General features: G+C 69.5%; 59 protein-coding genes (1 of these 59 cut by a window edge). 33 read left to right on the top strand and 26 right to left on the bottom strand.

Annotated elements, in window-relative coordinates; genetic code table 11:
* Positions 1-1,147 carry the 3' portion of an FAD-dependent oxidoreductase gene (locus FG385_RS13930; protein WP_200834447.1) on the top strand. The gene continues 347 nt to the left of window position 1, outside the view, so only the last 1,147 of its 1,494 coding nucleotides appear in the window; the start codon falls outside the window, past its left edge; the stop codon is at positions 1,145-1,147.
* On the opposite strand, the gene FG385_RS13925 is transcribed toward FG385_RS13930, so the two are convergent.
* From FG385_RS13925 to FG385_RS13905, 5 genes are read right to left on the bottom strand one after another with little or no spacing between them, the layout of a single operon-like run.
* Entirely contained in the window at positions 1,119-1,385 is a 267-nt protein-coding gene (locus tag FG385_RS13925; protein WP_139097127.1) for a hypothetical protein, read from the bottom strand. The two genes, FG385_RS13930 and FG385_RS13925, sit on opposite strands and share 29 nt — an antisense overlap.
* Positions 1,386-1,428: 43 nt before the next feature.
* Positions 1,429-2,427, bottom strand: a complete 999-nt coding sequence (locus FG385_RS13920; RefSeq protein ID WP_139097126.1) for an Ldh family oxidoreductase — start codon at positions 2,425-2,427, stop codon at positions 1,429-1,431.
* Positions 2,424-3,374 carry a hydroxyacid dehydrogenase gene (locus FG385_RS13915; protein ID WP_235022559.1) on the bottom strand — a complete coding sequence of 317 codons (951 nt, stop codon included), beginning with the start codon at positions 3,372-3,374 and terminating at the stop codon, positions 2,424-2,426. Before FG385_RS13915 ends, FG385_RS13920 begins: the two co-directional genes overlap by 4 nt.
* 25 nt (positions 3,375-3,399) lie before the next feature.
* Complete coding sequence (locus FG385_RS13910) at positions 3,400-4,563, bottom strand: UxaA family hydrolase (protein WP_139097124.1); 1,164 nt, start codon at positions 4,561-4,563, stop codon at positions 3,400-3,402.
* Complete coding sequence (locus tag FG385_RS13905; protein ID WP_139097123.1) at positions 4,542-4,847, bottom strand: UxaA family hydrolase; 306 nt, start codon at positions 4,845-4,847, stop codon at positions 4,542-4,544. The genes FG385_RS13910 and FG385_RS13905 overlap by 22 nt, the downstream gene beginning before the upstream one ends.
* Before the next feature lie 221 nt (positions 4,848-5,068).
* Between FG385_RS13905 and FG385_RS13900 the strand changes: the two genes are divergently transcribed.
* Positions 5,069-5,800 (top strand): FadR/GntR family transcriptional regulator, encoded by a 732-nt coding sequence (locus FG385_RS13900; RefSeq protein WP_235022558.1) that lies wholly within the window; start codon positions 5,069-5,071, stop codon positions 5,798-5,800.
* Here the strand turns inward: FG385_RS13900 and FG385_RS13895 are convergent.
* The 3 genes from FG385_RS13895 to FG385_RS33915 all read right to left on the bottom strand — a co-directional run bounded on the left by FG385_RS13895 (position 5,797) and on the right by FG385_RS33915 (position 8,380).
* The gene (locus FG385_RS13895; RefSeq protein WP_139097122.1) at positions 5,797-6,522 is read right to left on the bottom strand and encodes a sulfite exporter TauE/SafE family protein; all 726 of its coding nucleotides are present in this window, start codon (positions 6,520-6,522) and stop codon (positions 5,797-5,799) included. The genes FG385_RS13900 and FG385_RS13895 overlap by 4 nt on opposite strands.
* 101 nt (positions 6,523-6,623) lie before the next feature.
* Positions 6,624-8,141, bottom strand: a complete 1,518-nt coding sequence (locus FG385_RS13890; RefSeq protein ID WP_200834446.1) for a sodium:solute symporter family protein — start codon at positions 8,139-8,141, stop codon at positions 6,624-6,626.
* On the bottom strand, positions 8,138-8,380 hold the full coding sequence (locus FG385_RS33915) for a hypothetical protein (RefSeq protein ID WP_160148793.1): 243 nt from the start codon (positions 8,378-8,380) through the stop codon (positions 8,138-8,140). The genes FG385_RS13890 and FG385_RS33915 overlap by 4 nt, the downstream gene beginning before the upstream one ends.
* Positions 8,381-8,567: 187 nt before the next feature.
* On the opposite strand from FG385_RS33915, the gene FG385_RS33910 reads away from it, so the two are divergent.
* Together FG385_RS33910 and FG385_RS13880 are read left to right on the top strand one after the other, a co-directional pair.
* A complete protein-coding gene (locus FG385_RS33910) occupies positions 8,568-8,891 on the top strand; it encodes a GNAT family N-acetyltransferase (RefSeq protein WP_235022574.1) in 324 nt (107 codons plus the stop codon).
* Positions 8,892-9,091: 200 nt separating this feature from the next.
* On the top strand, positions 9,092-9,574 hold the full coding sequence (locus tag FG385_RS13880) for a creatininase family protein (protein WP_200834445.1): 483 nt from the start codon (positions 9,092-9,094) through the stop codon (positions 9,572-9,574).
* Positions 9,575-9,620: 46 nt separating this feature from the next.
* On the opposite strand, the gene FG385_RS13875 is transcribed toward FG385_RS13880, so the two are convergent.
* From FG385_RS13875 to FG385_RS13855, 5 genes are read right to left on the bottom strand one after another with little or no spacing between them, the layout of a single operon-like run.
* A complete protein-coding gene (locus FG385_RS13875) occupies positions 9,621-10,676 on the bottom strand; it encodes a LacI family DNA-binding transcriptional regulator (protein WP_139097120.1) in 1,056 nt (351 codons plus the stop codon).
* A gap of 34 nt (positions 10,677-10,710) precedes the next feature.
* Positions 10,711-11,247, bottom strand: coding sequence for a DinB family protein (locus tag FG385_RS13870; RefSeq protein WP_139097119.1), 537 nt, complete (start codon positions 11,245-11,247; stop codon positions 10,711-10,713).
* A 56-nt stretch (positions 11,248-11,303) separates the two neighbouring features.
* Positions 11,304-12,839, bottom strand: a complete 1,536-nt coding sequence (locus FG385_RS13865; RefSeq protein ID WP_160148791.1) for a GMC family oxidoreductase — start codon at positions 12,837-12,839, stop codon at positions 11,304-11,306.
* Between the two features lie 41 nt (positions 12,840-12,880).
* A complete protein-coding gene (locus FG385_RS13860; RefSeq protein WP_139097117.1) occupies positions 12,881-13,288 on the bottom strand; it encodes a RidA family protein in 408 nt (135 codons plus the stop codon).
* Positions 13,285-14,016: an SDR family NAD(P)-dependent oxidoreductase gene (locus FG385_RS13855; RefSeq protein ID WP_139097116.1), complete on the bottom strand. Its 732-nt coding sequence runs from the start codon at positions 14,014-14,016 to the stop codon at positions 13,285-13,287. The genes FG385_RS13860 and FG385_RS13855 overlap by 4 nt, the downstream gene beginning before the upstream one ends.
* 179 nt (positions 14,017-14,195) lie before the next feature.
* Between FG385_RS13855 and FG385_RS13850 the strand changes: the two genes are divergently transcribed.
* The 4 genes from FG385_RS13850 (at position 14,196) to FG385_RS13835 (ending at position 17,484) form a co-directional block, all read left to right on the top strand.
* Positions 14,196-15,242, top strand: coding sequence for an ABC transporter substrate-binding protein (locus tag FG385_RS13850; RefSeq protein WP_139097115.1), 1,047 nt, complete (start codon positions 14,196-14,198; stop codon positions 15,240-15,242).
* Between the two features lie 97 nt (positions 15,243-15,339).
* Positions 15,340-15,804 (top strand): MarR family winged helix-turn-helix transcriptional regulator, encoded by a 465-nt coding sequence (locus tag FG385_RS13845; RefSeq protein WP_235022557.1) that lies wholly within the window; start codon positions 15,340-15,342, stop codon positions 15,802-15,804.
* Between the two features lie 30 nt (positions 15,805-15,834).
* Positions 15,835-16,677 (top strand): ABC transporter permease, encoded by an 843-nt coding sequence (locus FG385_RS13840; protein ID WP_139097113.1) that lies wholly within the window; start codon positions 15,835-15,837, stop codon positions 16,675-16,677.
* Positions 16,678-16,680: 3 nt separating this feature from the next.
* Entirely contained in the window at positions 16,681-17,484 is an 804-nt protein-coding gene (locus tag FG385_RS13835) for an ABC transporter ATP-binding protein (RefSeq protein WP_139097112.1), read from the top strand.
* Positions 17,485-17,529: 45 nt separating this feature from the next.
* On the opposite strand, the gene FG385_RS33905 is transcribed toward FG385_RS13835, so the two are convergent.
* Both FG385_RS33905 and FG385_RS13830 read right to left on the bottom strand, forming a co-directional pair.
* Positions 17,530-17,694, bottom strand: a complete 165-nt coding sequence (locus FG385_RS33905; protein ID WP_160148790.1) for a hypothetical protein — start codon at positions 17,692-17,694, stop codon at positions 17,530-17,532.
* Positions 17,695-17,701: 7 nt separating this feature from the next.
* The gene (locus FG385_RS13830) at positions 17,702-18,106 is read right to left on the bottom strand and encodes an SMP-30/gluconolactonase/LRE family protein (RefSeq protein ID WP_200834444.1); all 405 of its coding nucleotides are present in this window, start codon (positions 18,104-18,106) and stop codon (positions 17,702-17,704) included.
* Positions 18,107-18,276: 170 nt separating this feature from the next.
* Here FG385_RS13830 and FG385_RS13825 point away from each other — a divergent pair, with 170 nt between their 5' ends.
* A complete protein-coding gene (locus FG385_RS13825) occupies positions 18,277-19,887 on the top strand; it encodes a Re/Si-specific NAD(P)(+) transhydrogenase subunit alpha (protein ID WP_268815925.1) in 1,611 nt (536 codons plus the stop codon).
* Between the two features lie 23 nt (positions 19,888-19,910).
* A complete protein-coding gene (gene pntB / locus FG385_RS13820) occupies positions 19,911-21,368 on the top strand; it encodes a Re/Si-specific NAD(P)(+) transhydrogenase subunit beta (RefSeq protein WP_139097111.1) in 1,458 nt (485 codons plus the stop codon).
* A 17-nt stretch (positions 21,369-21,385) separates the two neighbouring features.
* Here pntB and FG385_RS13815 read toward each other — a convergent pair whose 3' ends face one another.
* Genes FG385_RS13815 through FG385_RS13805 form a run of 3 tightly spaced genes read right to left on the bottom strand, consistent with a single transcriptional unit; the run spans position 21,386 to position 24,436 of the window.
* Positions 21,386-22,723, bottom strand: a complete 1,338-nt coding sequence (locus FG385_RS13815) for an SLC13 family permease (protein ID WP_139097110.1) — start codon at positions 22,721-22,723, stop codon at positions 21,386-21,388.
* Between the two features lie 58 nt (positions 22,724-22,781).
* Entirely contained in the window at positions 22,782-23,192 is a 411-nt protein-coding gene (locus FG385_RS13810) for an aconitase X swivel domain-containing protein (RefSeq protein WP_139097109.1), read from the bottom strand.
* On the bottom strand, positions 23,189-24,436 hold the full coding sequence (locus FG385_RS13805; protein ID WP_139097108.1) for an aconitase X: 1,248 nt from the start codon (positions 24,434-24,436) through the stop codon (positions 23,189-23,191). Before FG385_RS13805 ends, FG385_RS13810 begins: the two co-directional genes overlap by 4 nt.
* Before the next feature lie 83 nt (positions 24,437-24,519).
* Here FG385_RS13805 and FG385_RS13800 point away from each other — a divergent pair, with 83 nt between their 5' ends.
* Positions 24,520-25,320 carry a GntR family transcriptional regulator gene (locus FG385_RS13800; protein WP_139097107.1) on the top strand — a complete coding sequence of 267 codons (801 nt, stop codon included), beginning with the start codon at positions 24,520-24,522 and terminating at the stop codon, positions 25,318-25,320.
* A 21-nt stretch (positions 25,321-25,341) separates the two neighbouring features.
* On the opposite strand, the gene FG385_RS13795 is transcribed toward FG385_RS13800, so the two are convergent.
* The 3 genes from FG385_RS13795 to FG385_RS13785 form a co-directional block, all read right to left on the bottom strand.
* Positions 25,342-26,073, bottom strand: coding sequence for a hypothetical protein (locus tag FG385_RS13795; protein ID WP_139097106.1), 732 nt, complete (start codon positions 26,071-26,073; stop codon positions 25,342-25,344).
* A gap of 89 nt (positions 26,074-26,162) precedes the next feature.
* Positions 26,163-27,338, bottom strand: a complete 1,176-nt coding sequence (locus FG385_RS13790) for a phosphodiester glycosidase family protein (protein WP_160148789.1) — start codon at positions 27,336-27,338, stop codon at positions 26,163-26,165.
* A gap of 108 nt (positions 27,339-27,446) precedes the next feature.
* Positions 27,447-27,965 (bottom strand): DinB family protein, encoded by a 519-nt coding sequence (locus tag FG385_RS13785; RefSeq protein WP_139097104.1) that lies wholly within the window; start codon positions 27,963-27,965, stop codon positions 27,447-27,449.
* Here FG385_RS13785 and FG385_RS13780 point away from each other — a divergent pair.
* Positions 27,964-30,231 carry a copper-transporting P-type ATPase gene (locus tag FG385_RS13780; protein WP_456061874.1) on the top strand — a complete coding sequence of 756 codons (2,268 nt, stop codon included), beginning with the start codon at positions 27,964-27,966 and terminating at the stop codon, positions 30,229-30,231. The genes FG385_RS13785 and FG385_RS13780 overlap by 2 nt on opposite strands.
* Positions 30,232-30,237: 6 nt before the next feature.
* Here the strand turns inward: FG385_RS13780 and FG385_RS13775 are convergent, their stop codons facing one another.
* The gene (locus tag FG385_RS13775; RefSeq protein ID WP_139097102.1) at positions 30,238-31,167 is read right to left on the bottom strand and encodes a LysR family transcriptional regulator; all 930 of its coding nucleotides are present in this window, start codon (positions 31,165-31,167) and stop codon (positions 30,238-30,240) included.
* Positions 31,168-31,273: 106 nt separating this feature from the next.
* On the opposite strand from FG385_RS13775, the gene FG385_RS13770 reads away from it, so the two are divergent.
* From FG385_RS13770 to FG385_RS13760, 3 genes are read left to right on the top strand one after another with little or no spacing between them, the layout of a single operon-like run.
* The gene (locus FG385_RS13770; protein ID WP_139097248.1) at positions 31,274-32,425 is read left to right on the top strand and encodes an acyl-CoA dehydrogenase family protein; all 1,152 of its coding nucleotides are present in this window, start codon (positions 31,274-31,276) and stop codon (positions 32,423-32,425) included.
* Positions 32,422-33,558 carry a CaiB/BaiF CoA transferase family protein gene (locus FG385_RS13765; RefSeq protein WP_139097101.1) on the top strand — a complete coding sequence of 379 codons (1,137 nt, stop codon included), beginning with the start codon at positions 32,422-32,424 and terminating at the stop codon, positions 33,556-33,558. Before FG385_RS13770 ends, FG385_RS13765 begins: the two co-directional genes overlap by 4 nt.
* Positions 33,555-34,367, top strand: a complete 813-nt coding sequence (locus FG385_RS13760; protein WP_139097100.1) for an FAS1-like dehydratase domain-containing protein — start codon at positions 33,555-33,557, stop codon at positions 34,365-34,367. Before FG385_RS13765 ends, FG385_RS13760 begins: the two co-directional genes overlap by 4 nt.
* A gap of 22 nt (positions 34,368-34,389) precedes the next feature.
* On the opposite strand, the gene FG385_RS13755 is transcribed toward FG385_RS13760, so the two are convergent.
* Both FG385_RS13755 and FG385_RS13750 read right to left on the bottom strand, forming a co-directional pair.
* Positions 34,390-34,593, bottom strand: coding sequence for a hypothetical protein (locus tag FG385_RS13755; protein ID WP_139097099.1), 204 nt, complete (start codon positions 34,591-34,593; stop codon positions 34,390-34,392).
* Positions 34,594-34,667: 74 nt separating this feature from the next.
* Positions 34,668-35,387 (bottom strand): AfsR/SARP family transcriptional regulator, encoded by a 720-nt coding sequence (locus tag FG385_RS13750; RefSeq protein ID WP_160148788.1) that lies wholly within the window; start codon positions 35,385-35,387, stop codon positions 34,668-34,670.
* 351 nt (positions 35,388-35,738) lie between these two features.
* On the opposite strand from FG385_RS13750, the gene FG385_RS13745 reads away from it, so the two are divergent.
* From FG385_RS13745 to FG385_RS13705, 10 genes are all read left to right on the top strand, one after another.
* Positions 35,739-37,922, top strand: coding sequence for a cyanobactin maturation protease PatG family protein (locus tag FG385_RS13745; protein ID WP_235022573.1), 2,184 nt, complete (start codon positions 35,739-35,741; stop codon positions 37,920-37,922).
* A gap of 491 nt (positions 37,923-38,413) precedes the next feature.
* Positions 38,414-38,617 carry a hypothetical protein gene (locus FG385_RS13740; protein WP_139097096.1) on the top strand — a complete coding sequence of 68 codons (204 nt, stop codon included), beginning with the start codon at positions 38,414-38,416 and terminating at the stop codon, positions 38,615-38,617.
* 106 nt (positions 38,618-38,723) lie between these two features.
* Positions 38,724-38,876, top strand: coding sequence for a hypothetical protein (locus FG385_RS33900; RefSeq protein ID WP_160148786.1), 153 nt, complete (start codon positions 38,724-38,726; stop codon positions 38,874-38,876).
* A 66-nt stretch (positions 38,877-38,942) separates the two neighbouring features.
* On the top strand, positions 38,943-39,164 hold the full coding sequence (locus FG385_RS13735) for a hypothetical protein (protein WP_139097095.1): 222 nt from the start codon (positions 38,943-38,945) through the stop codon (positions 39,162-39,164).
* Positions 39,165-39,260: 96 nt separating this feature from the next.
* Positions 39,261-39,509, top strand: a complete 249-nt coding sequence (locus FG385_RS13730; protein ID WP_139097094.1) for a hypothetical protein — start codon at positions 39,261-39,263, stop codon at positions 39,507-39,509.
* A gap of 115 nt (positions 39,510-39,624) precedes the next feature.
* Positions 39,625-40,251, top strand: a complete 627-nt coding sequence (locus FG385_RS13725) for a cupin domain-containing protein (RefSeq protein ID WP_235022556.1) — start codon at positions 39,625-39,627, stop codon at positions 40,249-40,251.
* 239 nt (positions 40,252-40,490) lie between these two features.
* On the top strand, positions 40,491-40,907 hold the full coding sequence (locus FG385_RS13720; protein WP_139097093.1) for a PEP-utilizing enzyme: 417 nt from the start codon (positions 40,491-40,493) through the stop codon (positions 40,905-40,907).
* A 45-nt stretch (positions 40,908-40,952) separates the two neighbouring features.
* Positions 40,953-42,383, top strand: a complete 1,431-nt coding sequence (locus FG385_RS13715) for a hypothetical protein (RefSeq protein ID WP_139097092.1) — start codon at positions 40,953-40,955, stop codon at positions 42,381-42,383.
* A gap of 72 nt (positions 42,384-42,455) precedes the next feature.
* Positions 42,456-43,076 carry a hypothetical protein gene (locus tag FG385_RS13710; RefSeq protein ID WP_139097091.1) on the top strand — a complete coding sequence of 207 codons (621 nt, stop codon included), beginning with the start codon at positions 42,456-42,458 and terminating at the stop codon, positions 43,074-43,076.
* Positions 43,073-45,580 (top strand): pyruvate, phosphate dikinase, encoded by a 2,508-nt coding sequence (locus tag FG385_RS13705; protein WP_235022555.1) that lies wholly within the window; start codon positions 43,073-43,075, stop codon positions 45,578-45,580. The genes FG385_RS13710 and FG385_RS13705 overlap by 4 nt, the downstream gene beginning before the upstream one ends.
* 61 nt (positions 45,581-45,641) lie before the next feature.
* On the opposite strand, the gene FG385_RS13700 is transcribed toward FG385_RS13705, so the two are convergent.
* The gene (locus FG385_RS13700; RefSeq protein ID WP_139097090.1) at positions 45,642-46,559 is read right to left on the bottom strand and encodes an HAD family hydrolase; all 918 of its coding nucleotides are present in this window, start codon (positions 46,557-46,559) and stop codon (positions 45,642-45,644) included.
* A gap of 4 nt (positions 46,560-46,563) precedes the next feature.
* The gene (locus FG385_RS13695) at positions 46,564-47,550 is read right to left on the bottom strand and encodes a DUF7064 domain-containing protein (RefSeq protein ID WP_139097089.1); all 987 of its coding nucleotides are present in this window, start codon (positions 47,548-47,550) and stop codon (positions 46,564-46,566) included.
* Between the two features lie 221 nt (positions 47,551-47,771).
* Here FG385_RS13695 and FG385_RS13690 point away from each other — a divergent pair, with 221 nt between their 5' ends.
* The 8 genes from FG385_RS13690 to FG385_RS13655 are packed head-to-tail and all read left to right on the top strand — an operon-like array spanning position 47,772 to position 55,695.
* Positions 47,772-48,065, top strand: coding sequence for a EutN/CcmL family microcompartment protein (locus FG385_RS13690; RefSeq protein ID WP_139097088.1), 294 nt, complete (start codon positions 47,772-47,774; stop codon positions 48,063-48,065).
* Between the two features lie 32 nt (positions 48,066-48,097).
* Positions 48,098-48,424, top strand: coding sequence for a BMC domain-containing protein (locus FG385_RS13685; protein ID WP_139097087.1), 327 nt, complete (start codon positions 48,098-48,100; stop codon positions 48,422-48,424).
* A gap of 8 nt (positions 48,425-48,432) precedes the next feature.
* Positions 48,433-49,821, top strand: a complete 1,389-nt coding sequence (locus FG385_RS13680; RefSeq protein ID WP_139097086.1) for an aldehyde dehydrogenase family protein — start codon at positions 48,433-48,435, stop codon at positions 49,819-49,821.
* Positions 49,821-50,639, top strand: coding sequence for an ethanolamine utilization protein EutJ (gene eutJ / locus FG385_RS13675; protein WP_139097085.1), 819 nt, complete (start codon positions 49,821-49,823; stop codon positions 50,637-50,639). The genes FG385_RS13680 and eutJ overlap by 1 nt, the downstream gene beginning before the upstream one ends.
* On the top strand, positions 50,636-51,265 hold the full coding sequence (locus tag FG385_RS13670; RefSeq protein ID WP_139097084.1) for a BMC domain-containing protein: 630 nt from the start codon (positions 50,636-50,638) through the stop codon (positions 51,263-51,265). The genes eutJ and FG385_RS13670 overlap by 4 nt, the downstream gene beginning before the upstream one ends.
* Complete coding sequence (locus tag FG385_RS13665; RefSeq protein ID WP_139097083.1) at positions 51,262-52,476, top strand: malate dehydrogenase; 1,215 nt, start codon at positions 51,262-51,264, stop codon at positions 52,474-52,476. The genes FG385_RS13670 and FG385_RS13665 overlap by 4 nt, the downstream gene beginning before the upstream one ends.
* A complete protein-coding gene (locus tag FG385_RS13660; RefSeq protein WP_139097082.1) occupies positions 52,476-53,507 on the top strand; it encodes an alcohol dehydrogenase catalytic domain-containing protein in 1,032 nt (343 codons plus the stop codon). Before FG385_RS13665 ends, FG385_RS13660 begins: the two co-directional genes overlap by 1 nt.
* A gap of 16 nt (positions 53,508-53,523) precedes the next feature.
* The gene (locus tag FG385_RS13655; RefSeq protein WP_139097081.1) at positions 53,524-55,695 is read left to right on the top strand and encodes a helix-turn-helix domain-containing protein; all 2,172 of its coding nucleotides are present in this window, start codon (positions 53,524-53,526) and stop codon (positions 55,693-55,695) included.
* The last annotated feature ends 10 nt before the right edge of the window (positions 55,696-55,705 follow it).

Here is a 55,705-nt window from a genome sequence, read left to right as displayed (position 1 = left end):
TGCCGAGCTGCTCGACAGGCTGCCAGCGGGAGCGCTTGCCGGGCCCGGCCCCGAGCTGTGGGGTTCGACCGATCCCGCGCAGGTGGCCTACTGGCGCGAGCGGCTGTCCGCGTTCCGCGAGACCGTCTGCCGATCGCCGATGATCGATCCGGAGTGGCTCAAGATCGTGTCGCACGAACTCCTCGTCGGTGAAAGGGTGCGGGTGCTGCTGCACTCTTGGGTCGTGGCGGCGATCACCGAGGAGGACACCGTCCGGGGCGTGATCTTCGAGAGCAAGCAGGGGCGCCGGGCGATCCTCGCCAAGGTCGTCGTGGACACCACGGGAGATCTCGATGTCATCGCGCAGGCCGGTGGCGCGTTCGTCACCGACTCCCTGAAAGACGGTACGGGCGGCAATGTGCAGCACTGCGTCAATACCGCCTTCACCTGGACCGGCGTCGATATGAAGAAGTGGCTGGCGTTCAAGCGGGACGACCCGGCGGCCCACCGCGACCTGATGGCCCGGGGGCGCGAGCTCCTCGGCTATCTCGACACACCGCACGCCGGCTGGCGTGACGACGTCGTCGTGTTCATGGGCCCTCGGATGTCCGGCTACAGCGGGATCGACGTCGAGGACCTCAGTACCGTCGAGCTCGAGTCCCGCAGGCGGATGGTGGCCCATCTGGATTTCTTCCGACGTGAGGCGCCCGGTTTCGAAGGCGCGTGGATCATGCTCGCGGCGCCGCAGATCGGCGTGCGGATGACACGCCGCCTGGCCGGACTGCATCCGATGACGGCCGAGGAATGGCGGGCGGGGGTGCCTCGCCCGGACGAGATCGGTGTGTCACCGTCGCCGTCCCAGAAGTTCCCGACGATCTCGGTGCCGTACCGGGCCCTGGTGCCCGAACGCCTGGACGGCGTGGTCGTCGGGGGCCGGCACGTGGCGAGCGACGCGACAACCCAGGCGTTCATGCGAGAGATCCCGCAGTGCTGGATGACCGGGCACGCGGCGGGAATCGCGGCCGGGCTCGCCTCGCGCACCGGCCTCGCGCCCCGGGCCCTCGATGCCGGCGAGATCCGCCAGGAGCTCCGGGAGCAGGGTGCGTTCCTGCACGAGCGGGAACCCGCGCTGCTCCCGGTCAGTCCCGAGAGCCGCGCCGGTCGCTGAGGGTCTCGCCGGCCCGGACGAGACGCTCGCTGAGCTCGCCGGCCCAGCGGCTGGCTGCGGCGGCCGCCCCGTCAAGGCTGTCGGCCACCGTCGCCCCCGCCTGGTCGGCCCAGTTCGCGGCCTTGCCGGACAGCTGGGCGACCTGGTCATCGGCCTGTTCCCGCGCCAGCCCCAGCAGGGTGGTGGTCTGCGTGCGAACCGCGCGCAGCAGTCCGGTGAACGGTGCGGAGTCCGGCATGGTGAAGCCCCCTGTCGGCGTACCTGTTACTTCCGGTAACAGGTTATGGTCGCCGAGGAGGCTTGGCAAGTTCGTCCAGAACGTGGCCGGCCACGGTGAGGAGGTGGCCGGGCGGCGTCTCCTCGGGGAGCATGCGGTTCCCGCCCGGAACGCGGCCGCCGCCGTCGTGCACGGTGGTGGCGAGCGTGGTCAGGCGCTCGTAGGCGGCTTCGCCGCCGAAACGCGCCGGGTCCAGGCAGATCAGGAGATGACCGATCCGCTGAGGCCGGCCGGCCTGGTCCGGGGCGAACATGTCCGGCACCACCGATGACAGGTTCGGGCCGACGACGGCACCGGCGAGGGCTTCGACCAGGAACGCCAGCGCGAAGCCTTTCGCCCCGCCGAGCGGGGAGAGCATGCCGTGCAGGGCCGCCGCCGGGTCGGTGGTCGGCCGCCCGGCCGAGTCGAGTGCCCAGCCCTCCGGTACGGGCGTGCCGGACTTGGCGAGCGCGGCGATCTTCCCGCGGGCGACCGCACTGGTGGCGAGGTCCACGATGGACGATCTCGGTTTCGTGGGCAGGCCGGCGGCGATGGGTGACGTCGACAGTACGGGCACGCTGCCGCCCCAGGGCGGCATGACCGCGGGGCCGTTGGAGAAGGCCAGCGTGACGAAACCGGACCGCAGCCCGGGCACGGTGTACAACCCGAGCGCACCGCAATGCCCGGAGTCGGCGACGCTGACTGCGGCGATTCCGTAGCGTTGGCAGCGTTTCACGGCTTCCTCCGCGGCCTCCCACAACTGCCAGTGCCCGAGCCCGCCACCCCCCTCGAGCGCGAGCAGCGGGCCCGAGTCGGTGACCGTCCGCAGCTCGGCCGACGCCGGGTAACCGCCGGCCCGGATGCGTTCCAGGTAGAACGGCAGGCGCATCAGGCCGTGTGAACCGATTCCCCACACGTCGGCCTGCACGATGCAGCGTGCGGAGACTTCGGCGCGGGCTTCCGGCAGCCCGGCGGCGACGAGCAGCCGGGCAGCAAGTGCGGTCGCTTCGGCAACGGTGATCATGCGGCACGTGCCTTCCTGACGGTGCCGACCATCGCCCGCGCTTCGGCGCCGCTCAGCACCGCGTCGATGTCGGTGGCCAGCACCCGCAGGATCCGGTCCTGGCTCTGGCGGGTGATACCGGCGATGTGCGGGGTGAGGACGGTGTTCGGCAGCTTTTCGAGCCTGCCCGGCACCGGTGGCTCCTGCGTGCGGACATCCAGTGCCGCGCCCGCCACCCGGCCGCCGTCTAGTGCGTCGGCGAGCGCATCCTCGTCCACCGCCTCACCCCGGCCGACATTGACGAACAACACGTGCGGGCGGACCCGGGCGAGGAACTCCCGTCCCACCAGCCCGGCTGTTTCCGGCGTGGCGGGCAGGTGACAGGAGATCACGTCCGAGGCCCGGGCCAGCTCGTCGAGGGAGACGAGCCGGATCCCGGACTCGGCGATCCCGGCCGCCTGCGGATCGACATACGGGTCGTAGGCGAGCACCTTCATCCCGATGGCCGTCGCGAGCCGCGCGCACGCCCGGGCGGTCGCTCCCGCGCCGAGCAGTCCCCACGTCCCGCCGTGCAGTTCCGTTCCGGCGGACCGGTTCCAGCCACCCGCACGAGCGTCGCGATCCCGGTCCACGGTCTGCCGGGCGAGTGCGAGGGCCGTGCCCAGCGCGTGTTCGGCGACGCTGCGCGCGTTCGCGCCGAGCGGGGCCGCCACGACCACCCCGGCCTCGTTCGCCGCGCCGAGATCGATGTTGTCCAGCCCCACCCCGGCGCGGGCCACGATCTTCAGCCGCGGGCACGCGCGCAGCAGCTTCGCCGTCACCGGCGTCCGGTTGCGCACCACCAGCGCGCACACCTCACGTGCCGCGGCCTCTAACGCCGCGAGATCGGACCAGAGCCCCGGCTCGCGCCGGATCTTCCATCGCCCGGTCAGTTCCCGCAGCGGTTCGCCCCACACGTCTTCGGTCACCAAGACATCCACGACGTCACTCCGGTCACGCGCTTTCGTAGAGGCGGGTGAACACGAACTCCCGGTGGCCCATCACCTCGGCGCAGGTGAGGCGGCCGTTGACCGAGCGGTCGATGACGTCCATGAGCTGGTCGCCGGCGGAGGTCAGGCTGTACTCGCGACGCAGCAGGCCCGAGCAGTCCAGGTCGATGTGCTCGGGCATGGTCTCGGCGGTGACGGGGTTGGCCGTCAGCTTGATCACCGGTTCGATGGGGTTGCCGATCACGTTGCCTTGCCCGGTCGGGAACAGGTGGATCGCGGCGCCCGCCGCGGCCATCAACGTGATGCACTCCGCGGCGGCCGAGGAGGTGTCCATGAAGTACAGGCCGGCACCGGCGCCGGGGGCTTCGGCCTTGTCCAGTGCTCCGATGACCGGTTTCGTGCCGGTCTTGACGATGTTGCCCATCGCCTTCTCCTCGATGGTCGACAGGCCGCCCCGGATGTTGCCCTGGGTCGGTTGCGAACCGAGCAGGTTGGCCCCGGTCTTCTCGATCATCGCGAGGTACTCGTCGTAGATCCCTTGGAACCGGGCGCGTACCTCGTCGTTGACGCACCGCTGCGCGATGAGGTGCTCGCCGCCGGTCAGCTCGCTCGTCTCTCCGAAAAGGACGGTGCCGCCGGCCTCGACCCACCGGTCGACGGCTTCGGCCGTGGTCGGGCAGGAGCCCAGCCCGCTGGTGGTGTCCGACTCGCCGCATTTGATCGACAGCATGATCTCGCCGCGCTCGACCGGTTCGCGCCGTTTTTCGGAGTCCTCCTGCAGGAATTTCGCCGCGACCCGGGCCGCGGCCGCCACCGTGCGCAGGTCCCCGTGCCGCTCGATGGAGAAGCCCTGCACCTTCTTGCCGGTCTTGGCGATGCCTTCGACGACGCGGTCGGTCCAGGCGGGCTCGATGCCGATCACGATGACCGAGGCGACGTTGGGGTTGGCGCCGGTGCCGATCAGGGTCCGGAACGTCAGGTCGAGGTCGGGTCCGAACTGGAGCCTGCCGTAGGCGTGCGGCAGGGCGAGCGTGCCCGGCACAACCCTGGCCACGGCTTCCGCGGCGGCGTTCGACAGGTCGTCGACGGGCAGGATCACCGTGTGGTTGCGGATCCCGACCGCTCCGTTGTCCCGGCGGTAACCGGTCAGGCCACGCTGTTGTGCCACCGTGCGCTCCTCACGTTGTGAACGTGGACGTAGTCGCCCTTGCGGATGTCCGTGGTCGCCGTGGCGACCCGCTGGCCGTACTCGATGACGTCGCTTCCTTCGGCGATGTCGGCCAGCGCCAGCTTGTGCCCGAGCGGGACCGGGTGGCCCAGCTCGATCGTGACCGAGTCCGGCTTGCGCAGGTAACCGCCCTCGACGGTGCCCGGCTCGAGATCGCGGACCGCGACGCCCACCAGATCGGCGTCGTCGTGAATGAGGTAGCCCGGAGGCCCGGCGTCGACCATCTCTACTCCTTTGGTTAGAGGTCTGACCAATTGCGAGGGTAGCTCATCCGGACGGTGGCAGGCAAGACCCCGAACCGGAAGGGGACCGCGCCGACGGTTGTCCATCCGGCCGGCGGTCGCGGCCTGCCGCCGGCAGCGGGGTCCACCCGTCCGGGTTGGCCTCCTTTCAGTCTGATTGGTAAAGTGGTCTGGCCTCTTGAGACCCGAGGAGCGGAGCCGCCGTGACCACCGACAGCAGCATGTGGACGCCCCTGCAGCAGGGCAGGGTGCCGGACCTGATCGCCGATCGCATCCTCGCGCTGATCTCGTCCGAGAAGCTGCATCCGGGTTCGAAACTGCCGCCGGAACGGGAGCTGGCCACCCTGCTGGGCACGAGCCGCCCGTCCCTGCGGGAGGCGCTGCGTGCCTTGCAGGTCAAGGGGCATGTGGAGATCCGGCACGGTGCCGGGGTGTTCGTCGCCGACCCGGCCACCACCCGTAGCCTGCGGGAGGCCGTCTTCGCCGAGGAGATGAGCCTGGCCGAACTGTTCGACATGCGCGAGGTGCTGGAGCTGCCCGCGGTGAGCTGGGCCGCGGCCAACCAGGACCGGGAAAAGCTCGCCGCGGTGCGCAAAGCCTTCGAAGCGCTCGACGAGGCTTCGGCCCGGGACAAGATGGACTGGGCGCGCCTGCAACAGCTCGACGCCGCATTCCACCTCAGCATCGTGCGCGCGGCCGGCAACCGTTTCCTCAGCCAGACGCTCACGGTCCTGCAGGACATCCTCGCCCGTGGGATGGAGACCACGTTGCGGGTGCCGGGCAGGCTGGAACGGTCCAGAGTGGACCACCGGAAGATCCTGGAAGCCGTGCTGGACGGCCAGCCCTCGATCGCCCGCCGCGCCGCGGCGGTGCACATCCGCGGCGCCCGCAAAGCGGCGTTCGCGCGGCTGCACGACGAGAACGCGTCCGTTTAGGACACCGCGGTCGCCACTCCCGAGGCGATGACCAGGCATTTCACGACCACCTGGAAGGCGTGACGGGGGATCACGGTGGTAAGGCGAGCGCCGATCTGGTTGCCCGCGATCGCCGCCGCGGCCAGCAACGGCAACGCCGGCCACAGCAGTGAGCCCGGGATCTGACCGTGCAACCCCAGCACCGCGAGGGAAATCGCGTTCGTGCCGACGAAGTAGCCGGCGAAGTCGGCGACGAAGCGGGAAGGCGGCAACCGGGCCCGGTCCAGCAGCATCGCCACCGGCGGCCCGTTCAGCGAGATCGACGTCGACAGGTATCCGCCGACCGCTCCGACGCACGCATAGAGCCCACATCCTGGCGGTGGCGCGGAGCGGGGACGGTGCAGCAGCAGGAAAAGCCCGAGCGCGCAGATCACCACCCCGGTGACCGTCTTGAGCACCTGCTGGTTCAGGTACGGGACGGTGAACGCGCCCGCCACGGCGCCGGGCGCGCTGCCGGCGACGAGGGCGGCCACACCCCGCCAGTCGACGAGCCGCCGGTACAGCACCAGCGCCAGCGCGCGGGTCACCAGCGTGGCCGTCAGGTTCACCACGACCACCTCTCGCACCCCGAAACCGAGCAGCAGCAACAGGGGAGCTGCCAGCAGTGAGGTGGCGAAGCCGGCCGCCCCGCCGACCACGGAGGCCAGCAGGACGCCCGACATCGCGAACAGGATCGTCGTCATATCGCGGTATCGGGCACCATGGTCTCGCCTTTCCTCGTCGTACCGTGCCGCTCGTCACTGATCCGATCACAGCCACGGTTGCCCGGCTTGCGTGGCAACGGTCACGTGCTGCTCGGGGCCAGCCTACTTTTGGCCGGATCGGTGACACGGGATTCCTCCGCTATACCGCGCAGCATCGACCCGACGTCCTCGGCCGTGGGCGAGGGTTTCGTGCACACGCTCACCGCGGCGAACACCACCAGGTTCGCCACCAGCGCGACAAGCCCGGCGTTCACCCCGAACAACGGGTCGTGATGACTGAGCATCAGCCCCGCCGTGACACCCCACCCTACGATGAGCCCCGCCAGCACACCCTGCTTGGTAGCCCGCTTCCAGAAGATCCCGCCCACGATGACCGCCGGGAACAGCTGCGTGATGAAGGCGTAGGCGACGAGCAGCACGCTCACGATCAGCGCGGGCGCCACGAGGGTGAGCACCAGCGCGGCGCCGATGAGCGGGAACACCAGCACGCGGGTCAGCGTGAACACCGTGCGCGCAGGCAGGTCCGGTTTGAGCGCGTGCACGACGTTGCGGGACAGCAGGCTCGCCGACGTCATGACGATCGGCCCCGCGGGCACGATGGCCGAGAGCATGGCCGCGATCGCGATCAGGACCAGCACCCAGCCGGGAAAGACCTCCCGCATCATATGCATGACCACGTCGTTGCCGACCAGTCCGGTGCCCAGTGCGACGACGGCGGCGAAGCCCACGGTCAGCACCGCAACCTTGACGATCTGGTAGAAGGGCATCAGTACGGCTTGCCGTTTCAGCGCCGTCGGTGACGACGCGGTGAACGCGGTGCCGAACCACTGCGGCCACATCCACTGCCCGACGCCGGTGACGAGCACCGTCGAGATCAGCCACACCGGGCCCAGTTTCGGCGCGGGCGCCGACGGCAGCTGGAAGTACTCCGGAATCCGCTGCGTGAAAGAGGAGTACATATCGCCGAAGCCGTGGAAGAAGGTGAGCGGGACGGCGATGAACAGCGCGGCGACCGCGGCGAACATCAGCAGGTCCTTGATCACCGACTGGATCGCGTTGCCCCGGATTCCGCCGATGAAGACCGCGCAGGCCAGCACGACGAAGGCCAGCACGTTGCCCAGCGCGGGCGAGATCGCCCCGTCGCCGAGGATGCGGAAGATCGCCGACAGGCCCTCGATGTTGAGGTCGATGTAGGCGATCATGATCAGCGCCGTGGCCAGCGCGACGAACACGCCGAGCGGTTTGCTGGCGTAGCGGTGCGCGATGAAGTCCGCCTGCGTCACGTACCCGAACTTCTTACCGAGCATCCAGATGCACGGCAGGACCAGGAAGGCGATGGCGTACGCGACGTCGTTCTGCGCCACGTTGTAGAACCCGGCGGCACCCTTCGAGTAGGAGTAGCCCGCGAGCCCCTGGAACGTGAAGGCGGTGTAGATCTCGCTGCCCAGCAGGAACCACAGCAGCAGCGAACCCATCCCGCGGTGGTGGACGAGCCAGCCCTCCAGGTTCTGGTTCTTTGTCCGGCCGGCCCAGGCGCATACGATCAAGATCGCGAAGGTCAGCCCGATCGCGCAGCTCAGGATCACCAGTGGGCTCACCGGTCCGCCCTCCGGCGTACGCGTGGGCCGAGCCGGTCCATGAGGTGCCGGTCCCACAGGTAGAACAGCGCCATGACGCCCGGCACCGCGAAGGGGAGGACGGTGAACCAGAACAGCATCGCCGGCATCCCGGCGATGACGCCCCTGCCGTCGTTGAACCAGATACTCGGGACCACTGTGTACAGGACCAGGACGACGGCGACGAGCATCAGCCACGCGCCAACGATGAACCGGACCATTCCAATCTCCACTCTGAGGCCGGAGGTCTTACCAATTTCCGCTACGCTCGCATCCTGGACGGATCTCGTCAAGAGGGGATGTGGTGGCGGTGATGGTCGTGGTGGTGCGGATGGCGCGGTCGGCGCACTGGGGAGACGGTGTGGCAGAGCCGGCGACGACAGCCGAGGTCGCGACCCTGTGGCAGGCATGGTGCTGGTCCGCCCGTCCGCCGACGCGATTTACCGGCGCCGGGCGGAGATACGAAAGCTGATGGTGCACCCCGGCCGGCAGCGGAACGGCGCGGGCGGGCGGTTGCCGGCGCGCGCCATCGAATACGGACGTCGTCTCGGCTTTCGCCAGCTCCTGCTGGCCACCCGTGGAGGAACCGGCCTGCCGGAGTTGTACCGGCAACGAGGATGGACCGAGGTCGGGCGGTGCCCGGCCGCGCGACAGGTCGCACCGGGACATTCCCGGGACGAGCACTGGTTCCAGCTCGATCTGGACGACGGCGGCGTGTCGCGCACGGCATGACCTGCTGCCGGGGCTGGTCCGGGGACGTCGCGGGGAGTGCTCACCGTCCGGCCGGGAACGTCCGGCCGGGATCCGCCGTCACGTAGCCGAGGCGATCGACCGGTCGCTACTGGAACGCGAATCCCCTTGCGTGTGCTGCCCGAGGAGTTGTAGCTTGCCGATGTAACGCTTTACAGAAATGCTTTACATTGGAGGCCGGAGTGACCGAGGTGGACTACGTCAACGAGGACGCGGAGGCCGAGCGCAAGCACAACATCCTGGCGCTGTCCTTCGCCGAAGTCGCCGAACGGCTCGGAGAACGGGACCAGGACACGGTGCTCGTCGCGCTCGGCAGCACCGAGAAGCACGGCGCCCACATCCCGCTCGGCACGGACAGCTACGTGACGATGGAGGTCGTCAAGCGCGCGGCCAAGGCGGCCGACGTGCTGTACTCGCCGCTGGTCCCGTTCGGGTACTCGCCCCACCACATGGGCAGGCACCTCGAAGGCGCGGGCACGATCACGCTGCGCGCCGAGACCTACCGCCGCGTCATGAGCGACATCGCGCACAGCCTCATCTTCCACGGCTTCAAGCGGATCATCTTCGTCAGCCACCACGGCTCGAACACGAAGCCGATCTGTTCCGGCGCACCTTCTGGTGGAGCGTGCTGTATCTCGCGCTGTTCGTGGCGATCGTCTGCCTGATGGCGAAGGGACCGCTGGCGGCACTGGTGATCTGACCGCCGTCCCGTCACGCGGGCGGCGGCGCGCAGCTGTCCCGGATGATCACTTCGGTGGGCAGGACCACCGGTTCGCTCGTGGTCCGCTCCACCTCGCCGCGGAGCGAGCTGATCAGCAGCTCCGCGGCGGTGGTGCCGACCCGGTAGGTCGGCACCGCCACCGTGGTGAGCTTCGGCCGGACGTACGACGCGAACGACACGTCGTCGAACCCGGTGACCGAAACCTGGTGCGGCACCGCGATTCCCTGATCGTGCAAGGCGGCGAGGGCGCCGACGGCCATCCGGTCGTTGACGGTCACGATGCCGGTCGGTGGATTGTCCATTGTGGTCAGTTCGCCCGCGACCCGGTAGCCGGCGGCTTCGTCGAGCTCGCCGCGCCCGACCAGCGCCTCGTCGAACGGCAGGCCGTGCTCCCGGAGGGCCGTGCGGTAGCCCTCGAAGCGATCGCGCATCGTGCGGGAACCCTCGGGGCCGGCGATCAGCGCGATCCGCCGGTGCCCGAGCCCCGCGAGGTGCGCGGTGATCGCGGCGCCGGCGGCGACGTTGTCGAGTTGCACCGACGGGCACTCCACGTCATGCCTGCCCACGACGACGACCTTCGTGTGGTAGCGCGCGAAGATGTCGACGTCGATCGGTGTGTCGGCGGCACCGCCCGCGATGAGCACACCGTCGACCCGGCTCGAGACCAGCGTCTCGAGGTACTTGTTCAGCCGGTCGGGCTCGCGGTCGGTGTTGCACAGGATCATCCGGTACCCGGCCGCGGAGGCGACGTCCTCGATACCGCGCACGACGTCCGGGTAGAACGGGTTGGAGATGTCCGGCACGACGACCCCGATCACCGAGGTGCGCTGTTGCAGCAGCGCGCGGGCGAGGTCGTTGGGGCGGTAGCCCAGCGCCGCGCTGGTCTCCAGCACGTGCTGCCTGGTCTCGGGACGGATGTGGAAGCTGGCCGAGTCCGCGCTGAGCGCCCGGGAGACCGTGGCCACCGAGACTCCGGCGGCCTCCGCGACGTCCCGGATGCTCACCGTGCGCCGGCCGCCCTGCCGCCTCCGCGATCGTTCTGCCACCGATCCAGTGTAAAGGATTACAGGCGGCCTCCGGTCACACGTTCCACCCGCACACCATCAGATATCCGTCCACAGTGGTGATCCGGTCGGAGGCGGGGTCGTCGGGCAGCGCGTGGCCGAGGTCGCGGTCGCGGACCTCGCCGATCCACCGGTCGTGCTGGTACTCGTGGTTGATCAGCGCGGTGAGCAGGGCCTGGGCGACGATGGTCAGCTGCGCGGGAGCGCCGACCGTCCCGGCTCCGATGTCGTTCATGCGGGCGTGGACCCGCTCGGCGACGGTGGCCCGGAAGCCCGCCAACCGCTCGCGGCCGGGCAGCGGGAGCCGCTGTGCTTCGGGGTTGGCCGAGTCCAGCAGGCCGTCCAGCTCCGGAGCCGGACTCGGTTCGGCGGCGGTGAGGTTGCGAACCATGAAATGGGCGACGTGGGCCTGATGCCCGAGGTGCCACCCGATGGGGCTGAAGTCCGGCTGGGGACGCCAGTGCAGCTCCTCGGTGGTCAGGTCCCGCCAGAGTTCGTCGGTGTAGGCGCGGGCCCGGTCGTATTCGATCAGCAGTTCGGCGATGTCGAGCATGCCGTCCTTTATAGCTGGAGCAGCGGTCGCGCCGGGCCGGCGCGGCGTCGCGTAGATCACGAGCGCAGCAGGGCGGCCGCCAGGCGTTCCGCGGTCATGGCGACCGTCGCGTTCAGGTTCGCGCGGACCGAATCCGGCATGACGGACGCGTCGACGACGCGCAGCCCCCGTACGCCGTGCACCTCGCCTGCCTGGCCGACGACCGCCGCGGGGGAGCCGGGCTCGCCGATCGCGCACGTCGACGAAGGGTGGAACGTTCCCTGCACGGTCCGGCGCAGCCACGCGTCGAGCGCGGCGTCGCCGGCCAGTTCGGCGTCCACAGGGGACAATCGCGTGCCGACGAACGGGCGCAATGCCGCCGAAGACTCGACCAGATCGACTGTCAGCCGGACCGCTTCGCGCATCCGCCGGCGGTCTTCGGGATCGGACAGGAACGCGAGATCGACGAGAGGCCGCTCACGTGGATCCCGCGCGAGCGTGAGGCTGCCCGCGCCGAGCGCGAGCATGAGGAACACCGATGCCTGGATCCCCGCCCCGGTTCCGTCCTCGAACGCCGCGATCGACACCTTGAGGTCGTCCTGGAGGCGCGAGCCTGGCGCCGTCAGCCGTAACGCCACCGGTGCGCGTGCCGAGGTCTGGTCCACCTCCCGCTTCGCCAGCCAGCGCACGCCCACCTGAGGATGCTCACGCAGCGAACCGCCGACACCCGGAAGGTCCGCGACCACCGGAATCCCGTGGCGCGCAAGCTGTCCGGCGGGGCCCACGCCCGAGCGCAACAGCAGCCACGGCGTGCCCAGCGCCCCCGCCGCCAGCACGATCTCCTGCTCCGCGCGGACCATGATTTCGCCGCCCGACGGGCCCAGCGCGACGACACCGGCCGCGCGGTCGCCGTCGAAGACGATGCGCTCGGCGTGATGGTCGCCGAGCACGCGGAGCGACGGTTGTGCGCGTGCCGCCAGCAGATGCGAGAAGGCGCTGCTGAGCCGCACGCCGTCGACGTTGTTGAACGGTTGCGGCCCGACACCCGTGGCGCCGACGGCGTTCAGGTCCGGACAGTGGGAGAAACCGTTGGCCAGACAAGCTTCCACGAACCCGGCGTGCACCGGATGCCACTGGTCCGGCGGGACCCGGCGTACCCGGACCGGCCCGGCGTCGCCGCGGGCGGGGAAGTCGAGATCGCTCTCGGTGGCCGCGTACCACGGCGCGACGTGCTCCCACGTCCAGTCCTTCGCGCCGCGACCCGCCCAGTTGCCGTCGAAATCCGCCGGCAGCCCCCGCAGCCATACCTGGCCGTTGATCGAACTGCCGCCGCCGATGACCTTGCCGCTGTGCAGCGTGTACGGCGTGCCGCCGTCGGCCGTCAGGACGGTCTCCCACTTCCAGCTGTAGTCGCGCGTCGTAACGCGGCCCTCCGAGTAGGCGCCGAAGCGCAACACCGGCGGCGTCGCTTCCGGGTCCGGGAAATCCGGTCCCGCCTCCAGCAGCACGACCGGGCGGTCCCCCCGTTCGGCGATCCGCGACGCGACGATCGCGCCGGCCGTGCCGCCCCCGACCACCACGACCGCGGCGTCGAGCGTGGTACCAGCGTTCATGCCCACCTTCTTCGCTGTGCCCGGGCCTCCGGGTCCCCCGGTCAGTCCGCGGGCAGCGCGGCCACCGCTTCGATCTCGACAAGCTGGTCGTCGGACATCAGGGCCGCCTGCACCATCGTCGAAGCGGGCAGCGGTGCCGTCGTGAACCATCGGGCTCTGGCCTTGCCCACCGCGGGCGCGGACGAACGATCGGCGAGATAGACCGTGAGTTTGATCGTGTCGGCGATACTTCCCCCGGACGCGCGGAGGATCTCGTCGATGGCACCCAGGATGTGGTCGGCCTGCCCACCGGGATCGCCGGGCGCCACCGTCCGTCCCTCGCCGTCCCGCGCGGTGAGCCCGCTGACGAAGACCAGCCGGCTGCCGGGCGGCACGACGAACGCGTGAGTCAGCGGCGCGGGCATCCTGACCGCGCCGACGTTGACCGGGGTCGCGGCCCGGGCGCTCACGGGAACGTCCGTGGCGTGCGGGGGAGCGTCCCTTCGCGTGTGACGATCGAGTTCGTCATCGTCGCGAAGTCCGACAGCAGGAACATCACCGGCCCCACCGCGTCCTCCGGCTTGTCGATCTTGGAGTAGTCCGCGTCCGGGTTGGACACGCGGTACTGCGGGGTGTCGATGACGCCGGGGCGGCACAGGTTCACGCGGACCCCGTACGGCGCCACCTCTTTCGCGAAGGTGTGCGCGAAGCCGGCCACCGCGCCCTTCGAGGCGGTGTACGGGGAGGAGTGCGGCTTGCCGAAATCCGCGGTACCGGAGGCGAAGTACACGATCGACCCGCTGTTCTGCCGGGCCATCACGGGCGCCACCGCCTTGGACGCCCACACCACGCCACCGAGGTTGATGTCGAGGACGCGGGACAGCTTGTCCGGGGTCATCTCGAGGACGGGGATGAGCGGCTGGACGATCGCGCAGCACACCAGCCCGTCGATCCGCCCGTGTTCGGCCGCCACCAGGGCGATCGCCGTCTGGACCTCGTCGTGGTCGGACACGTCGAGCCGGTGGAACGTGATGCCGGCGTGCTCGGCCGCGAGTGCCTTCCCGGTCTCTTCGTTCAGGTCGAGCACGACGACCGTGGCACCGGCGGCGGCCGCCGCCCTGGCTGTCGCGGCCCCGATTCCGTTGGCGCCACCCGTGATCACGACTACGCGTCCCGAGAAGTCGTATCCGTCGACCATGCGGACCTCCTTGTCCGAACTTGCTTTGGATACCTGTTTATCAGGTACCCTAACGGCGGCGGATGGATGCCGCAATGGCCCGGCCGGGCGCCGGGCTGTTGACAAGTTAGGGCTACTAATCGTAAGTTCCCCGGAAACTTAGGGACCCTGAGTAGCAAAGAGGCTCGAAGGGGAATGACATGCGCAAGAAGCTGACAGCGGCGGCGGCACTGCTCGCCGTCGCCGGACTGGCACTCGCCGGCTGTGGCGGCTCCGGAGGGGCGAATTCCGCCCAGCCCCAAGGAGTCTCGGGCGGCAACTGCGGCCCGCTGGCCCAGTTGACCAAGGCCACCGTCGCGACCAACCCCGGCGCACAGGACCTGGTCGTCAAGACCGCCAAGGCGCAGGGGATCGACAAGAAGTACAACCTCGACCTCGACGTCAAGTCGTTCCTCAACCCGCCCGCGACCGCCCAGGCGATCACGCAGCACGCGGTCGACTTCGGTTTCGGCGGTCTCACCACGATGGTGCAGGCGCGCTCGCGCGGTTCCGACGTGCTCATGATCGGCGCGCTGTCCAAGCCCGGCAGCGGTGTGTTCGTGCCGAAGGATTCCCCGATCAGGAACATGGGTGACCTCAAGGGGAAGCGGGTCGGCTCGTTCACCGCCCCCAACGGCGCGGTCACCTCGCTGCTGCAGGTGTACGCGCAGAAGAAGTACAACCTCGACCTGCTGAACGGGCTGGACGGGAAGATCCACGTGGCGCCGGAGGCGACGCTCTTCGGCCTGATGGACAAGGGCGAACTGGACGCGATCTACCTGTCGGTCGACGGCACGGCGCTCTCGCAGTTCCAGGGCAAGTACCGCGAGATCGTGGACCTCTCCACGGACTTCAAGACCGAAATGGGGTACGACCCGCTTTACCTCGGCCCGGTCACGACCGAGAAATACGCCAAGCAGAACTGCTCGGCCGTGCGCGCGTACGTCAGCACGCTCGCGGACTCGATCAAGTACATCCAGACCAACAGTGCGGTGTGGCAATCGTATGCGGCGTCCGTCGGGCATCCGGAGGCGGTGGCCGCGTACCAGAAGCTCTACAGTGGCTCGTTCGTCACGCAGTGGTCGCAGCAGCAGGTCGACGACATGAAGCGCCTCATCACCGACTCCATTCCCTACCTCGACTCGGCGTTCCCGAAGAAGATCCCGGACGGGCTGTTCTCGCTCGACTATCCGGCGTTCACCCCATGACCGAGGTGCATCGCTACTACTTAGGTACCCGAATCGTAGAATCGATGACGCACGATAGGGACCCACAGGAGATGCATTGACCATGCCCCAGCGACCAGTGACGGATCGTACCGTCGACCTCGAGGCGCAGGATCTGATCGTCGCGGTACCCGCCCGGCTCAACCGGCTGCACCAGATGGTTCTGGGCAGCCTGGATCCGCAGCTGACGTTCCGGCAGTACCGGACGCTGTCGCGGGTGGCCGGCGGCTACACGTCGCTCAGCCAGCTCGCGGCCCGCGGGAACCTCTCGTTGCCGACGGTTTCCGAGAACGTCGACGGGCTCGTGCGGCGCGGCCTGCTGGTCACCACGCAGAGCGAGCACGACCGCAGGGCGATCGTCCTGGGTATCACCGACAAAGGCCGTGCGGCCGTCGAGACCGCCGACGCGGCGTTGCGCGACCTGGTGAAGTACCTCGTCGCCGACATCCCGGCCGAGGATCTGCCGGTGGTGACGAACGCACTGAGGAGCCTGTACGACCGGGCGACCATCTACTTCAACACCGAGCAGATCGACGGCGGCTGACGCAGCCGATCAGGAGAAAGGTGGCCGCAGTTGTCCACTACGCAAGCGCTCGAAATCGAGGAGGTGATCGACACCGCCTCGATCCGGCAGGCCGCGCGCCGGCGGTTCACCCGTGGGTTGTGGCGGCGAGCGGTGTCGGTGGTGTTGCTCCTGCTCATCTGGCAGATCGTTTCGCTGTTCATGGACGAGTCCGTGGTCCCGCAGCCATGGGCGGTGTTCGGGCAGATGGGGCACAACCTTGGCGAAGGGGACACCTACCACCAGCTCGGCGTGACGATGATCCGCGTCGTCGGCGGGATGGCGATCGCGGTGTTCGCCGGTATCTCCATCGGCCTCATGATGGGCTTGTCGAAGCTCGGTGAGGATCTGCTCGACACGTGGGTCCTCATCGCGTTCACCATTCCCGCGATCGTTTACGGCATTCTGTGCATTCTGTGGTTCGGCCTGAACGATCTGGCGGCCGTTCTCGCCGTCGGCATCGGGGCCACGCCTGCGATCGCGATCAACATCTGGCAGGGCACGAAGGCCATCGACCGGGATCTGATCCATATGGGCAAGGCGTTCCGGTTCTCGCGCCGGTCGGTCCTGCTGCGGGTCGTGGTACCGCAACTGATCCCGTACATCCTCGCGGCCTTGCGGTACGCGCTCGGCCTGTCGTGGAAGATCGTCACGATCGTCGAACTGCTCGGGCTTTCCAGCGGCGTCGGGTACACGCTGAACTACTGGTTCGGCAATTTCAACATGGTGCAGGTCCTGGCGTGGACGCTGTTGTTCACCGTCGCGCTGCTGATCGCCGAATTCGCCATCCTGAAGCCGATCGAGGCGCGCCTGACGCGATGGCGGCCCGCCGCGCAGTTCCAGAGGGGAGCCTGATCGATGACCGACGCCTACCTGGTGCTGGACCGGCTGAAGAAGTCGTACCCGCGGGCGGGGCAGCCGCCGTTGCAGGTGCTGAACGGGCTGGACGTCGCGGTCGAAGAGGGCGCGCTGCTGTCCATCCTGGGCCCGTCGGGCTGCGGCAAGTCGACGCTGCTGAACATCATCAACGGCCTCGACGACGCCACGAGCGGCGCAGTCCGGCTCGCCGGCACGGAGGTCACCACGAAGACCCGGTCCGGGGTGAAGATCGGCGTCGTGTTCCAGCAGCCGCGGCTGCTGGACTGGCGTTCCGTGCGGGACAACGTCGCGCTGCCGCTGCAGGAGATGGGTTTGCCGGCCGACGAGATAGCGGACCGCGTGCGGCGCTACCTCGACATCGTCGGGCTGGGCGAGTTCGCGGGCTACTACCCGCTGCAGCTGTCGGGCGGGATGCAGCAACGGGTTTCGCTCGCACGCGGTCTCGCGATCGAGCCGGACCTCCTGCTGGCGGACGAGCCGTTCTCCGCGCTGGACGAGATCTCGGCACGGAAGCTGCGGCAGGAGTTCATCCGGATCTGGGACGAGACCGGGAAGACGATCCTGTTCGTGACGCACAACATCCGCGAGGCGGTGTTCCTGTCCACGCGGATGCTGGTGATCACCAACCGGCCCTCGCAGGTGTACCTCGATCTGCCGGTGGAGGCCCCCTACCCGCGACACCCGGAGGACGACGTCCTGTTCGAACTGGAGAAGTCCGTGACGCGGGACTTCATGCGCATGGAGGACCAGGCCGGCCTGGCGCGGGTGGGCAGCACGGGCTGACGCTACGAGGGACGCGACGACACCCGTAGCCGCCAGGTGAGCCGCTCACCGGGCGGGGCAGCCGCAGGTCCTGCCGATGCGGACGCCGTAGGGCTGGATGAAGCCCTGTACCGGCCCGCCGGTGCCGTCGATCCGGCGGATGAGCTGCTCGACCGCGAGCCTGGCCGTCCGGCGTTTCGGGACGATGATCGACGTCAGTTCGGCCAGCATCGACTCGTCAGGGAAGACCGGTACAGCTTTCCGTTCCGGTCGCGCTCGGAGGTGTCCATCGAGCCGAAGACGTAGCGCCGCGCCGGTCGACCTTGCCGTCGTTGAGCCGGTTGTCCGGGCGGTCGTGCTCGGGATCGACGACGAGCGTGGTCTCTCCGGTGGCGAAGTCCAGCAGATGCACGCCGTTCGCGAGGGCGACCACGGCACCTGCGGCGTCGTGGGTCAGCGCCATCGAACCGATCGGCGCGGGCACCAGCCACGAGCGCAGCTCCCGCCCGTCCGCGGTCATCCGGAACACCCGCCGGCCCAGGCTGTCGATCCAGTAGAGCCGCTGCTGGCCGGTGTCCCAGAGCGCGCCTTCGCCGAGCAGGGGCTTGATGTCGAGGACGATCTCTGTGTGGGGCGCCTTCATGCCAAGGTCCTCCAACGGGCCGTGCCGCGTCGCACGATGCGCCAAAGACTCGGACCCGCCGGCGGATTAAGCAACGTTAAGTAACCGCGGCGCTCGTCCCCGTGAGAACCGGGGGCGCTGCCTCCTACGTGTCGCCCCTCACCGCGAAAACACGGACCGCCGTGTTAAGAATGCATGCGAATGACCGGATGCTCACCGCGGTCGGTAACAAGGCTCAGGTGTTCGTCGTCGAGCGGAACGAGGAGACTTCGATGCTGGTCGGTGTCCTGAAGGAGGCCGCTGCGGGGGAGACCCGGGTGGCGGCGACGCCCGCGACGGTCGCTCAGCTGTTGAAGCTGGGGTACGACGTCGTCGTGGAACCCGGCGCCGGCGTGGCGGCGAGTTTCACCGACGAGGCGTTTGCCGAGGCCGGGGCGTCGATCGGGGAGGCGGTGCGGGCCGAGATCGTCCTGGGGGTCAACGCGCCGTCCACGGAGCAGCTCGACGCGATGTCGCCCGGTGCGACGCTGGTCAGCCTGCTGAGCCCGGCGTTGAACAAGGATCTGGTCGAGGACCTGTCGCGGCGGCCACTGACGGCGCTGGCGATGGACGCGGTGCCGCGGATCTCGCGGGCGCAGTCGCTGGACGTGCTGTCCTCGATGGCGAATATCGCCGGCTACCGGGCGGTGGTCGAGGCGGCGCACTCCTTCGGCCGCTTCTTCACCGGGCAGGTCACCGCGGCGGGCAAGGTGCCGCCGGCGAAGGTGCTGGTGGTCGGCGCGGGAGTGGCCGGGCTGGCGGCGATCGGCGCGGCGGGCTCGCTCGGCGCGGTGGTGCGCGCGACCGACCCCCGGCCGGAGGTGGCCGACCAGGTCAGGTCGTTGGGCGGCGAGTATCTCTCGATCGAGGCGGCTGACGTCGAGGTCTCTTCGACCGGTTACGCCAAGGAGATGAGCGACGACTACAAGGCGCGCGAGGTCCAGCTGTACTCGGATCAGTGCCGGGACGTGGACATCGTCGTCACGACGGCCCTGATCCCGGGCAGGCCCGCGCCGCGGATCATCACCGGCGAGATGGTGGCCTCGATGCGCCCGGGCAGCGTGATCGTGGACATGGCCGCGGCCAACGGCGGCAACGTCGAGGGCACGGTGGCCGGTAAGGCCGTGACGACGGACAACGGGGTGACGATCCTCGGCTACACCGACCTCGCGGGCCGGCTGCCGACACAGTCCTCGCAGCTCTACGGCACGAACCTGGTCAACCTGCTGAAGCTGGTGACGCCCGCGAAGGACGGCGTCCCGGTGCTCGACATGGACGACATCGTCATCCGGTCGATGACCGTGGTCCGCGACGGTGAGCTGCTGTGGCCGCCGCCCCCGGCGCAGGTCTCCGCGACCCCGGCGAAGGCGGCGGCGCCGGCCGAGAAACCGGCTGAGGCCGAGCCGAAGAAGAAGATGTCCACATCCATGCGGATCGGGCTGACCGCGGTGGCGGGTGCGCTGCTGTTCCTGCTGGTCGCGGCTTCACCGCCGGCGTTGCAGGGACATCTGACGGTGTTCGCGCTGGCGGTCGTGGTCGGGTTCTACGTGATCGGCCACGTGCACCACGCGCTGCACACGCCGTTGATGTCGGTGACCAACGCGATCTCGGGCATCATCGTGGTCGGCGCGCTGCTGCAGGTGGGGCACGGCAGCGCGGCGGTCACCTGGCTGTCGTTCGCGGCGATCCTGCTCGCCTCGATCAACATCTTCGGCGGGTTCGCGGTCACCCGGCGCATGCTCTCCATGTTCTCCCGCAGCTGAACCCGACAACGGAGTCTCAAGACATGAACCTCGAAACGATCGCGCAGGCGGCCTACCTCGTCGCCGCGTTGTTGTTCATCCTGGCGTTGGCGGGCCTGTCGCGGCACGAGACCGCGAAGACGGGCAACGGGTTCGGCATCGCCGGTATGGTCGTTGCCCTCGTCGCGACGATCGCGCTGGCCGTGCAGCGGGAGATCTCCGCGCTGGGGGTGGTCCTGCTGATCGTCGCGATGGTGGCCGGTGCCGCCGTCGGCCTGCAGCGCGCCCGCGCCGTGCAGATGACCGGCATGCCGGAACTGATCGCGCTGCTGCACTCGTTCGTCGGGCTCGCCGCCGTGCTGGTCGGCTGGAACGGTTACCAGGAGGTCGAGGCCGATCCCGGGGGCGCCGAGGCGCGGGGGCTGGACGCGCTAGGGCTGGCCGGGATCCACTCGGCCGAGGTGTTCATCGGCGTGTTCATCGGCGCGGTGACCTTCACCGGTTCGATCGTGGCGTTCCTGAAGCTGTCGGCCCGGATCAAGTCGTCGCCGTTGATGTTGCCGGGAAAGAACTTCCTCAACCTCGGGGCGCTGCTCGTGTTCGTGGGGCTGACGGTGTGGTTCGTGGCCGACCCGCACCTGTGGCTGCTGATCGTCGTCACCGTCGTCGCGCTCGCGCTGGGCCTGCACCTGGTCGCCTCCATCGGCGGCGGTGACATGCCGGTGGTGGTGTCGATGCTCAACAGCTACTCGGGCTGGGCGGCCGCGGCGAGCGGGTTCCTGCTGGAGAACAACCTGCTGATCGTCACGGGCGCGCTCGTCGGCTCCTCCGGTGCGTACCTGTCCTACATCATGTGCAAGGCGATGAACCGCTCGTTCATCTCCGTCATCGCCGGTGGTTTCGGGATCGAGGCCGGCCCGGCGCGGGACACCGACTACGGGGAGCACCGCGAGATCACCGTCGACGGCGCCGCCGAACTCCTCGAGGACGCGAGCAGCGTGATCATCACGCCGGGCTACGGCATGGCCGTGGCGCAGGCCCAGCACGGGGTCGCGGAGCTGACGCGCAGGCTGCGCGAGCGCGGCGTGCAGGTCCGCTTCGGGATCCACCCGGTCGCCGGGCGCCTGCCCGGGCATATGAACGTGCTGCTCGCCGAGGCGAAGGTGCCCTACGACATCGTCCTGGAGATGGACGAGATCAACGACGACTTCGCCGACACCGACGTCGTGCTCGTCATCGGCGCCAATGACACCGTCAACCCCGCGGCGGCGGAGGACCCCGGATCCCCGATCGCGGGCATGCCGGTGCTCACCGTGTGGGAGGCCAAGAACGTGATCGTGTTCAAGCGGTCCATGTCCTCCGGCTACGCCGGCGTGCAGAACCCGCTCTTCTACCGCGAAAACACCGCCATGCTCTTCGGCGACGCCAAGCAACGGGTGGAAGACCTGATCCACGCCTTGCCCGCCGGCGCGACTGCGGCCGCGTCAGCGTCCGCGCGCTGATCTCGCCGTTCCGTCGGTCACAGGCCGGCGAGCGTCGGGATCAGCCAGGCGAGGGCCGGGACGACGACGGCGACTCCGACCGACCACAGCAGCAGCTTCCGCAGCATCGACTGTTGCCGGTCCTCCGGGCTGGACGCGAGCACCAAGGCGCCACTGAGGTGGTAGGGACTCGGGGACAACACGACGATCGCCCACGAGACAGCGCAGAGGATGAGCAGCAACGGGGTGCCGGCGATCCCGGGCGTCACCCCGATCGCCACCGGGATCACCAGACCCAGCACGGCCACGGACGACGACTCGAACGAAGCGAAAAGCGAGCCGACGAAGGCGAGTGCCAGCACCGCCACTTCGATGCTGCCGATGCCGCCGAGGTGCTTCGCGATCGTGGCGAAGGTGCCGATCTTTTCCAGCAGCCCGACGTACAGCAGCACGCCGGTGATGACGAGTACGACCGCCCAGGGCAGGCTGCGTACGAGTTCCCGCTCATCCGGCCGGAACAGCAGTTGCAGCACCAGCGCGACCGCGAACGCCACGAGCCCCGGGTCCACCGAGAAGATCAGCACCACCGCGACGAAGACCGCGACGCCCACGAGTGAGCAGACCTGGTATGCGGTCACCCGGCTCGCCACCGCCGTCTCGACCGGGCTCTGGACCTGTACCGCGCCGCGCCCGCTCGCCATGGGATCCGGTGTGACGGCCCCGCCGCCGGTACCACCGGCGCCGGTCGCGAGATCGAGCTGCGGGCGCCGGCGTATCAGCCGGACTCCGCCGAAGATGAGGAAGGCGACGACCGCGAGGGCGAGGTTGAGCACGAACTCGATGGCGAACAGCCCCAGACTCGAGATCGGCCGCCCGCTCTTCGCGGCCAAGGTGACCACGAGCCGGCCCCAGACGCTGATCGGCGAGAACCCGCCCGCGAGCGCCCCCATGATCGTCACGAGCCCCATCGACATCAGGTTGATACCGCGCTCTCGAGCGGTGCGCATCGCGATCGGCACGACGATCGCCAGTGACGCGGCCGGCAGCGCGCCGATCCCGCTGACGACGGCCGCGAGCAGGAACATGATCCACGGCAGGAGCCAGTCCCGGTGCCCGGTCGCCCGGACCGCCAGCGCGGTCATGCCGGCGATGGCACCGCTGCGTTGCGCGTGCCCGAAAAGGTAGGCGACACCGAGGATGAGGATGACCAGTTCGCCGGGAAACTGCTTGAAATACTGGCCGGCCGGGACCCCGGCGACCAGCAGGAGCAGGAAGCCCGCGGGAATGGTCGCGAGCCCGACGTTCACGTGGCGCCAGATCGCGACGGCGAACGTGATGACCAGCAGGATCAAGGAGAAGATCTGAATGAACGACATCGTTGTCCCCTAGCGGTTTTCGGGAATCATTCAGTGGTAACCCGCGAAAAGGTGGAGCTCAGCGCACGATCGTCACCTGGCGCGCGGCGGGATCGAGGCGCACCGTGTCGCCGTTTCGGACGGCATCGAAGAAGGCCGAATCGACACCGGCCACGATGGGAATTTTCGCTGTCACGGCGCCCTGCACCATCACGGGATTGACCGCGCCGAAAACGAGGCCGCACGGTCCGATGCCCAGTTCCGCCATGGCCGGGAACGCCCAGCCGGCGGCGACGCCACCCTGCACCCCGGGCGCGACGAGAATCTTGCCGCGCACCGATGCGCCGCGCAGCGGGTGGTCGTTACGCGAGATCACCCCGCTGGTCCGGTCGAGGTCGTAGCGCGCACTGAAGGGCACTGGACTGACCAGGACCTCGGCCTCCACTGTGGTACCGGTCGCCTGCCCGGCACCGAACACCGTGTCGCTCACCGTCCCGCCACCTTCCCGGTCAGCGCGGCCTCGATACAGTCGTCCGTCCGCCGCAGGGCCGGGGTGTACCCGTGGGCACGGATGATGTTCACCAGTTTCGCCGAATTCGTCGCGAGGCTGCCCCAGCCGAAATGTTCGCGCTGGGCGGCCGGATCCATGACGTACCAGCAGGTTCCGCGTAACACGAGGCCACCGGCTTCGGTGATGGCGGCGAGGTGTCCCTGTTCCCGCAGCGCCTCACAGGTAAGGCTGTTCGTAGTGATGATCAGCCGCACCGAGTCGGCGACCTTCCGGCCCTCGAGCCGGTCCGCGATCCGTTTCAGCTCGAAGAACGACAGCTGTGGAGCCGTGAAGACCACGAGGTCGACCGGCCCGCCCTGGGGGAGGTCCCTGGCGAAGAACTCCTTGATGTCGTCCTCGGTGATCTCGTATTCGTCGATCAGTTCACGACCGCCGTTGGCTTCCTCGAACGTCCGCGCCTCCGGTGTGGTGCCGACGATGTGGTACATCGCCATGGAGCCGAAACTCGCGAGGCTGGCGCCGAAATGCTTGAGCGCGTCGGACTCCGGACCCCGCCGGCACTGGAGCTCGAGGGCGGGCACGTTCCAGTAGCCGCGCGAGCGTTCCCCGATGAGCCCGCCCAGAGCACCCCAGTCAGCGAGGTCCGGCAGCGAAGCGGTGACTCGCACGCGCACATTGGCGCGCCTGTTCGCGTCCAGGTGGAAGCCGTACTCCGGCGTGCGACCGGTCAAGGCCGCCGCCAGGCCGGCGGCACCCGATTCGTAGTTCGTCCGTGCCCCGAGCACGGAGTTCGCGTAGGCCACCGTGCCCGTATCGCCCCAGGCGACGTGCTCACCGAGGCGTGGCTGGTACACGCTCTGGTACCCGATGCAGGTGTTCACAGTGGACACTCCGAGCCTGCGGAGCACCGCACGCGTCTCGCGCTCGCCCTCGACGAGATGGGGCGCCTGTGCGAACAGATGAGCCTGTTCGAAGTCGACCGACTGGGCGTTGCGCGTGGTGGGCACGCAGGCCGTGAGGCCGGCGTCCGCGAGCCGGGCCAGATAGTCCGCCCCCGCCTGACCGAAGACCTCCCGGTCGCCCATGAAGTGCGCGTTGGTGATCTCGACGAACCTGATGGCGCCGAAGAACTCCCCGACGCTGATCTGCTCCCGTAGGACGTCCGCGAGTGCGTCACCGCGGCGCCCGTCCAGGATGTCTCGTTCGGCTGAGGTCAGCTCCACGGGCCCTCCTCATCGACGGTTACTGTTGACCCATCGGACGAAACCATACAATAGAATACAAGTCAACGAGATCAAGGAATACAATGGAGGACAACTCCGAGCTCCGGCGGGCCAGCTCCTCGAGCATGCACGAGCAGCTGGCCGTGCGGCTGCGGGCGCTGATCGCCCAGTTGCCCGCGGACAGCCGGATGCCGACCGAGAAGGATCTGGTCGACCGCTACGGGGTCAGCCGGACGACGGTGCGCCGCGCCCTCGGCGCGCTCGTGGACGAAGGTCTGCTGGTGCGCCGGCAGGGGGCGGGCACCTTCGTGGCCCCGCAGCGCGTTGTCCACCCGCTCGATCGGCTGCGGCCCTTCGTGTCGATCTTCTCCAGCGTGGGAAAGCAGCCCGAGGGCCGGATTCTGCGGTTCGAATGGGCCGAGAACCCGCCCCAGCTGGCCGCGCTCGGTCTTTCCGAAGGTCTGCTCGTCCGCCGTCTCTACACGATCGACGGTGCGCCGCAAGCGGTCGCGGACATCGCCGTTCCCGGGCCCTTCGGCACGCGGATATCGCGGAGCCAGATCGAGGAGCACCCCATCTACCAGGTGCTGCAGGACCTCGGACTGACCTTGAGCTACGGCCGGATCACGCTGGTGAGCCAGGGTGCCGCCGGCGACCTGGCCCAGCACCTTGGCGTCGAAACCGGGCACCCGCTGCTCGTGCTTTCGCGAACGACCTTCGACGAAGACGACCGCGTCGTGGAGCACGCGACGTACCACCTGCTGCCCGACCGATTCGAGCTCCGGCTGACGGTCGACGCGGCCGAACTGGAAAGCGTGTCGTACTCGTTCAGCCGCCCGGGACCGGAACTGGTGATGAAGCCGGGAATCGGGGAAAAGGGCTAGACGGCGCTTGTCGTGAGCGCGTCAATGCCGGTCGGTGTGCTCGATGCCGCGGGCGTGATGGAAGTGCAGCTGACTGTCCGACAGCCACGGGGCGGCCGGGCCGAGCAGCAGGCCCGCCGCGAGCCCGGCCGCTGCGAGGGTGGCCACCAGCACGCTGCCGCGCTTGACGCCGCCGGGTAGCCGGGCGCCGGGCCGAGCGGGCCGGTGGGTCAGGATGCGGAACGCGGGGACCAGCCGGCCCAGGGTGTGCAGTCCGGTGACCACGGCCCACGCCGCGAAGGTCGCCTGGTGCACGGTGAGCGCGTCGATGCGGAACCCGAGCAGAGTAGCGAACGCCGTGCGGCTGGCGTCGGGCCCCAGCGCCACCAGCGCCAGCCCCGAGCCCAGCACCGCGAGCGTGGTGAGCACCACGAGCGGACCGAGCACGCGCAGCACCATCGGCGGCGGCCCGGCCTGGTGGTAGGCCGGGCGCCGCAGGTAGTAGCCGGCGATGCGCCAGCTCGTGGTCGCGGTCTTGATCAGCGCGGGCGGCACCAGCAGCACGCCGACGGCGATGTGCCAGCTCAGCAGGCCGCGCACGTCGAGCAGCGTCACCAGTTCCACCAGGAACAGCACCAGCAGGATGGCGCCGAGCCAGGCCGTCAGCCGCGCGTTGCCGGCGGGCCCACCGCTTCCGGGCACGACCGGGTCGGCCCGGCGCTGCCGCCCCAGCGCCTCGCCCGCAGCGTCCCGGGCCCACTCGCGCCACCTCATGCCAGTTCCACCTCACTCGCGCGGCCGGCCACTCCGGCCGGCCGAGGTCCAGTCTCCGGGGCGGATCTTGGAGCAAGCTTGGAACGCCGTCAGGGGCGGAGATACCAGCCGTACCAGTCCCGGCTGGAAGCGTGCAGGTAGTGCTCGGGCGGCACCTGCTCGGCCGGGAACAGCCGGAAGCCCTTCGGCGGGCCGGCCGGGGAGTCGTGGAAGTAGGTGCCGCTGACCCAGGCCGGGTTGATGTCGAGTTCCATGCCGCGTACCACACCGGCGGCCTTGAGGATGTTGCCGAGCGTGCACACCGACAGGGCGGGGCCGCCGACGTAGACCTCGGCGCCGTCGGCGGTCACCCCGAACGCGGAGCGGTGGATGTAGGCGGCCTGGCCGATGGTGCTGCCCCATTCCGCGGTGCCTCCGGTGGCGCAGGTGGGGTTGACCTGGCCATTGTCCACGAGCATCACGAGGTTCTGCCGGACGCTGGCGACCTGGGGACTCATCCGGACTTCGCGGTTCCACGAGCCGACGGTGGCGGTGCCGTCGGGCCGCATGACAAGGCTCGCCGCGCCGTCGACCAGGGGGACTGCGGTGCGGCCTTCGCTGTAGTACCCGCCATGGCTGGCGCCGTTGAGCCGGAACCCCGCGTTGAAGGCGGCGGCGACCGTGCGCTGCAGCGCCGGGGTGATCGAAGTCGACGCTCGCCACGAGCCGCCAGGGTCGGTGAAGCCGGGCTGGAGCTGACCGCGGACGAAGGTCGGGTCGATCCACATGACGCCGGTGACGAACGAGGTGTGCTGACTGTCGGGCCGAAGCGAGGCGACGCGGACCGCGGGCTGGCCGTGGTCGGTGACGACGGTGTGCCATTGGCCCTCGCCGGGGAGCAACGCCGTCCCGGCGAGGGACACGATCGGCGCCGGTGCGGGCAGTCCGCGCCCGCTGCCCCCCGGCGCGGGGGTGGCCGGAAGGGCCCCGGGCGCGATCGGGATCCCGCCGGCGGGAAGGCCGCCGACGGCGGGCTGGTTGTGGTTGTACTGTTGCGTTTCCAGCCACGTGATCACGCCGCCGAGCCCGTGGTCGCGGCCCCATTCGGCGAGCCTGGCGGCGACGCTGTCGGTGCCCGGCGCGAGGAGCGCGGCGCTGACCGACCAGCCGACGACGATCAGGAACAGCAACACGGCGGCCAGCAGCGAGCGGCGGAGCCACCGCACCCACGACCGGCGACCTTGCCGCGGCGGGCGCGCTGGCTCGAGGCCGGTCGAGGTGCTCATTGTTTCCTGCCCTGGGGATCGTCCGCGAACGCGAGTGACCAACGATATCGCGCTTTCCGGAATTCGCCGCGCACGCATGGGCCCCCGACCGAATCGCCCCTTTTGTAGTCAGTCCAAAGTGAGCGCGAGCTGATGCCGGTGGAAGTCGAAATGCTGCGTGGCGAAGTGGTACACGTCGGCGAGCGTCATGGTGTCGCGGAAGAACGGGTCCCACCGGACGGGGAAATGCATGGCGCGGGCCAGGTCCGCGTCGGTCTCGGCGTCCAGGCGGCGATGCAGTGACGCGATGACCCGGTCGCAGAGCGCGCCGAGCACGCGCCGGGGTAACACCGAGCCCGCGAACCAAGCGCCCGCATAGTTCACGACGTCGAACGGAGCGGTCGCCGAGTCGAGCAACCGGGCGAAGCGCCGGCCCACCGGCTCGGGCAGCCGGCTGAAGGTCACGACCAGCCCGCGGAGGGCCCGCACGATCAGGTAGCCGAGCAGCATGTGGAACAGCAGCTGCTTGTTGGTCCACCGGGTGCCGGTGGACCGCCGCCGAAGCTCGGCGCCCGACGAGGACTCGAGCAACCGGTGGAACCGCACCCGCGCCCGGTCCATCTCCTCGTGCACCGCCTGCCGATCCATGGCATCAGTATGCTCGCCAACCGCCGCCAGGCCATCCCTTGCCAGGCCCACCGGAACTACCGATCCGGTGTCATCGGTCCCTCCGGGACGCGACGAACTTCTCTACCTCATGCCGGTATGGGCGCGCAGCTTGGTGCCGGCTGTCCTGCCGGGCGAGAGGTGGTGGCCCATGACTGGCGACGGCAGCACCTATACCTGCCCAATGCATCCGGAGGTTCGCAGCGACGAGCCCGGCGCCTGCCCGAAGTGCGGGATGACGCTGGAGCGGCGCGAGGCCGGCCTCGGCGGGGAGGAGCAGGCCGAGCTGACCGCGATGACCCGGCGGTTCTGGATCAGCGCGGCGCTGTCGGTGCCCGTGCTGGTGCTCGGGATGACGGGTTTCGTTCCGGCCACGGTCTCGGACTGGGTTCAACTGGCATTGACCACTCCCGTCATGGCGGTGGGGTGGCTCGTGTTCGACCGCTTCGGGAAGTCGCTGGTCGCGCGCAGCCTCAACATGTTCACCCTCACCGGACTGGGCATCGGCTTCGCCTACCTCTTCAGCATCTACGCCATGGTCTTCCCCGGGACCCTTCCCGCGTCCTTCCACGGCGAGGGTGGCGGACCGCCGGTCTACTACGAGGTGGCGGCGATCATCATGTCGCTGGTGCTGCTCGGTCAGGTGCTCGAGCTGCGGGCGCGCAGTTCGACCAACGCCGCGATCCGCGGACTCCTCGGCCTGGCACCGAAGACGGCCCGCCGGGTGCGCGCGGACGGCGTGGAGGAGGACGTGCCACTCGACCAGGTGGTGGTCGGTGACCGGCTGCGCGTGCGCCCGGGGGAGAAGGTCCCGGTCGACGGTGTCGTCACCGGGGGCGCGTCCGCGATCGACGAGTCGATGATCACCGGCGAGTCGATCCCGGTGGCGAAGACGGTCGGCGAGAAGGTCATCGGGGCGACGGTCAACGGCACCGGCTCGCTGATCATCGAGGCGCGGCGGGTGGGCAGCGACACGCTGCTGTCGCAGATCGTGCAGATGGTCGCGGAGGCGAGCCGCAGCCGGGCGCCGATCCAGCGGCTCGCCGACGTCGTGGCCTCGTGGTTCGTCCCGGCGGTCGTGATCACCGCGGCCGCGACGTTCGCGGCGTGGGCGATCTGGGGTCCCGCGCCCGCGGTGGCGTATGCGATCGTCAACGCGATCGGTGTGCTGATCATCGCCTGCCCGTGCGCACTCGGCCTGGCGACGCCGATGTCGGTCATGGTCGCGAGCGGGAAGGGTGCGACGTTCGGTGTGCTGTTCCGCGACGCCGAGGCGATCGAGACGATGCGCAAGGTCGACACGCTGGTCACCGACAAGACCGGCACACTCACCGAAGGCCGTCCGCGCCTGCAGGATGTGGTGGCGCTCAACGGATACGACGAGGCGGATGTGCTGCGACTCGCGGCTTCCCTGGAGCGTGGTAGCGAACATCCGCTCGCCGCGGCGATCACACAGGGCGCGACCGAACGTGGCGCCCACCCGCTTGCGGTCGCCGACTTCGAAGCGATCCCCGGCAAGGGCGTTGCGGGCCGCATCGACGGGCAGCGCGTCACGCTCGGCAACGACGCGTTGATGAGCTCGCTCGGCATCGACATCGCGGCATCGTCCGCACAAGCCGAGGAGCTGCGCGCCCAAGGGAAGACGACGATGTTCGTCGCGGTGGACGGCAAACTGTCCGGGTTGGTCGCGGTCGCGGATCCGGTCAAGCAGACGACACCGCAGGCGATCGCGGCCTTGCACGAAGCGGGCTTACGCATCGTCATGCTGACCGGTGACAACGAGACCACCGCCAACGCGGTCGGTGCCGAGCTCGGCATCGACGAGGTCGTGGCGGGCGTGCTTCCCGGCCAGAAGGCGCAGACGGTGCGACGGCTCCAGGCCCAGGGCCGGTTCGTCGCGATGGCAGGGGACGGCATCAACGACTCGCCCGCGCTCGCGCAGGCGCAGGTCGGGATCGCGATGGGCACCGGCACCGACATCGCCATGGAAAGCGCCGGGGTCACCCTGATCAGGGGCGACCTGCGCGGGATCGTGCAGGCGCGGCACCTGAGCCGGGCGGCGATGCGGAACATGCACGAGAACCTGTTCTGGGCGTTCGCGTACAACGTGCTGGGCATCCCGATCGCGGCCGGCGTGCTGTATCCGGCGACCGGGCTGCTGCTGTCGCCGATGATCGCCGCCGTCGCGATGGCGTTCAGTTCCGTGTCCGTGATCGGCAACGCGCTGCGGCTACGCAATGTGAGGTAGGCGGCGCTATGCCCCCAGGCGCGCGGACGGCCACTGTCCGTTGTGGACGGCCGTGTGAACCTGGTGGGTGAGTTCCCTGGCCACCGCGGTGACCGCGGGTGTGGGGCGCGCCGCGCGTGGGGTGCCGAGCACGATGGAGCGCCAGATTTCCGGGTCCGCCAGTGGCGCGGCGCTCAGCGTGCCGGCCGCGAGGTCCGCGGCGATGCCGACCGCGGGCAGGATGGTCCAGCCGTGGCCACCCCCGGTGAGATGTTTCTGCAGCGGCATCGAGTTCGTGTGCACGGCGGTCTGGATCTCGGTCGTCGCCTGGCGCGCGGCGGTGGTGATCAGGGTGTGCAGTCCGTGGCCGGGCGCGGGCATGACGAGTGGCCGGGCGGCGGCGGTCGCGAACGGCACCGGCCGGTCAGGGCGCAGGCCGTCGCCGGGGCCGGCCACGACCCACAGCTGTTCGCGGACCAGCGGGGTGACGTTGAGCGACGGGGTGCTGGTGAGGTTGTACAGCAGGCTCAGGTCCAGGTCGCCGTTGTCGAGCCACTGCTGGAGATGGCCGGAGTAGGCGGTGAGTACGCGTAGTTCGATCCGCGGGTGCTCGCGGAGCACGGCGGCGACAAGGGGCTCGGTGAGCAGTTCGGCCGTGCTTTCCAGCAGCCCGACGGTGACGATGCCGGTGACCTCCCCCGGCGGCGCGGTGAGCTCGGCGCGGGCGCGGTCGAGTTCGCCGAGGGCGCGGCGGGCCCGTTCGGCGAGGTTCGCGCCGGCCTCGGTGGGGCGCATGCCCTGGCGGGTGCGGTCGAACAGCGGCACGCCGAGTTCGTGTTCGAGGGCCTGGATCTGGCGGGTCACGGCCGGCTGGACGACGTGCAGGAGCTCGGCCGCCTTGGTGACGCTGCCGGTCTCGGCCACCGTGACCAGGGCCTTGAGCTGTTTGAGGTCCATTCCGGCTCCCGGTCATCCCGCGACGGCATACCGTTCATGACAGTTCGGTATTTCACATCGGCTGTCATTCAGGATGATGATAGGTGGCGTGGAGAGGAATCGCGGGATAGACGGGCTCACCGGAACCGAGGCCGAGATCGTGTCCCTGGTGGGCGAGTTCGTCGACCGGGAGGTCCGGCCGGTCGTGCGCGAGCTGGAGCAGGCCGACACGTATCCGGAGAAGCTCATCGAGCAGATGAAGGAAATGGGCGTCTTCGGCCTCGCGATCCCCGGGCCCTGGGGCGAGACACAGGTGTCCGCGCAGTGCTACGCGGCCGTCACCGAGGAGCTGGCGCGCGGCTGGATGAGCCTGGCCGGGGCGATGGGCGGGCATACGGTGGTGTCGAAACTCCTGGTCAGCCACGGCACGCAGGAGCAGAAGGACACCTATCTGCCGAAGATGGCGACGGGCGAGATCCGCGCGGCCATGGCGCTGACCGAACCCGGCGGCGGTTCGGACCTGCAGGCGATGCGCACGACCGCCCGCCGCGAGGGACAGCGGTATGTGATCAACGGGTCGAAGACGTGGATCACGAACGCGCGCCGCTCGCAGCTGGTGGCCCTGCTGTGCAAGACCGATCCCGGGGCGAGCCCGGCGCACAAGGGGGTGAGCATCCTGCTCGTGGAGAAGGGCCGGGGTTTCCACGTGTCGCGCGATCTGCCGAAGCTCGGGTACAAAGGCGTCGAGAGCTGCGAGCTGTCCTTCGGCGACTGCCACGTCCCGGCCTCGGCGCTGCTCGGCGGCGAGGAGGGGCAGGGGTTCGCGCAGATGATGCGCGGGCTGGAGATCGGCCGGATCCAGGTCGCGTGCCGCGCGCTCGGGGTGGGCCGGGCGGCGCTGGAGGACGCGTTGCGGTACGCGCAGGAGCGCGAGAGTTTCGGCAAACCCATCTGGCAGCACCAGTCGATCGGCAACTATCTGGCGGACATGGCCACGAAACTCGAAGCCGCCCGCCAGCTCGTGCACTACGCCGCGCGCCGCTACGACTCGGGCGAGCGGGTGGACCTGGAGGCCGGGATGGCGAAGCTGTTCGCGTCGGAGACGGCGATGGAGGTCGCGCTCAACGCGGTGCGGATCCACGGCGGCTACGGCTACTCCACCGAGTTCGATGTGGAGCGGTATTTCCGGGACGCGCCGCTGATGATCGTCGGAGAAGGCACGAACGAGATCCAGCGCAACGTCATCGTGCGCCAGCTCATCCAGCGGAACCGGGCATGAGTAGGCCACTCGAGGGGATCACCGTGGTCGCGGTGGAACACGCCGTCGCCGCGCCGTTCGCGACCCGTCAGCTGGCCGATCTCGGGGCCCGGGTCATCAAGGTCGAACGGCCCGGTGCCGGGGACTTCGCCCGCGGTTACGACCGGACGGTGCGCGGGCAGTCCAGCTACTTCGTATGGCTCAACCGCGGCAAGGAAAGTGTCGAGCTCGACATCAAGAACGATCGGGAGCTGCTGGACGCGCTGATCGAGCGCGCGGACGTGTTCGTGCAGAACCTCGCGCCGGGGGCGGCCGAACGGCTCGGGCTCGACGCCGTGACGCTGCGGGCGCGGCGGCCGCAGCTGATCCACTGTTCGATCTCCGGCTACGGGCCCGGCGGCCCGTACGAGTCGAAGAAGGCCTACGACCTGCTGGTGCAGTGCGAAACCGGGCTCGTGATGTCGACCGGGACGCCCGAGGCGCCGGCGAAGGCGGGGATCTCGATCGCCGACATCGCCACCGGAATGTATGCCTACAGCGGGATTCTCACCGCGCTGTACGAGCGGGAGCGCACGGGCAAGGGTGCCGGCCTGCGCGTGGCGATGATCGACGCACTGGGGGAGTGGATGAGCCAGCCCGCCTACTTTTCCCGCTACGGCCAGGAACCGCCGCGGCGCACCGGCGCGCGGCATCCGTCCATCGCGCCGTACGGTCCACATCGGACCGGAGACGGTGAGGTGTTCCTCGGGGTGCAGAACGATCGCGAATGGACTGCCCTGTGCGGCGTACTGGGAAACCCGGAGCTGGCGCGGGATCCCCGGTTCAGCACGAACGTCGACCGGGTGGCGCACCGGGAGGGACTGACCGCGATCCTGGAGGAGGCGTTCGCGGAGTTCGACGCAGAGCAGGTCATCACACTGCTCGATCGCGCGGGGATAGCGAACGCGCGGCTGCGCACTCCCGAGCAGTTCACCAGCCACCCGCAGTTGCTCGCGCGTGACCGGTGGCGCGCGATCGGCACTCCCGGCGGTGCCATGCACGCGCTGCTGCCGCCGGTCGAGGTCGAAGGCCGGGAACCCGTGATGGGCGCGGTGCCCGCGCTCGGCCAGCACACCGATGCGATTCGAGCCGAGTTCGGCGGGAGGAAGGCGTGACGGAGGTCGTGACGCGGACGGAGTTCCTGGTCCCGGAGCCGGCGCACGCGCTCGGTGCGCTCCTGGGTGTGCCGGTCCCGGATCTCGGGCGTGCCGGGTTGCCCCTGCTGTGGCACTGGATCTACCTGCTGGACCGGCCCGCGCAGGGCGATCTGGGCCCCGACGGCCATCCGATGGCGAATACGGTGCCCGCCCCGCCCGCGCCGGGGCGGCGGCGGATGTGGGCGGGCGGCCGGGTGCGCGCACCCGGCGCGTTGCGGTGCGGGGAACCGGCTACCAAACGTACGAAAGTCCTGTCCGTGCAGGAGAAACACGGCCGGTCCGGGTCGCTGACCTTCGTCGTGGTCGGGCACGAGATCGAGCAGTCCGGGCAGGTCGTGGTCGCCGAGGAGCAGGACATCGTCTACCGCGAAGCCGCGACAGGGCCGAGCGCCCAGCGCGACGACGGCCCAGTGGTCCCGCCCGCGGACGACGAGTGGCCGCTCGAGGTGTCGCCGACGCTGCTGTTCCGCTTCTCCGCGTTGACCTACAACGGACATCGCATCCACTACGACCGCGATTACGCCCGCGAAGCCGAGGGCTATCCCGGGCTCGTCACGCACGGGCCGTTGCAGGCCGTCGCGATGGCCGAGGCGGCCCGCGCGCAGGGCTATGGCGGCGGCAGCTTCGAGTATCGGCTGATCTCGCCGCTGTTCGACCACCAGGGCCTGGTGGCCCGAGCGGTGCCCGACGGCGACTCGGTCGCCACGACCGTGCGGGACCGCCACGGAAGGCAGACCGCGACCGGAACACTGCGGAAGCTCGGTTGACGACATCCTTCGGGCCGCCCGGCTACCGGTCGTGGTCGTCCGTGGCTCGCCCGGCCGCGTGCAGCCACTCGGCCAGGTGCCGGTGCACTTCGGCCGGGTCGGCCGTGGTGACCTGGGCATGAGGCCCGGAACCGGGTTCCACCAGGTAAGTGATTCGCGCACGAAGCTGACCGTCCTCGTACCACGCGCGGACGAGGAACGCTGCCGCCTCCGGTGGTCGGACCATGATGCAAACCGTGGCACCTCATCGTCATCACCACATCTGCGGTGACGTCTCGGCCATACCCAGGGTGCCCGATCTTAGCCGGGCAGCAGGCCGCGAGCCAAGGCGATCATCTTCGACGACGGCGCGACCCCGAGTTCTCGCTGGAGGAGAACCCGGTAGCTCTGGTACTTCATGATCGCGCTGGCCCGGTTGCCTTCGGCGACGTGGATCTCCATGACGGTGCGGTGCGGGGTCTCCCGCAGCGGCTCGATGGCGATCGCGGCGAGCGCGGTCTGCATCGCGGCCAGGTAGTGCCCGGCCGCCATCAGGCGTTGCGCCAGCGTTTCGAGCGCATGCAGGCGAATCTGGTTCCAGCGCTCGCGCTCCAGCACCAGCCAGTCCTCCGACCACCCCGGCAGGAGATCGCGGCCCAGGCCGTCGAGCAGTGACTCGATATCGTGACTGTCCGGCGGCCGTTCCGTGTCGATGGTCTGGCGGACGTGCTCACGAACCTCGCGGACATCCACGCACGCGGCCGGCGAGAGCCGCAGGCGCGGACCGGCACAGTCGATCACCGGTACGGCCCCCACCCGGCGGCCTCGCCAGAGGGCCGACCGAAGATTCGCCGCGGCGCGCGACGACGAACTGTCCGGCCACAACTGCTCGGCCGCCGCCGCGCGATGGACGTCGTCGTGCAGGGCCAGCAACGCCAGCAAACGTTGCGCGCCCAGGGAAAGCGCGACCGCACCGCCGAGGTGGGTGAGACGGAAACCTCCCAGGAGCGCCAGGTGTACGCCGTTGCCCGAAGCTGTCATGTCGGCTCCCGGATGCTGTCGGCCTGTCAGGACCACTGACGTGAAATGATGCCCCTCGGACGTCACCAATCCGTCGGCGGCGGATGCCGCGAACATCTTCTGATGAGTCGCTTTCCGTCACCGGTGCGTTACCGAAATATCCCTTTGGCGTCAAGGTTCTTGCTGGGCTGGCGCCGGTCCCGTGGCTGCGGCGTGGTGGTGACTGTGCCGAGACGATTCCGCGATGTCAGCACGACGGTCCGAAGACGCCGGCTCCTACGGAACCGCCACGGGCGAACCCGAAACTGGGCGAGCGAATCACGGGCTCGGCCAACGGCGATCGAGCCGCCGCGGAAAAGGGGAGATGCGGTGATGTACGTCCGGTCGGTCCTGGCGGGGCTCCCGGTTCCCGGGGACCTCCTGCTCGGCGACGCCGACGTGTGCATCGCGGTGATCGACGGTCCCGCGGATCTGAGCCATCCCTGCTTCGACGGCGCCGACCTCACGCGAATCGACACGTTGGTGCGGGAGCCGGCCGGCGGCGGGCCGATGTCGGTGCACGGCACGCACGTCACGAGCTTGCTGTTCGGTCAGCCGGGCTCGCCGCAGGAAGGCCTCGCCCCCCGCTGCCGGGGTCTCGTCCTGCCCGTCTTCCGGGACGGTGCCGACGTCGAGGACACGAGAGCGTCCCAGCTGGATCTGGCCAGGGCGATCGAACGTGCGCTGCAGGAAGGCGCGCACGTCATCAACATCAGTGGTGGCGAGCGCACCCCCGATGGCCAGGCGGACAGCCTGCTGGCGCGAGCACTGCGGCAATGCGAAGACAACGGTGTCCTCGTCGTCGCCGCCACGGGCAACGACGGGTGCGAGTGCGTTCAGGTGCCGGCCGCCGTGCCCTCGGTCCTGGCCGTCGGCGCGGCCGGCGAGAACGGTGAGCCGCTCGAGGCCAGCAACTGGGGGCAGGCCTACCTGAGGAACGGCATCCTCGCCCCGGGCGCGGGGATGCTCGGCGCGGTTCCGGGTGGTGGAGTCCGTGCCCTCACCGGCAGCAGCTTCGCGACCCCGGTCGTGTCGGGCATCGCGGCGTTGCTGCTGGCGTCGGAGCTTCGCCATGGACAGAAACCCGATCCGGCGAAGATCGGCAGGCTGCTGCTGGATGCCGCCACGCCATGCGACCCGGCGAAATCTCCCGAGTGCGAGCGGCATCTTGTGGGCGACTTGGCCGTCGCCCGGGCATACGACCACGTCACAAGGGGAAGGAACACGGCCGTGACCAATACCGACACCACTCCAGTCCCACCGGCCGAAGCAACCGCGGAACAGCAGCCGGAGAGAGCGGCCGCGGACGCCGAGGGCGCGAGCGTCACCGCCGCCGGCGACCCGGACCAGCTCGGTGTGCCCGTCGCCCAGCAGGCGGACGACCCACCGCCGGAGCGGGTTTCGAGTCCAGCGGCTCCGCTCTCGTCGCGGGCGCCCGCGGCCACCGGCGGTGTCCGCGCGTCCTGCGACTGCGGCGATTCCGGCAAGCCTCAACTCGTCTACGCGATCGGCACGATCGGGTTCGACTACCGGACCGAGGCTCGCCGGGACAGTTTCCGGCAGCAGATGGACCGCCCGGAGTTGCCGGCCGAGGACGGCACCTACACCACCGGTCCGGCCAACCCGTACGACGCCAACCAGCTGGCCAGGTATCTCGCGGGCAACCCGTGGGCGTCCGACAAGGTGACCTGGACGCTGAACATGGACCGCACACCGCTCTACGCCCTCGAAGCGGAAATGCCGGTCGGGATGGACTGGGGCGAGGTCGGCACCGGCGCCGGATGGCAGGAGCAGGTGGACAAGGCCGTCGACGCCGGCGGCGACGACCTGAAACGGCTGCTCGGCTCCCCGCCGGCCTACCTCCCGGTCTCGCACGTGTACCGGACATTCCGCGACGCGATCGTCGGCCAGGCGTTACCGATCGAAGACGACGGGTTCATCTCCCGCGTATCGATCCCCGGCCGGCTGACGAACCGCACCGTGCGGTTGTTCTCCGGCCAGATCGTCCCCGTGGTGGAGGTCAAGAGCCGCGGCATCCACACGTGGAACGAGCCCGCACTGGTGAGGGCCGCCACGGGCGAGGTCAAGCGGGACGCCAGAACCAGGGGCATGGAAGGCACGATCGACGACGCGATGCTCGAGCAGAACGTCCGCGCGTTCCTGGACAAGATCTATTACCAGTTCCGCAACCTCGGTCAGCTTCCGGCGGACCGGGCCCTCAACTACGCCGGAACCAACGCGTTCATGGTGACCCAGGAGATCAGGTCCGGGATGCTGTCGGGCAACTACGTCCCCCGGCGCACCGCCGACGGCGAGAACCTTTACACGCTGGACACGATCACCGTCACGAAGAGCCCTTACGACCGCATCGACTCCGATTGCTGGGACGTCGTCGTGACCTTCTTCGACCCGGAAAACGACCGGCGGGCGAAGGTTTCTTACCTGTTCACCATCGATGTCAGCGACGACCTGCCGGTCAGCCTGGCACCAGCACACCGCTTCCTCGGTGGCATTTAGCGGTCACCGTGGCGGAGAGGAACGGAAGCCCATGGATACTCCATCGACACGCGCGCGATTGCCGCGTTCGGCCCTGACCTTGCCCCCGCAGGCGCTGCCCGTCCACCGCGACCGGGCGCTTCCCGCGCAGTCGGACATCGGCCCTGGCGTGGAAGCGGATCAGTCGGCGTGTAGCGGGCTGAAAGGGCTCGCGAGGCAAATGTGTTACGCGACCAACTACGGGATCTCCGTCTAGTGTTTCGTGATCTTGTTGTCTTTGCGCGGGTGTGTTTGTTTGCCAGGGTACTGAGTTGGCCCTTGGCGTCGCTGAGTTGGCTCGGGGCGTTATCGAGTTGGCCGGCCGCTGTCGCCGGGGGCACAGTCAGCGACCGGACCTGCCAACTCGACACCGCAGCGGACAAACCCACCGACCCTACGGGCAAACACGGCAACGTAAACCGGACAGGATCACACGACACTAGCCGATCGACACGACGAAAGGAGTGCAGGAAGTGACCACGACCAGGAAAGGGAACGCCACGACGGGCGTGGCGCTGCAGGTGCCGGCGCAAGCCGCGCCGATCGCCCGCGGCGAGGCGGTGGCGTCGTTCGGTACCGGCGTGGAGGCCGACCTGTGGGGGTTGCCGATAGGCGACTGGATCGAGGCACCCGGCGCCTACGCCTGGCAATACGCCAAGGACTGGCTCAACAGTTAGCGTCCCGCCGGATCTGGAATGGAGATGAAAACGGATGACCTCCGCACCTGGAACACATGTCGCGGGCAGGCGCCAAGCGCTGAGCCTTCCGCTGCAGGCGGCACCGGTGAACAGAGCACCCGGCGCCGCCGGGCCGGCCGGCGGTGGCGTCGAGGCGGACTTGTTCGGGATTGACGATGCCCTGCTGGGTTTGGCCGCCACCACGCTGGGCCCGCCGATCGTCAAACAGGTCGGGAGCTGGTTGGGCGACCTGTTCTGACGAGCACGGCACAGCACTGATCCGAAATGAACGTGAGCCGCGATCTACGACAAAGGAGAAAAGACGATGAATGATCAGGGAATGCGGCGACCGGGCCTGAGCCTCCCGATGCAGGCCGCTCCCGTCGACCGGGCCGGGACGGCCGGCGGCAAGGGCACGAACGGCGTTGAGGCCGACTTCGGCCTCGGCGACCTGCTCAACATCGGCGCCGGCGTGGCCGAGTCGGTTCTGCCGGGCTCCGGTGGGATCGTCAAGGGACTGGGAGGCCTGCTCGGCGGGATTTTCTGAATCCCGGCGAAGACGGACCAGGTTCCGCGCTGCGCGTGGTGCCTGGTCCGTCGTAACGGGCTATCTTCTTGGTAGAGCGTCCTGATGGAGATGACCATGGGTCTCAACCTGCCGCGACAAGGAATAATAGACCGCCGCGAGCCGTATCAGCCGTCGACGCAGCGCATCGAGGTCAGGAACGACGACGGGGAACTCATCGAGGTGCTGTTCGAGGAAATCGGCGGTAGCTACAGTGAACACCACCCCGGCGATCCGAGCCGGTTCCGTTATCCCGCGACGCGGGGGTGGAACTGCGCGCCGCTGGCGGCGGGCGCCGGACCTTGTGTCTGGATGGGGTTCCGCTGATCAGCGCACGCGATCACCGTGGCGTGGCGCGGCTCATGAGGTGAGCCAGCCCTGGAACCTGGTCGAGACGGCCTTGTAGTTGTCCGCCCACCAGGATGCGTTCAGGTAGAAGCTGGTGCCCACGGTTTCGGCCGTCCCCGGCAGGTCCTTCGCGTCCGCGGCGGGGATCGCGGATCTGGTGGTGGACGGGCGCAGTTCGGACCCGCATGTCCCGGAAACCGACTTCCGGTGGTCGCGGTTCGCCGAGGGTGCGCTGCTGCGCAGCCCGCACCCGTATGCCGGAGCGGGCGCGTCGATCTCGTGCAGCCTCACCACGCTCGACCGGCTCGCCGACACCTTCGAGGTGCCCGTGACGTCGCTGTTCCGCGGCGCGGACACGCCACGCGAAGCGGTCTACACCCCGGCCGGCGCCGGTGCGCGCACCGTGCAGCGGGGCACCCGCGTCGGGCACGACTACACGCTCCTGGGCGCGTTGCGGGGGCCGCACAAGCGGATGGAAGCGCATCTGGTCACGCTGACCGAGCGCAGCGAGGAGTTCCCGCTCTTCCAGCATCCGGGGACGGAACTGCTGTTCATGCTCGAAGGCGAGATGGTCTACGCCCACGGCGACGCCGGCTACACGATGCGCCCCGGCGACGCACTCCAACTCGACGGGGAAGGCGTCCACGGCCCCCAGGAACTCATCCGCCTCCCGATCCGGTTCCTGTCGGTCGTCGCCTACGGCGAGGGTGCGCCGGACTGACGCCCTACCGCGCGAGTCCGTGCTTGCCCAGGGGCAGGGGGAGTGAGGCGGCGCGGCCCACCCGAATGGGCGGGGGCGCGAACGCCGTCGCGCGCCTACCGTCGAGCGCGTGTACTGCTGTTTGTCCCGTACGGACATCCGCCAGGGCGAGTTTTGTCCACGTGTGCCATCGGCGGCGATTGCGCCGGGCGGCACTGTGACGGGGGCGACACCACCACCATCAGTTCAAGGAGGAACGAATGGGCGAGGTCCTGGCCGAGGGCTACAACGTCTTCGACACCGCGAAGTCACCGAGCGGGACGGTCAAATACCTGTCGTCGCCGTCGGATGTCATCCAGCTGATCCAGTCCGGCAACCTCAAGGAGCACATCCTGCTCGTTCGTGGCGGTACCACGACGTTTCTCGCTCCGGCGCTGAGCATGGGCGCGATCGGCGTGATCACCATGTCCGGAGCCCCGGAGTCCCATCTGGGCATCCTTTCCCGTGAGTTCCAGACGCCGTGCGTGATGACGGCGCACCTGACCGCCAGCGAGTCCCGGTACGTCGTGGGCGACACCGACGAGGCGCATTTCGAGGAGATCGCGAAGGAGCTGGACGGGCGGCGGGTCCGGCTGGACTGTACCGACCACGAGATCGGCCGCGTGGTCGCGGACTGATCCCTTCACCGAGCCAGTTTCGCCTCTTCACCGACAGGAGCATCGATGACGATCACCGGTGACAGCAAGACCACCTACAAGCAGCGCTACGAGCAGGCCGACGACGGGCTGCGCTTCCAGGAACTGACCTACACCGGCAACTTCGTGGATCTGGAACCCGTGACCGACGGGATCCTCGGCGACAAGATGATGCGCGCCAGGGCGAAGAGCAAGGTCCTCGAGCGAGTGTCCAAAGAGGATGTGCTGCGGGAGCAGTTCACGATCGACGAGCTCAACGACCTCAACAACTACCTGGCGTGGAACATCTGGGATGTGCTCGTCATGCGCGCCACCGAAGGCGTCTCGGGCATGATTCCGCGTCAGGAATACGAGATTCTGGCGTTCATGCACGAGTTCTACCGGTGGCCGGAGCTCCTGCGGATGACCACCGACGAGGTCGGCGCGCAGGGGATCATGGACATCGGGGCGACCGCGCGGCGTGAGATCGGGACGAAGGTCAACGCGGTGCACGACTGGTGTATCGGCGCGGTGGGCTTCGGGATGGGTCGTTGCGGTCTGCTGGCCTTGGAGGCCATCAAACCGGACGAGTACATCGAGGAGTCCAACGAGATCCTGAAGTTCATGCAGCGCGTGCTGTGGGGCAAGCGGCAGGACGGCTACATCCTCAACTCGCAGGACAGGTATCGCTGCCGCATCCACGAGGCCGATTTCCTCGAGCAGATCACCGCGCAGATCGAGCCGCTGGAGGCGGGCGGCCCCGCGCACGGGGCCTTCACGCAGTTCAACGCGGCGGCCGAGCTGCTGTCGTTCCTCGACCACTACGACTGCCGGCTGGGCCTCGGCGACACCGGGCCCTACGAGCTCCCCGACGGGCGGCTGCTCATCCTGCGGGACCTGTTCGTCAACGAGGAGGTCTTCCACTGGAGCGACGTCTGCGACGACGAGAAACTGCCCCACTGCTACACGCTCGCCCTGACGATCGACCCGGAGAAGATGGGCCTGCAGGAGATCCGCGTCAACGACATCTCCACCACCTTCACCCGCCCGAAGAACTACATCGAAGCGATCGTGGGTGGCGCGGTGTTCGCCCGTGAGAAGTGGAACACGCCGATGGGCGAGGTCTACCCGATCAAGATCGCCGATCTGGGCGAGCACATGACGCGGGTGCAGAACGCGACGCTCAAGCTCTACGCGAAGACGTCCAAGATGTGCCGCCGGGATCTGATCTGGAACGGCCAGTACGTCTACTACATCGACATGATCCTGCCCCACCTGCGGCTCGCCGGCACGTACGAGAAGGCCTGCCGCGACTACGACCTGTGGGAGATCGACCAGCGGGTGGCCAACTACTACTACGACATCACCAAACGCGGTTTCGCGCAGGAAACGGTGCCCAGCAAGATCTTCTCCGGTGCCGGCTACCTGCCCTTCCCCGACGGTGCGGACCGGCGCCGTTCGAAGTATCGCTGGCTGTAGCCGCGCCCGCCCCTGCGAACACCGGTCCGGGCGGCCGGTGCGCGGCCGCCCGGACCCTGGAGAAGGACAGTTATGACTGTGGCCACTCTCGCCAAACCCGACTACGACGTCCTCAATGTCGTCGCGCTGAAGAAGATGGCGTCCGTGCCGGTGATCGCCCGCGTGTGCGGTCGCGACACCGCGGACGCCGACGCGGCGCTCGCCCGGCTCGCCGAAACCGGTCTCGTATACCTGGCCGACGGGGCGGCCCTGCCCTCGGACGAAGCGGAACCGGCTCTCGCCGAAGCGGCGAGCCGGTTCTACGCGGGCGTGCGGCAGGATCCGCTCATCGCCTCGCTGGTCGATCGGTTCGACAAGGTCAATGCCCAGTTCCTCAAGGCGATGTCCGCCTGGCAGCTGATCGAGGTCGGCGGGCGCAAGATCACCAACAACCACCGCGATTCCGCCTACGACGACAAGGTGATCTTCCGGCTGGGCAGGCTCATCCAGCAGCTGCAGCCGCTGCTGACCGCGCTCGCCGAGCACGATCGCCGGTTCCTCACCTACCAGCACCGGTTCCTGGCCAGCTCGCGGGCGGTCGACGGCGGGCAGCACGACCTCGTGTCCTCACCGACCGCGGACTCGATCCACAACATCTGGTTCGAGTTCCACGAGGACCTGCTCCGCACCCTGGGCCGGGAACGCACCGAATGAGCGACGGGAACGACGGCATGGCGGGCAGCCTGTTCACCCTGACCTTCGACGAGGCCGACCCGCAGGCGGTCGGCCAGCTCGGCGGGAAGGGCGCTGGACTGGCGCGGATGACGCAGCGCGGGCTGCGCGTTCCACCCGGGTTCATCGTGTCCACGGAAGCCTGCCGGCAGTACCTGAAGTCGGAGACCGTGCCTGCCGGTCTGCTCGACGAGATCTCGGGCAGGCTGGCCGGGCTCGAGATCCGGACGGGCAAGTCCTTCGGCCGCGGGCCGTACCCGCTGCTGCTGTCGGTGCGCTCCGGCGCGCCGGTTTCCATGCCCGGCATGATGGACACGGTGCTGAACCTCGGGTTGAGCCGGGAGTCGGCGGTCGCCCTCGCCACCGCCACCGGCGACACCCGGTTCATGGCCGACCTGGTGGCCCGGTTTCATTCGATGTACGGCGAGATCGTGCTCGGCGCGCTCGGCGACGATGAACCGCTGGACGAGGTCGCGTCGGCCCGTCCGGGCGACGACCCTGGACAGACCTTCGATCGCGTCTGGTCCGAGTGCGCGCGCCGGCTGCTGGACGACACAGGCGAGCAGGTGCCCGAGGACCCGCGTGCGCAGCTGGCGGGCGCGGTGCGGGCGGTCTTCGGGTCGTGGAACACCAGCCGCGCGCGAACCTACCGGGAGTTCCACAAGATCCCGCACGACCTCGGTACCGCCGTGGTCGTGCAGTCGATGGTGTTCGGCAACGTCAGCGACGACTCCGGTTCCGGAGTGGTGTTCACCCGGGATCCCGCCACGGGTGAGCCCGGCCTCTTCGGCGAGTACCTCGCACACAGCCAAGGCGAGGACGTGGTCGCCGGCACGAGGACCCCGGACCCGGTCCGCGAGGCATTGCCATCGCCCGTGCTGACCGAGCTCGAACAGACCGCCGGCGCGCTGGAACGGGAAATCGGGGACGTGCTCGACATCGAGTTCACGGTCGAGCGCTCGACGCTCTATCTGCTCCAGGTCCGCAGCGCGAAACGCACGCCGGACGCCGCGGTGCGGATCGCGTCGGACTTCCTCACCGAGGGCGTCGTGCCGCCGCGGAAGGTTCTTCACCATGTCGCTGTCGACCACGTGCGGCAGGTCCAGCGTCCGGGCTTCGACACGTCCGAGGTCGAGCGTGCGCGCGCCGGCGGGCGTGTGCTGACGACCGGCATCGGAGCGTGCCCCGGGCAGGTGAGCGGCGAGCTGGTGCTGGACTCCGACCGCGCGAAGGAACTGGCCGAGGCCGGACACGACGTGGTGCTCGCACGTCCGGTGACCAGCCCGGCGGACCTGCACGGGATGATCGCGGCACGAGGAATCGTGACCGCCACCGGCGGTTCGACCAGCCATGCCGCGGTCGTGGCACGGGCATTGGGCACGGTATGCGTGGTTGGTGCTTCGGCGCTGAAAGTCGATCTCGCCGCGCGCACCGTCGTCGCCGACGGTCAGACGCTCCGGGAAGGCGACCACGTCTCGGTCGACGGGTCCTCCGGCGAGGTGTTCACCGGCTCGTTCGCGACCGCCGCCCCGGCCGAGACCGGAGAAGCGCTGGCGTCGCTGATGTCGGTCGCGGGCGATCTGGCGGCGGACTGCACGGTCTTCAGCAAGGTCACGCTGCCCGCCGATGTTCCCCGCGCGCTGTCGGCCGGGGCAACCGGCCTGGTCACGGCACTGGACGACGTGCTAGCCGCTTCCGGGCACCTCGATCGCCTGGTGCAGGTGCTGATGGACAGCCGCGACGCCGGCGCGCCGCACCTGGAGCCGGTCGCCGACGCGGTCGCGACGGAGGTCACGCCCCTGCTGCGCGAAGCCGGGGACATCGAGTTCGGTGTCCGGGCGATCGACTTCGTCTCGGACGAGTCCCGCGAGCTCATGCAGCAGACCGCGCTGACCACGCGGTACCCGTCGCTGGGCGTGCCGCTCGGGATTCCCGAACTCATCGAAGCCCAGATCGCCGGGCTGCGCCGGGCGATCAAGGACGCCGGTGGCGCGACGAGCGTGCACCTGGCGGTGCGCCATATCTCGGATCCGGCCGAGGCTGCGGCCCTGCACGGACTGCGCCCGCCCGCGGGTTCGGGACTGACCGTCGGCGCTTATCTGACCAGCCCGCGCGCGCTGGCGAACTTCCGCGGCATCGCGGACGCCAGCAACCGGATCTGGCTGGAAATGCGCGTCCTTCAGGCCGCCATGTTCGGCATTCCGGCCCGCCAGCTGCTGACCGCGGAACCGCTCGACAGCTATGTCAAGCGGGGCCTGCTCACGACGGATCCACGGTCCACTGTGGACCCGTCGCTTGAGCACGCGCTCAGCCGCAGCGTGGAACAGGCCGGCCACTGCCCGGTCGGCATCCGGCTGTCCGGCGCGGTGTCCGAGGAACTGGTCACGGGCCTGCACGGCAAGGGATTCCGGCGCTTCGCCGTCGACGCGGACGAAACCCGGCCGCTCGTGCTCGCACTCGCCAAGGCGGGTTTACCGCGGCAGTGAAGACCTCGGCGGCCCACCGGTTCCGCTTCCGGTGGGCCGCCGTTTTCGGCGTCGAGCCCCATTACCCGCAGATGCGGGTGATGGCATCGAGCAGTTCCGGCGCCGGGCCGGGATCCTGTTCGGTGGGCATGGCCGCCACCAGCGTGCCGACCGCCGCTCGGCGCCGGGCGCGCCGTGGCGCGACGGCCGCTTCGGAGCAGTTGCCGCCGCACCCGCAGTCGCAGGTGTCCGGCGCGGCGGGAGTAACGGCGCAGGCCCCGACAGGGCCGGCCGCGGCCGCGTCGCCGAGGAGATAGGCCGGCAGTTCCTGAGGCCACAGCGCCACGAACTCGGCGCCGGCGGCCGTGAGTTCGCCGACGCCGTGCATGCCCCAGGCCACGCCCACCACCCTGATCCCGGCATCGAGCGCGTCACGCACGTCGCCGGCGGTGTCGGTGACCAGGACCGTGCTGTCGCGGTCCGGGGTGCGGACGTGTCCGCTCTCGTCGTAGTCCGCCGCGCAGCGGCGTCCGAAACCGTTGCCGCTGTCCGCGAGGAACGTCGCGATCGCGGTGCGTTTGTCCGGCGTCACGTCGCCGCCGAAGACGTGGGCGAAACAGTAGGCCAGGCCGTTGCCTGCCAGGACGCGGCGCAACACCTGCATCGCGTTGGACGACATCACCGCCAGCGTGCAGTGCCCGGCGAGGGTCCGCACGACCTCGGCCACGCCGGGCACCAGCGCCGGCGTGTAGTCCTCGCGCAGCAGCGACAGAAACGCCTCGGACACCGCGGCCGCCTGCTGTTCGTCGCGGCACAGCTTCCGGATCGAGGCGAAGACGTTGCCCTGAAAGAGGTCGAAGTACTTGTCCCGGCTGTCGACGCCGAGGCCGAACCGGTCGTTGATCCGGGAGAAGATCTCCCAGGACGCGACGCGGGTCTGGACGAGGGTGCCGTCCAGGTCGAAGATGACCGCGCGCGCCGGGGGTTTCTGGTCGCTCATGCGCTCAAGCCCGGTTGTAGGCGGCGCCGAGTTCGCCGAGGCCGATGAAGTCCATGATCTCGCCGTACCCGGTCTGCCCGTCGCAGGACCACCTGTGCAGGCAGTTGTGGCCGACGGTGCCGGGCCAGGCCTGCCAGGGGAAGGTGGTCAGCGCCGCCCCGTGCAGGTCCCACGTCACGTCGTCGGTGTCGGTGACCCGCAGTTCGACGCGTTCGGGGTAGAACCCGGACCGCCATGAGGTGCCGCCGCCGGCCTTGAGCCCGCGGACCTTGCCTTGCTCGAGCACGTATCCGTGGGTGAGGCTGAGCGGGCTGGGTGCGTCCGGCCCGTTCTCCGTGGTGAAGTCGAACAGGCCGTGGATGGCGAACTCGGGGGAGAAGTGCGCGTGCAGCCAGCACAGTCGCGAGGTCTGCCGCTCGGCGCGGACACCCCAGCTGTGGTCCATAGTGGACACACAGTCGATCGGCAGGTGCCTGCCACGAAGGGACAGTTCACCTTCGATCCTGCCGGTGAGGTCGAAGTGCCCGGCGTAGGCGTGCCCCCAGGTGAGGTCGAGGTCACGGCCGGCGGCCAGCGGGTCCTGGCCGGGATCGTTGATGTCGTAAGGCTCCATCAGCGCGGTGAACCGGAAGCGCAGCTCCATCCCGGCCTCTTCGTCGACGAAATCGACGTCCCAGATGCGGTTCGGCTCCTTGCATGCCACGCGTAAGCCGTTCGCCAGGTCGTAGTGCAGGAGGTCGCCGGGCCGGGGCAGCGGGAGATGCTCCCACGCGTCCCAGTAGTCGGCAGCCCAGGGCGTGGTCACGCGCTTGCCGTTGACGGACACGGTGGAACCGGCGATGCCGAGCGGTTCCCGGAACAGCCCGTAGACACCGATGTTGACCGGGGTCCCGGTGTCCTGACCCGCGTAGAGACCGAAGTAGTTCGTCTCGGCCCACAGCGGGTCGTCGCTGGTCGGGGGGTGGAATTGCGCGTCTTCGGGACGGATCACCGGTGAACCCTCCAGGCCTCGTCTGCTCGGGGACAGTGTTGTCCAGTATCACGAGCAGCCTCGCCGATCTCAGGGCGGGCGGCCAGGGAACGGAAGGACAGCGAGCCTGGATCACGTTGTCCCGTGAGGATAGCGCCGCGGCCCCGGGCGTCTCCTACCGTCCACCTCATCGATGGCGTGCTCGGATCGCGCCATCACCCGACCAACGGAGGTGACCGGGCATGCAGCTCGCCACGGTGCTCGGTCAGGTCGTCTCGACCGTGAAAGCGGCCGGGCTCGAACGCCACACGCTGCTGCTGGTGCGGGACGCCGTGGATGCCGATTGCGAGCAGCCGGGGGGAGCGGTCTACGTCGCGATGGACCTCATCGGGGCCGGTACCGGCGAGGTCGTGCTCGTCGCGCGAGGGGGCGCGGCGCGCGTCGCGGCGGGCGCCGAGGTGCCGGCCGACCGCGCGGTTGTCGGCATCGTCGATTCGATCATCCACAAAGGAAACGTCACGTATCAGAAGGCGTGACGGCAGTGAATACGGAAACCAGGAGGAACAGCATGGCTACGACGTCCGGTGGCGCCAGCGGGGCACCCGCGCTGCGCGGCGCGCTCGGCCTGATCGAGACGAAGGGGCTGGTCGGTGCGATCGAGGCGGCCGACGCGATGGTGAAGGCGGCCAACGTGCAGATTCTGGGCCACCGGGAGATCGGTGGCGGGCTCGTCACGGTCATGGTGCGCGGTGACGTCGGTGCGGTGAAGGCCGCGACCGACGCGGGCGCGGTCGCGGCGGACAAGGCGGGCGAAGTCGTGTCGGTGCACGTGATCCCGAGGCCGCACGAGGAGACCGAGGGGATCCTGGCGATCCTGACGCGCCCCAAGGCTTGAGGTAGGTCATGACCGCGACGCTGGATGCCGATCTGGCGGGGCTGGCCGACGTGCGGGCGAAGGCCCGTGCCGCCCGCCAGGCGTTCGATCGGCTGGAAGGGACCGACCAGGAGACCCTGGACCGGTATGTCCGTGCGATGGCGCTGGCCGGGACGAAGGCCGCCGAGGAACTCGCCCGGCTGGCCGTCGACGAGACCGGCTACGGGGTGTACGAGCACAAGATCCACAAGAACCGGTACAACACCGGGTTCGTCGCGCGCTGGATGCTCGAACGGCGCGCGGTGGGCGTGCTGTGGGTGGACGAGCAGTCGCGGGTGACCGCGGTCGGCGCGCCGATGGGAGTGATCGCGGGCATCATCCCGGTCACCAACCCCACCTCGACGACCCTGTTCAAAAGCCTGGCCGCGGTGAAGTCCGGCAACGCCATCGTGCACGCGCCCCATCCGCGCGCGGCGCGCTGCACGCGGCGGGCCGCCGAGATCATGGCCGAGGCCGCCGTGTCCGCCGGTGCCCCGGAGGGCCTGGTGTCCTGTTTGGACGCGCCCACGCTGCCGGCCACCCAGGAGCTGATGAGCCGTGACGAGATCGCGGTCGTGCTCGCGACCGGCGGGCCGGGCGTGGTGCGCGCCGCGTACTCCAGCGGCAAGCCCACGATCGCGGTCGGCGCGGGCAACGTCCCTGCGTATGTCGGGGCAAGTGTGCCCGACCCGGGCGAGGCCGCGGAAATGATCATCACGTCGAAGTCGTTCGACAACGGCACGGCGTGCGTCGCCGAGCAGTCGGTGGTCGTCGCCGAGTCCGTGGCGCCGGCGTTCCTGCGGGAGTTCGAGGCCCGCGGCGCGTACTGGCTGAGCGCGCAACAGCAGGAAGCGCTCGCCCGGGTCCTGTTCGACGAGCGCGGCGGGCTGCGACCCGCGGCGGTCGGACAATCCGCGCCCCGGCTGGCTGAGCTGTCGGGCCTCACCGTCCCATCCGGGACCAGGGTGCTGGCCGCCGAGCTCGCCGCAGTCGGGCCGGATGTGCTGCTGTCGCGGGAGATCCTCGGCCCGGTGCTGTCGGTCTACCGGGCCCGTGACGCCGCCGCGGGACGGGAGCGATGCCGGGAAATCCTCGCGCTGGGCGGGGAAGGCCACACCTGCGCGGTGCATGCGCGGGATCCCGGGGAGATCGCGTTGTTCGGCACGCTCCGGGCGGGCCGGATCGTGATCAACACACCGGCGCTGTTCGGCGGGATGGGCTACTCCACGGAGGTGGACCCGTCCTTCCAGCTGGGCACGGGCACGTGGAGCGGTTCCATCTGCTCGGACAACGTGACCCCCCTGCATCTGATCAACATCAAGCGCATCGCGCACGAGGTCCGGCCCTGGCGCACGGTGTACGACCCGGTGGAGCTGTGATGCCTGTGCTGACCGGAAACTCGGCCGAGCTGCTGGAGCTCGCGGCGCGGCGCATCGGGGATCCACCCGGCGAGATCGACTCCGCGGCGCTGCGCGTCGGGGTGGATCTGGGCACAGCGAGCTGTGTGCTGGTCGTGCTCGATGGCCAGGACCAGCCGGTCTGGATCGACAGCTACCCTTCCGGCGCATTGCGGGACGGGGTGGTGGTCGACTTCGCCCGCGCCACCAACACGGTGCGCCTGCTCAAACAACGCGCCGAGGAAACCCTCGGCATCCCGCTGAGTACCACGGCGACGGCGTACCCGCCGTGCATTCCGGTCAAGGACGCGCGCGCCTGCACCTACGTGTGTGAGGCGGCCGGGTTCGACCACGCCGTACTGGTGGACGAGGTCAGCGCCGCGCAGCGGACTCTGGAGGTCGTCGACGGCGTGGTGGTCGACGTCGGTGGCGGCTCGACGGGCGTCGGCGTGTTCCGGGGCGGTCGGCTGGAAGCCCTGGACGACCGGGCCGGCGGCGGCCATCACCTCGACCTGATGCTGGCGGGCGCGCTCGGGATCAGTGCGGAGCAGGCCGAGGTGCACAAGCGGGAGCGGCAGGAGGAGGCGCTGCCGATCCTGGTGCCCGGCCTGCAGCGCATCGCCGAGTCGGTGCGGCGCATGACCGTGGGCGCCGAGGACCTCCCGCTGCACCTCGCCGGCGGCGCCCTGATGATCGCCGGTGCGGGTGACGTGCTGGCCAAGTACCTGGAAAGGCCCGTGATGACGTATCCGCATGCCCTGCTGATCACCCCGCTGGGGATTGCGAGGTCGGCGGCATGAGCGGACCCACCCTGCGCACCTACGCCTTCGTCGACCGGATGCAGCCGCAGTGCGCGGCCCACATCGCGGCGACCAGTCCTGGCGACGTCCCGCTCGCCGGCATGGCCGAGCTCTACCTCGAGATGGCACCGGGCAACGAGGTGTTCCGCGCCGCCGACATCGCGCTCAAGGCCGCCGGCGTGCGCCCCGCCCTGCAGATCATCGAGCGCGAGTTCGGGCTGCTGGAAATCCACTCCGAGCAGCAGGCCGAGGTACTGGCCTCCGGACAGGCGATCCTCGACGAGCTGGGCATGACCGAATCCGACCGGATCAAGCCCACCATCGCCTCCACCCAGTTCATCACCAATGTGCACCCCTATCAGGCGCAGCTGCTCAACAAGTGGCGCAAGGGCAGCATGCTGCTGCCCGGGCAGAGCCTGTTCGTCATGGAGGTCGCCCCGGCCGCCTACATCTCCATCGCCGCCAACGAAGCCGAGAAGGCAGCCACCATCACGGTCATCGAACTCCGCGCGGTCGGCCGGTTCGGGCGCATGTTCCTCGCCGGCACCGAAAGCGAGGTGCAGACCGCCCGGGACGCGGCGGTCGCCGCGCTGGCAGGCATGCACGGACGGGAGGACAAGCGATGAAGGTCTGGGGAGCAGGCGACATCGACGCCGCCGGCGACGCGAAGACCCTGCTGGTCGAGCCGAAAGACCTGGTCACCCCGCTGGCCAGGGAGCGCGCCCGCGAACTGGGTATCGAAATCGTCGCCGCCGGATCGACCCCTGCCGCTCCGGCGGCGGCACCTGCGACCCCGCGCCCGCAGGCCGGTCCGGAAACACCCGGCGGGCCGGTGCGGAGTATGCGACCGCCCTCGGGGGCGCTCTACCGGCGCGGTGCCCCGCTGCCCAGCGCGAACACCTCCGCCGGGCGGGTGGTCGTGATCGGGGCCGGCCACGTCGGCATGATCACCGCGCTCCGGCTGGCCGACGCCGACCTCTTCGACGAGCTCGTGCTGGTCGATATCGACGAGGGCCGCGCCGCCGGCGTCGCGCTCGACCTCACCCACACCGCGGCCCTCGGCGGGTTCGCCACCCGGGTCCGCGGTACCGGTTCGGTCGAGGACGCCGGTCCGGCCGACTACGTCGTGATCACCGCGGGTCGCGCCCGGCAGCCCGGGATGAGCCGCTCCGATCTGGTCAGCACCAACGCGGCGATCGTCGGTGATCTCGCGCACCGCGTCGCGCGCACCTCGCCGCATGCGGTGATCGTGGTCGTGACCAACCCGCTCGACGAGATGACCCAGCACGCCTGGCAGGCCTCGGGCTTCCCGCCGGAGCGCGTCGTCGGGATGGCCGGTGTGCTGGACACCGCCCGCTTCCAGGCGCTCGCCTCGCTGGCCGGTGCTGGTCGCGCGGATCGCATCGGCGCGGTCGCCCTGGGCAGCCACGGCGAGGAGATGGTCATTCCGCTGTCCCAGGCGAGCAGTGGCGGGCGGCCGCTGACCGAGCTGATCGGGAAGACCACGCTCGACGCGATCGTCGATCGGGCCCGAGGGTCGGGCGCGGAGGTGGTCGGGCTGCTCAGGAGCGGAAGCGCGTTCATGGCGCCGGGCACGTCCGCGGCCGGCATGGTGCTCGCGATGGCCCGTGACCGTGGGCAGATCATGCCCGCCGCGGTGCTCGCCGATGGCAGCTACGGCATCCGCGACGTCTACCTCGGGCTGCCCGCCCGGCTCGGCCGTGGCGGTGTGCGGGAAATCGTCGAGCTGGATCTGCGGCCGGATGAACTACAGGTGCTGCGACAGGCCGCCGACCGGATCAAGGAACGCCTGTCGCAGCTCGCCGCGGCCTCGTGATGAAGGCCGTCGTGTTCGCGGGGCAGGGCCAGGTCCGGCTCGCGGACGTGCCCGAACCGGTGCTGCAGGCGCCCACGGACGGGATCGTCCGCGTCGAGCGTGCCGCGATCTGCGGGACCGACCTGCACTCCGTCGCCCACCCGGTGAACCTCCCGGAGGGATTCGTCCTGGGGCATGAGTTCGCCGGACAGATCGTCGGCCTCGGGGACGCCGTGCAGGGTCACCGCGTTGGCGATCGGGTGGTGGGTGCCGACTTCACCGCCTGCGGAACGTGCTGGTGGTGCCGTCGCGGAGACCACTGGGAATGCGCGGAACGCCGGTTCTTCGGCACCGGGTCGGCGTTCGGCCCGCCCCTGCCCGGTGCGCAGGCCGAACTGGTCCGGGTGCCCTTCGCCGACACCGTCCTGCGGCCGGTACCCGCGGACGTGAGCCTCGACGCGGCCGTCTTCCTCGGCGACACGCTCGCCACCGCCCACGTGGCGATCCGGCGCGCGGAGCTGCGGCCCGGAGACACCGTGTCGGTCATCGGCGGCGGACCGGTGGGCCAGCTGACGAGCCTGGCTGCCCAGGCCTGCGGCGCCGGTGTGGTGATTCTGGTCGAGCCCGTTGAATCGCGGCGGCACCTCGCCGCCGGCGAAGGGGCGCTCACGGCGGTGCCGGAACGCGCACGCGGGCTGGTCGACCAGGTCACCGACGGGCGCGGTGCCGATGTCGTGGTCGACGCGATCGGTGGCGGGATCGGCCTCGACACCGCGTTCGGCCTGGTCAGGCGGCGTGGCACGGTCGTGTCGGCCGGGGTGCACACCGGCGCCTGGTCCGTGCCCGCCGACCGGGCTTTCGCGGACGAACTGTGCCTGCGTTTCGTCATAGGGGACCTCATGCGGCACGGCGACGAACTCGTCGGGCTGGTTCGCTCAGGAGCGGTGGACCCGACCGTCGTGGCCTCGGAGACCGTCGCGCTCGACGACGCGCCGGAAGCGTACCGGCGAATGGCCGAACGCCGTACGCTGAAGTCGTTGATCAGGCTGTAGCGCCGGAGGAGCGGCAATGACGCCGTCACAAGCACACGCAGCGGACCGGACGCGCACCGAGCCCACCGTCACCGGCGAGCTCGAGGCGCTGCCGTCGCGCAGTCCGGACACCGGGATATGGGCGGCGAGAGAGCTGGCCGCCGCGGCCACCCGCGCGTTGGGAGCCGACGCCACAGTGCTCACCCACCGCACCCCTTGCGTGACCGTGCTGGTGGGCCCCTCGCGCGACGCGAGCACCGCCACGAGCAGCGTCCGCGCCGGTCACGTCGAGGTGCAGTGGTCGGATCAGATCGAGGCGCCGGTCGCGGTGCGGCGACATCTCCAGCACGCTTGCTGTTGGGTGTCCATGGCGCTCGATCGTGACAGCGCCCGCGAGCGGGCCGAGCAGGCCGCGGAGGAAACCGCGGTGCTGCGTGACGTGGTCGGTCAGCTGCTGACCGTGCGTGATCTGGACCAGGTATTGCTGTCCATCGCCGACCGCACGCTCCATCTGCTCGACTCCGACATCTGTGGTGTCCTGCTGGTCGAAGGCGACCAGGTCGCCATGCGTTCGTGTGTGGGCAATCGCGCCGTCGAAACCGCGCGCCTGCGGATGTGCCGCGGCCAGGGCGTCGCCGGGCTGGTCTTCCTGACCGGAGAACCGGCCAAAGTGGACAACTACCTCGAAGACGAGACCATCAGCGACGACTTCATGTTCCTCGCCGAGAAGGAGGAGACCCTCTCGGCGCTCGCGGTGCCCCTGCGGCTGCACGGCGAGTTGATCGGCGTGCTCGAAGTGTGGCGTCGCCGCCCGTCGGTGTTCACCGAGCAGCACGTACGTCGCATGGTCACGCTCGCCGATTTCGCGACCATCGCGATCGACAACGCCCGCCTGCATGATCAGCAGGCGACGGCGGTCGCGCAGATGAAGGAGACGCGGGACGCCCTGGAGCAGCAGGTCGCGCTGCTCGCGCGCTCGTCGAACCTGCAGCAGAAGCTGCTGGAGACCGTCCTGGCCGGCGTCGGTCTGCCCGCGATCGCGCGCACCGTCGCCACCGAGCTCGGCTGCCGCATCGGCATCTACGGCCCGGAGGGGAGCCTCATCGCGTCATGTGGCGGGCGGACCATGGCCGGCAAGCTCCCGCCCGCCATGTCCACCAGGACCCGGCCCGGCCGGCACCCGGTGTCCCTGACCGACGGCGGCTCTGCCACCGCGTGGCTTCAACCGATCTACGCCGATGGCGACCAGGTCGGATCCGTCGCTTTGCTCCCGGAGGACCACTCCGCGGAGATGATGGACGTCGTCGCCGGCGAGGTCGCGATGGCGTGCTCGCTCACGTTGCTGCGGGAACACGCCGCGAGCCGGGCCCGCACCGAGGAACTGGAACAAGTCCTGTGGGACCTGCTCCAAGGGCCGGTCGAGCACCGGATCGCCGCCCGTGCCCGCGCGAAACAGCTCAACGTGACGCTGCGGGGCGATCTCCGGGTGGTCTACGGGCGCCTGGACAATCTGGAGGAGATCGCGGCCGAAAACGGCTGGGACACCTCGCAAACCGACCGCTTACGGCGCGAAGTCCTCCGCGAGCTGCGCGGTCTGGACGCGTACCGCGGCGTTTCGCTGTCCGCGCTGCGGGGCGACCTCATCACCGCCGTCGTCGTCAGCGGAGACCGCGCGGCGATCAAAGACCTGGTCAGTGAGCTGTCCGCGGCGATGCGCAGGCAGTGGCCGCGGCTGCAGGTCACCTGGGGAGTCAGCCGGGCACACGCCGACGTGGTGGATCTGCCCAGCGCGCTCAACGAGGCCAAGACGGCGTTGTCGGCCGCGCGCCGGCTCGGCGGTGAGAACGTGTTCCTGTACGAGGAACTCGGCATCGTCCGGTTGCTGCTCGGCTCCGGGGACGACCCGGATCTCCAGACCTTCGTCGACGAGGTGACCGGCCCGCTGGTCACCTATGACCGGGACAACGGCGGCGCCCTGGTGCGGACCCTGCGCGCGTTCTTCGCCGCCGACTGCTCGCAGCGGGTCGCCGCCGAGCGGCTGTTCGTTCACTACAAGACGCTGCGTTACCGCCTCGAGCAGATCAAGCAGCTCACCGGGCTCGACCTGGCCCGCCACGAAGACCGCATGCGCGCGGACTTCGCGCTACGCCTGCTCCAGGTCACCCGGCCCGACGAGGAGGACGGCGGCATGGAGGCTAGTGTTTCGTGATCTTGTTGTC

This window comes from Amycolatopsis alkalitolerans (assembly GCF_006152065.1).
In the GTDB taxonomy this organism is placed as follows: Bacteria; Actinomycetota; Actinomycetes; order Mycobacteriales; family Pseudonocardiaceae; genus Amycolatopsis_E; species Amycolatopsis_E alkalitolerans.
Note: the sequence above shows the minus strand (reverse complement) of the source record. Positions and strands in the feature narration are given on the sequence as shown.

Coding starts and splice junctions, on each gene's coding strand:
- FG385_RS13925 (WP_139097127.1), bottom strand. CDS start 1,385: ATGCCGGACTCCGCACCGTTCACCGGACTGCTGCGCGCGGTTCGCACG.
- FG385_RS13715 (WP_139097092.1), top strand. CDS start 40,953: ATGACGATCACCGGTGACAGCAAGACCACCTACAAGCAGCGCTACGAG.
- FG385_RS13830 (WP_200834444.1), bottom strand. CDS start 18,106: ATGAAGGCGCCCCACACAGAGATCGTCCTCGACATCAAGCCCCTGCTC.
- FG385_RS13795 (WP_139097106.1), bottom strand. CDS start 26,073: ATGAGGTGGCGCGAGTGGGCCCGGGACGCTGCGGGCGAGGCGCTGGGG.
- FG385_RS13765 (WP_139097101.1), top strand. CDS start 32,422: ATGAGTAGGCCACTCGAGGGGATCACCGTGGTCGCGGTGGAACACGCC.
- FG385_RS13665 (WP_139097083.1), top strand. CDS start 51,262: ATGAAGGTCTGGGGAGCAGGCGACATCGACGCCGCCGGCGACGCGAAG.
- FG385_RS33910 (WP_235022574.1), top strand. CDS start 8,568: ATGGTGCTGGTCCGCCCGTCCGCCGACGCGATTTACCGGCGCCGGGCG.
- FG385_RS13835 (WP_139097112.1), top strand. CDS start 16,681: ATGACCGACGCCTACCTGGTGCTGGACCGGCTGAAGAAGTCGTACCCG.
- FG385_RS13705 (WP_235022555.1), top strand. CDS start 43,073: ATGAGCGACGGGAACGACGGCATGGCGGGCAGCCTGTTCACCCTGACC.
- FG385_RS13905 (WP_139097123.1), bottom strand. CDS start 4,847: ATGGTCGACGCCGGGCCTCCGGGCTACCTCATTCACGACGACGCCGAT.
- FG385_RS13655 (WP_139097081.1), top strand. CDS start 53,524: ATGACGCCGTCACAAGCACACGCAGCGGACCGGACGCGCACCGAGCCC.
- FG385_RS13680 (WP_139097086.1), top strand. CDS start 48,433: ATGACCGCGACGCTGGATGCCGATCTGGCGGGGCTGGCCGACGTGCGG.
- FG385_RS13815 (WP_139097110.1), bottom strand. CDS start 22,723: ATGTCGTTCATTCAGATCTTCTCCTTGATCCTGCTGGTCATCACGTTC.
- FG385_RS13785 (WP_139097104.1), bottom strand. CDS start 27,965: ATGGATCGGCAGGCGGTGCACGAGGAGATGGACCGGGCGCGGGTGCGG.
- FG385_RS13750 (WP_160148788.1), bottom strand. CDS start 35,387: ATGACAGCTTCGGGCAACGGCGTACACCTGGCGCTCCTGGGAGGTTTC.
- FG385_RS13825 (WP_268815925.1), top strand. CDS start 18,277: ATGCATGCGAATGACCGGATGCTCACCGCGGTCGGTAACAAGGCTCAG.
- FG385_RS13920 (WP_139097126.1), bottom strand. CDS start 2,427: ATGATCACCGTTGCCGAAGCGACCGCACTTGCTGCCCGGCTGCTCGTC.
- FG385_RS13700 (WP_139097090.1), bottom strand. CDS start 46,559: ATGAGCGACCAGAAACCCCCGGCGCGCGCGGTCATCTTCGACCTGGAC.
- FG385_RS13865 (WP_160148791.1), bottom strand. CDS start 12,839: ATGAACGCTGGTACCACGCTCGACGCCGCGGTCGTGGTGGTCGGGGGC.
- FG385_RS13780 (WP_456061874.1), top strand. CDS start 27,964: ATGGCATCAGTATGCTCGCCAACCGCCGCCAGGCCATCCCTTGCCAGG.
- FG385_RS13660 (WP_139097082.1), top strand. CDS start 52,476: ATGAAGGCCGTCGTGTTCGCGGGGCAGGGCCAGGTCCGGCTCGCGGAC.
- pntB (WP_139097111.1), top strand. CDS start 19,911: ATGAACCTCGAAACGATCGCGCAGGCGGCCTACCTCGTCGCCGCGTTG.
- FG385_RS13850 (WP_139097115.1), top strand. CDS start 14,196: ATGCGCAAGAAGCTGACAGCGGCGGCGGCACTGCTCGCCGTCGCCGGA.
- eutJ (WP_139097085.1), top strand. CDS start 49,821: ATGCCTGTGCTGACCGGAAACTCGGCCGAGCTGCTGGAGCTCGCGGCG.
- FG385_RS13670 (WP_139097084.1), top strand. CDS start 50,636: ATGAGCGGACCCACCCTGCGCACCTACGCCTTCGTCGACCGGATGCAG.
- FG385_RS33915 (WP_160148793.1), bottom strand. CDS start 8,380: ATGGTCCGGTTCATCGTTGGCGCGTGGCTGATGCTCGTCGCCGTCGTC.
- FG385_RS13690 (WP_139097088.1), top strand. CDS start 47,772: ATGCAGCTCGCCACGGTGCTCGGTCAGGTCGTCTCGACCGTGAAAGCG.
- FG385_RS13685 (WP_139097087.1), top strand. CDS start 48,098: ATGGCTACGACGTCCGGTGGCGCCAGCGGGGCACCCGCGCTGCGCGGC.
- FG385_RS13800 (WP_139097107.1), top strand. CDS start 24,520: ATGGAGGACAACTCCGAGCTCCGGCGGGCCAGCTCCTCGAGCATGCAC.
- FG385_RS13755 (WP_139097099.1), bottom strand. CDS start 34,593: ATGGTCCGACCACCGGAGGCGGCAGCGTTCCTCGTCCGCGCGTGGTAC.
- FG385_RS13790 (WP_160148789.1), bottom strand. CDS start 27,338: ATGAGCACCTCGACCGGCCTCGAGCCAGCGCGCCCGCCGCGGCAAGGT.
- FG385_RS13710 (WP_139097091.1), top strand. CDS start 42,456: ATGACTGTGGCCACTCTCGCCAAACCCGACTACGACGTCCTCAATGTC.
- FG385_RS13720 (WP_139097093.1), top strand. CDS start 40,491: ATGGGCGAGGTCCTGGCCGAGGGCTACAACGTCTTCGACACCGCGAAG.
- FG385_RS13870 (WP_139097119.1), bottom strand. CDS start 11,247: ATGCTCGACATCGCCGAACTGCTGATCGAATACGACCGGGCCCGCGCC.
- FG385_RS33905 (WP_160148790.1), bottom strand. CDS start 17,694: ATGCTGGCCGAACTGACGTCGATCATCGTCCCGAAACGCCGGACGGCC.
- FG385_RS13855 (WP_139097116.1), bottom strand. CDS start 14,016: ATGGTCGACGGATACGACTTCTCGGGACGCGTAGTCGTGATCACGGGT.
- FG385_RS13735 (WP_139097095.1), top strand. CDS start 38,943: ATGAATGATCAGGGAATGCGGCGACCGGGCCTGAGCCTCCCGATGCAG.
- FG385_RS13745 (WP_235022573.1), top strand. CDS start 35,739: ATGTACGTCCGGTCGGTCCTGGCGGGGCTCCCGGTTCCCGGGGACCTC.
- FG385_RS13730 (WP_139097094.1), top strand. CDS start 39,261: ATGGGTCTCAACCTGCCGCGACAAGGAATAATAGACCGCCGCGAGCCG.
- FG385_RS13895 (WP_139097122.1), bottom strand. CDS start 6,522: ATGACGACGATCCTGTTCGCGATGTCGGGCGTCCTGCTGGCCTCCGTG.
- FG385_RS13775 (WP_139097102.1), bottom strand. CDS start 31,167: ATGGACCTCAAACAGCTCAAGGCCCTGGTCACGGTGGCCGAGACCGGC.